Below are 57,671 nucleotides of genomic sequence, written 5' to 3' on the forward strand. Positions count from 1 at the left end.
GCAATGACCGCTTTTAGACCGCGGTCAAAGAAGCATATTTATTTAGGCATGCGCTGAAAAAACGACGCCGTCATATGGTGTATGGCAAAGCGCGCGGTTCATGGCATTTTCGTCAAACCGCGCTACACTCATCTCATTAATGCAGCGGCGCCGGGCGACGCGCATGACCGCCGTGGACATCGTTCCAGTTTCGTCCCGCGTCTTCGTTTCAGAGCCGTAAAAAATGCCGCCGAGCGTTCGCGTTTCAGACGCGAGCACGGATAAGCCAATATCAGGCGGCGTCCGGCACTTGGCATTTCCCCAACCGACTTCAGCGCTGCACAACCCGCAGGGAGAATCTCATGCTGTTGCATGATCTGGCTGACCGGTATGGTCCCGCTATCGTGTTTTTCAACGTGATGGGCGCCGCGCTCGGCCTGCCCGTTCCCGCCATGCCCACTCTGATCGTGGTCGGTGCTTCCGTCGCCATGATGGGCGCGAACGGCCATGCAGTGCTGCCGCATCTCGCGTTGATGCTCGCCATTGCCGTCATGGGCGGCGTGCTCGGCGATCTCGTCTGGTTCCAGGGCGGGCGGCGCTACGGCGATCGTACGCTCAAGACCATCTGCAAGTTGTCGCTCTCGCGCGATACATGCGTGAAGAAGGCCGAACGTTTCTTCGGCCGATGGGGCGTGCGCGTGTTGCTCGTCGCGAAGTTCATTCCGGGTTTGTCGCTGGTTTCCGTGCCGCTTGCCGGCGCCATGGGTGTGCGCACGCGCTCGTTCATTGCGCATGACGGCGTGGGCGTGGCGTTGTGGGCGGCGGTCGGATTGCTGGTTGGCGTGGCATTCGCGGCGCAACTCGACATGGTCTTCGCCATGATCGCGCAACTCGGACGGCAAGCGCTGATCGTGGTGGCGATCGCGCTGGCGGGGTACGTGGCGTACCGCTACTGGCGCCGGAAGATGTTGATGAAGACGCTGGAAACGGCGCGCATCACGGTCGATGAACTCTATGCGCTGATGGAAAACAAGCCGGTGCCGGCAATCTTCGATATCCGCTCGTCTGAGAAACGCGTGCTCGATCCGTTCGTGATTCCCGGTTCTGTTTTCGCCGATGAACGCGAGCTCCAGAAGATCGTCGAGAGTTATCAGCCTGATCAGAAGATCATCATTTATTGTTCGTGCCCGAACGAGGTATCGGCGGCGTGGATGGCGAAGTCGTTGCGTAACGCTGGCTTCAAGGATGTCGTGCCGCTGACCGGCGGCCTCGATGCATGGCGTCTCGCCGGCCTCGAACTCAAACCGCTGACCGACTTCGGCGGCGCGCGCGAGGACCTGGGCGAAATGGCCGCCATGTGCCCGTGGCCTGCCAAATCGCCAGCTGCGGCCAAGGGCGCGCTGCACGAAGCCGTCTACCTTCATGGAGATCGACACGCATGAGTACTGCCCACGAAGGCATGAGCGAAGGATCGGATCACGCCCGGTCGGAATGGCGGGACAACGCGCCGCCAACGCGGGAAAACCTCGACACCATCAGTAACGACACCGTCTCGTCCGCGCCTTCGGAGACGCCCGCCGACGCCCCGTTTTCACCGCTGCAAAGCCGCCGTCACCAGATGTACCCGCACCTGACTGTCGATGAAATCGACCGCATGCGCGGATTCGGCGCGATCAAGTACTACCGCGCCGGCGAGCTGATGTTCGAAGTCGGCTCGCCTGGCCCCGGCATGTTCGTGCTGCTCAACGGCCACGTGCGGATCACTCGGCGCGACGGACTCGGGCATGTGCATCTGGTGGTCGAATCGGAGCCCGGGCAATTCGTGGCGGAAGTCGGGCAGTTGTCGGGGAAACCGGCTCTGGTCGATGGCCACGCGATCGATGACGTCGAAGCCATCCTGATCGCGCCGGATCGGCTGCGTGCGTTGCTCGTGGCCGAGGCGGATCTCGGCGAGCGGATCATGCGTTCGCTGATCCTGCGCCGCGTGGGTTTGATCGAAAAAGGCAGCGGGCCGATCCTGGTCGGTCAGTCGGACGATGGACGGCTGGTATCGCTGCAAGGATTCCTGAGCCGCAACGGTTATCCGCATACCGTGATCGATGCCTGTACCGATCCGGAAGCCATCGCATTGCTGGAACGGATCTCGACATCGAAGGCGGACTTTCCGCTCGTCATTTGCCCCGATGGCACGGTGATGCGTGCGCCCGATGAAAACCAGCTCGCGTCGCAACTGGGCTGGTTGCCGGAATTCGATCCCGCGCATATCTACGATGTCGCCGTCGTCGGCGCCGGACCGGCCGGATTGGCGACGGCCGTGTACGCAGCGTCCGAAGGTTTGTCGGTCTCGGTGTTCGATTGCCGCGCGCCGGGCGGGCAGGCGGGCGCAAGTTCGCGCATCGAAAACTATCTCGGCTTTCCGACCGGTATTTCAGGTCAGGCGCTCGCCGGTCGAGCGTTCGTGCAGGCGCAGAAGTTCGGCGCGCATATTGCCATTCCGACCGAGATCAAGGCGCTGCATTGCGATTGCACGCCCATTCAGATCGAATTGATGAACGGCACGCGCGTCACCGCGCACACGGTCGTGATCGCGACGGGCGCGGCGTACAGGCGGCCTGCGATCGATGGACTCGAGAAATTCGAGGGGCGGGGCACGTATTACTGGGCGTCGCCGGTCGAGGCCAAGCTGTGCAAGGGTTCGGAAGTCGTGCTTGTCGGCGGCGGCAATTCGGCGGGGCAGGCAGTGGTTTATCTGGCATCGCACGCGGCGCGCGTGCATTTGCTGATCCGAGGCGCGGGGCTGGAATCAAGCATGTCCCGGTATCTGATTGACCGGATCGCGTCGTTGCCGAACGTGACCGTGCATACGCGCACGCAGATCGAATCACTGCAGGGCGACGGCCGTACGCTCGCCGCCGTGCATTGCAAGACGCCTGACGGCCCGCTCAAGCTCGACGTGCGGCATCTGTTCCTGTTCACCGGTGCCGATCCGAATACGGCCTGGCTCACCGGATGCAACGTGAGTACGGACGGCAAGGGTTTTGTGCTGACGGGCCCGGAGGCGCATGGCGGCCACATGGACGGCGCGACGGCGCTCGAAACCAGCGTGCCGGGCGTGTTTGCAATCGGCGATGTGCGCTCGGCATCGACGAAACGCGTGGCCGCGGCGGTGGGTGAGGGCGCGGCGGTTGTATCGCAGATCCACGGTATGCTGGCCGCCCGGCAGGAACTGGCATTGCAGGCCGGCGAGGTGGAATAAACGGTCAGCGGCGCGTGACGGACTGTTGTGAGCGAGCGGCGAATTGCAACGTGAACTCGATCCACCCGCTCGCCGAACAGCTCGCCGATGCCGACCCGCCATGCAGTCGCATGATGGCCTGCACGATCGCGAGTCCGAGGCCGCTCGATTCCGTGAACTCGCTGCGCGCGGCATCGCCTCGGTAAAACCGGTCGAACAAGCGCGCGAGTTCATCCGGCGATACACGCTCGCCCTGATTGCCGATCACGATACGCGCGCCCTGCGCGTCCTCGCTGCCGGTCAGGCGAATCGTCGTGCCGGGCTCTGCATACCGCACGGCGTTCACCACCACATTGCTGATCGCGCGCCGCGACATGGTCTCGTTGACGAACATCTCGCCTTCGGCCTGAACGTCGAAGCTGAGATTGCGTTCATCGGCGAGACCTTCGAAGTAGGTCGCGATGGTCTCAAGCTGCTCGCACGTGTTCAATGTAGTGCGCTCGATTTCCTGCCGCTCGTGATCCGCTTGCGCGAGGAACAGGATGTTCTGCGCAATGCGTCCCAGCCGCTCGAGCTCCTCCAGATTCGACTCCAGCACGCTCTTGTATTCGCTTTCGCTGCGCGTGTGGGCGAGCGTGACCTGTGTCTGCCCGATCAAGACGCCGATGGGCGTACGCACCTCATGCGCGAGATCAGCCGAGAACTGCAGCAAGCGTTCGTACCCGGTCGACAAGCGGTCCAGCATCGCGTTAAACGATACCGCCAGGCTCTGCAACTCGGTCGGCGTGTTCCCGACATCGAGTCGTGCGGAAAGCGTATTGGGCGTGATTTCGGCGGCTTTATCGGCCATCTTGCGCAAGGGCGTGAGGCCGCGACTCGATACCCACCACGCGAGCAGCGCCGTGACCAGAACAGCAATCGCCACGTTGATCCACACGCGCACGAGATACGTCGACAACACGCGCGCCTCCTGTGTCATCACGTGTGCAGCGATGATCTCCACTACTTGCCCGGTATCGCCCACTTGCGCCTGAGCCGCGACCCAGCGCATGCGCACGCCGTCAGGACGCGTGCCTTCATAGAGCGCGTCGAGATCCACCGCGCGATTCACCGGCACCGGGACCACCGGCGGCAACGGCAGGTTCTCCGGATTCACATTGATAAACGGCGCCACGCCCGGCCGCCGGAAAATGATCACATCCTGGCGATCGCCGAGCATGGTTTCAAAGAGCCGTGGCCGCGCTTCGATTTCCTGGATCGTATAGAGGTCGTGCAGCAGCGAGCGGAAATGTTCGACACGTCCGATCAACTGATAATCGGCGCGCGTCGACAGGGTCAAGCTCGTTGCGTGATAAAGCGATCCGCCGACCATGCTCACCACCACGCATACAATCAATGCAAAGAGGATCGTGATGCGGACAACGAGCGATTGCGAACGCATCGGATTCAATGCGACTCTCCGGTCGCGCCGAACGAATAGCCGATGCTGCGCACCGTGTGGATGAGCTTGATATCGAAGGGCTGGTCGAGTTTGGCGCGCAGGCGCTTGATGGCGACGTCGACCACATTGGTGTCGCTGTCGAAATTCATGTCCCACACTTCCGATGCAATCAGCGTGCGCGACAACGCCTCACCTTGTCGTTTGCAGAAGAGATGCAGCAACGCAAATTCCTTGTTCGTCAGCGCGATGTCGATTCCCTGGCGAGTCACTCTGCGCCGCAAGACATCCACATGAAGATCCGCGACCTGAAACACATCCGATTCACGGATCACGCCGCGCCGCAGTAACGTGCGAATGCGTAGCACGAGTTCCGTGAACGAAAACGGCTTTACGAGGTAATCATCGGCACCGAGTTCCAGACCATGGATACGATCGCTCACATGGTCGCGCGCCGTGAGGAAGATCACCGGCAGGTCGCGTTTGGTGCGCAGCGCCTGCATGATCTGCCAGCCATCGAGGCCGGGCAGCATCACGTCGAGCACGATCAGCTCGTACGGGTGCGCCAGGGCCTGATGCAGGCCATCGGCGCCGTTGCGAATCAGGTCGACCTGATACCCGGACTCCGTCAGCCCCTTCTTCAGATAGTCGCCGGTCTTGCGGTCGTCTTCTATAACGAGAATGGTCATGCGGCGGGTGTGTTGCGCTCGAACGCGCGTGGGTTGCGAAGAACCTCATTCTAACGATCCGCCTCCCATGCGCCGGAAAGATGACAAAAAAGTCATTAACGTGTCATGCGTTCATCAGCGCGGTATCGTTAAGATGCGATCAAGCGACGCCGGTAACGGTCGCATCACTTTTTTCTTGCGAGGCGAATTTGGCTCAACCATCGACTCGATCCGTGACACCCGTGGCGAAGCCCCGCGCCATGCAGCCCGGCTGGGTTCGCATCACGCACTGGGTCAATGCGCTTGCGGTCGTGGTCATGGTCACGAGCGGCTGGCAGGTCTATAACGCTTCGCCCATTTTTCCGGCGCTGGTCTTTCCGGCCAGCATCACGTTGGGCGGATGGCTCGGCGGCGCGTTGCTGTGGCACTTCGCGGCCATGTGGGTGCTGGTCGTCAACTTCCTGATCTACATTGCGATGAACATCGTGTCCGGACGATTTCGCCGCAAACTGTTCCCTCTCAGCGTAAAGAGTCTTATCGGCGATCTGCGTGCCGCGCTCACCGGCAAGCTCAAGCACGACGATCTGTCGCACTATAACGCCGTGCAGAAGGCGGCTTATCTTGCGGTTATCGTGGACATCGTCATCGTGATCCTGTCGGGACTCGCGATCTGGAAGTCGGTGCAATTTCCATTATTGCGTGACTTGATGGGCGGTTACGACAGAGCGCGCGTCGTTCACTTCTTCGCGATGAGTTTCCTGGTCGCATTTTTTGTGCTGCACGTGGTGATGGTCGCCCTCGTTCCACGCTCGTTGTTATTGATGATCCGGGGCCGTTGATCATGTTGAACCGAAAAAGCGAACTGATTGCGAAGCATCTCGATGTCGACAACATCCTCAAGGACGCACGCAACGAATTGAAGGCGCCCGCGCGGCGTCTCTTTGGCAAGCGCATCTTGTCGCTGGGCGGCTTGATGATGCTGTCCGGCTGCAACATCTCCGACGACAAGTCCGTCAACACCGTGCTGCGCACCATGTCGCGTTTCAACGATGACGCGCAAGCTTTCCTCTTCGATCCCAACAAGCTCGCGCCGACGTATCCCGAGTCGATGATCACGCGGCCGTTCCCTTTCAACGCGTTCTACGACATAGACGATGTCCCGATGGTCGATGCCGCCAGCTACAAGTTGCCCGTCGGTGGTCTGGTGAAGGGCAAGAACGTCTGGACTCTTGATGAATTGCGTGCGTTGCCGCAGGAAAGCCAGGTCACGCGTCACATTTGCATTGAAGGATGGAGCGCGATAGGCAAGTGGGGCGGCGTGCGTTTTGCCGATTTCCTGAAGCGTTCAGGTGCCGATACCACGGCGAAGTACGTAGCGTTCCATTGCGCCGATAACTATTCTACGAGCATCGACATGCCGACCGCGCTGCATGCGCAGACGCTCTTGACGCTGACGTACGACGGTCAGGTCTTGCCGCCGAAATACGGCTTTCCGATGAAGCTGCGCATGCCTACGAAGCTGGGCTACAAGAATCCGAAGCACATCGTTGCGATCACCGTGACGAACGAATATCCCGGCGGGTACTGGGAGAACCAGGGTTATAACTGGTTCGGCGGGGCTTAAGCCTTTTTACTAATTACTATTGGAGTCTCCATGGCATCTGTGTCAATCCGCATGAAACTGGGTGTATCGATTGCAGCACTCGCATTTGCCGGCGTTGCGCTGGCCCAGGCGCCGGCTGCGAAGCCCGCGCGCATTCGTGGCGATATCGTCTCGATCTCCGGCGATACGCTCACCGTGCACCGTCGTAGCGGCGATACCGTGACCATCGACATGAAGCAGGACACGCCGGTGACGGCTGTGAAGAACATCAAGCTCGGCGATATCAAGGCTGGGTCGTTTATTGGTACGGCTGCGACCACTGGCACCGATGGCAAGATGACGGCGACCGAAGTGCTGGTGTTCCCGGAAGCGGCGCGCGGGACGGGTGAAGGGCACTACGCGTGGGATCTGGCGCCGAACAGCACGATGACGAATGCGAATGTCGATCAGGTTGTGACCGGCACGAGTGGGCGTGATCTGAAGCTTTCGTATAAGGGCGGCTCGAATACGGTGACCGTGCCGGAAGGCGTTCCCGTGGTGACGTTTGCGCCGGCTTCGCGTTCGGATCTGGTCGCGGGGAAAAAGGTGTTTATTATCGCCAGCCCGGTTAAGGGAACGGAATACGCCGCTTCGCGCGTCGTGGTCGAGAAGGATGGGGTTGCGCCGCCGATGTGAGGTTTTCGCGTCATAGGCGTATGAAAGGACAAAGCCGACTTCGAGTCGGCTTTGTTGTTTCATGGTGCTGGCATTACCCCTCTTTCCCCTCCACCGTCGTCACCAAATCGCCAAAATCCGTCACCAACAAATTCAGCACAAACGGCAGCACCGTATTCTTCTCCATCGCAGCATTCGCCTTATCTGCCTTCTTCCTCAGCCTTTCAAACGCCTCCCGCGCTGCTTTGACATTCTCATCCTGCTGCCGTTTATCCGCATCGAGCGTAGCCGCCAGCGCCTTCGCCAACCCATCGAACGCATCCGCAGTCTCGCCCAACGCTTCCCGCGTCGACGCAGTCAACCGCCCGGCCAAGCCCACATCCCCCGCGAACGCCTGCCCTAGAAACAGCGCATCGCGATGCAACCGCGTCAGCATCGGCACGACCTTGTCGATCACGTTCTCGCGCGACCTTTTCACCGGCACGATAATGTGCTCCCGACCAGCCTCGGTAATCGCATCGTCGAGCGCCTGCTCAGCCGCCGCCGACCTTCGATGCAATCCTTCCGCCGTCCGCGCGTCGTCGGGCTTGCGTAGATAAAGCGCGATCAACTCCCCGAGCGTTTGCACGATCTCACCCGCGCGATTGTGCGCGGCGTTGATCGCCCGGTTCGGCAATAGGAACGCAACAACCAGCGCCGCGCCAGCGCCAATCAAAATCTCCAGCACGCGATCGATAGGTCTCTCGAACGGCGATCCCACGCCGCTGGCCGGAATCAGCACCACGATGACCAGCGTGACGCACGCAAGCCGCAAGGTCGGACGCCACGCGGCAAGCGCCGCAAGCGGCACGAGTTCGATGGCAAAGACCACCAGCGGCTCTGCCCCGCGAACGATGGCGAGCAATCCGAGCACGCCCAGTATCGCGCCGATCACCGCGCCGATAATCTGGTCGCGTCCCGTCGTCAGCGCTTGGTTAAGGCTCGGCTGCGTAACCACGATCAGCGTAGTAATGACCGCCCAGTAAAGCTCAGGCAAGGTCGCGAGTTTGGCGGCGCCGTAACTCAGCAAGCAAGCGATCAGCGTTCGCGCAAAGCGCCGCGTTTCTGCGCCACCGGGTTTGAAAGTAATACGTCGTAAGTCTTGAAAGGCGGCTAAGGGCATGGAGCGATACCAGATTGGACGCTTGAATTATGGCTGACCGTGCGCACTTTCCTTGTAGGCATTGATCGCCGATAAATCCGGCCGCCTGCAACATCGGGCTGGTCGCGTTACCATTGGTGGTTGAGTAATCGCGCCGCTTTCAACGCTGGCGCGCATTGTCACCGGTTTCATCGATCACACTCAATCAGGAGCCACGCATGAGCCAAAACACCCAATATCCGAGCACGCAGTGAGGTCGGCTGAAAAAAGTGGACGCCAACATTCCGTAGAATTGAGGAATGGAGGCACTGATGAAGCGAATCCCGAAGGCTGTGTACACGAAGGAATTTCGTGAAGAAGCAGTAAAACTGGCAATGACTGACGGAGTGGGCGTGTCTGAAGCTGCCCGTCGATTGTCAATATCGATGAAGACGTTGGCGAACTGGGTTCGCGCCGCAAAGGACGGCAAGCTGGAGAACGTCGGGCAAACCCAGAAACCACTGACAGAGATCGAGGCGGAGCTGAGCCGGCTCAAGCGAGAGTTGGCAGAAGTGAAGATGGAGCGCGATCTGTTAAAAAAGTTTGCAACGTACTTCGCGAAGGAGTCGCGGTGAAGTACGACGCAATTGAGCAGATGCGACAGCAGTACCCTGTGCCGCCGATGTGCCGGTTCCTGGGCGTGTCCACGAGTGGCTACTATGCCTGGCGCAAACGGCCGCTGTCGTTGCACGCGCAGCAGGAGTCTCGGCTCGAAGCGCAGGTGCGTGCAGCTCACGAGCGTAGCCGACAAACCTTCGGCCCGGAACGGCTACAGAAGGATCTGGCGAACCACGGTGTCCAGATTGGTGTTCACCGCATCAAGCGTCTGCGGGCGAAGCTCGGCCTTCGCTGCAAGCAAAAGCGCAAGTTCAAGGCGACGACCAACTCGACGCACAACCTGCCAGTCGCACCGAACATCCTGGACCAGGACTTCAGTGTGAGCGCACCAAATCAGGCCTGGTGCGGTGACATTACCTACATCGCGACCGATGAGGGATGGCTGTATCTAGCCGGACTCAAGGATCTGTTTAGCGGAGAGATCGTCGGCTATGCCATGAGCGAGCGCATGACAAAACAGCTGGTCATGCAGGCGCTGTTTCGGGCTGTCGCGTCGCACCGGCCACCGACGGGCCTGATACAACATACTGATCGCGGTAGTCAGTACTGCGCCCACGCTTATCAGAATCTTCTCAAACAGTTCGGCATGCAGGCATCTATGAGCAGACGCGGAAATTGTTTCGACAATGCACCTATCGAATCGTTCTGGGGCTCGCTGAAGAACGAACTTATCTATCATCGCAAGTTCGCGACTCGCGACGAAGCCATCAAAGAAATCACGGAATACATCGAGATCTTCTACAACCGGCTGCGCACGCAGGAGCGTCTGGACTATCTGTCGCCGGCCGCTTTCACGCAGCGATTCCATTTGAGTAAAATCGCTGCTTAACCCGTTGGCGTCCACGGATTCCGACCGACCTCACAGTTGTATATCGATGGCGCATGGCGCGCAGGCGCTCGCGACACGGCTGTCGTCAATCCGGCAACGGAAGGGGAAATCGGCTGCCTGGCGCTGGCCGGCGAGCAGCAGCTCGCGGAAGCCGCCGAGGCCGCGGGCCGCGGCTTCAAGGCGTGGCGCAAGGTATCGGCGTTCGAACGCAGCAAGCTGATGCGCCGTGCCGCACAAAATCTGCGTGATCGCGCGGAAGAAGTTGCCGCCATCATGACCATGGAACAGGGCAAGCCGCTGGTCGAAGCGCGCATCGAGGTGCTGGGCGCAGCGGATACCATCGACTGGTTCGCCGAGGAAGCGCGCCGTACGTACGGCCGCGTGATCCCGGCCCGCGCGGAAAATGTGCGCCAGATCGTCACGCGTGAGCCGGTCGGCCCGGTCGCCGCGTTTACGCCGTGGAATTTCCCGATCAACCAGGCGGTGCGCAAGGTATCGGCCGCGCTGGCTGCAGGATGCTCGGTCGTGCTAAAGGGACCGGAAGAAACGCCGGCAAGCTGCGCGGCGCTGGTTCAGGCTTACGTGGATGCAGGATTGCCCGCCGGCGTGCTGAACCTCGTGTTTGGCGTTCCCGCCGATGTCTCCAAGTTCCTGATCGCGCATCCGCTGATCCGCAAGATCTCGTTCACGGGCTCGACGCCGGTGGGCAAGTTACTGGCGGCAATGGCCGGCGAGCACATGAAGCGCGCCACGATGGAACTGGGTGGCCACGCGCCGGCACTGGTTTTCGCCGATGCCGACATCCCGCGCGCCGCCAAGCTGCTGGCTGGCGCCAAGTTCCGCAATGCCGGCCAGGTCTGCATTTCGCCGACGCGGTTTATCGTCGAAGAGTCGGCTTATGAGGAATTCACCGAGCATTTCGTCGCGGCTACCAAAAAGCTGAAGGTCGGCAATGGGTTGGAAGAGGGCGTGCAGATGGGCGCACTAGCCAACGGCCGCCGCCTGCAGGCGATGGAACGCCTTGTCGCCGATGCCGTCGAGCACGGCGCCAAGGTGCTGACAGGCGGTGAGCGCATCGGACGTGAAGGGTTCTTCTTTGCACCGACAGTGCTGGCCAATGTGCCGCTCTCGGCTCGTATCATGACGGAAGAGCCGTTTGGCCCGATCGCGCCGATCTCCACGTTCAAGTCCTACGACGAAGCCATCACGGAAGCCAATCGCCTGCCGTTTGGTCTCGCGGCTTACGCTTATACGCGTTCGAGCGCGACATCGGCGTCGGTGGGTGAGGATATCGAAAGCGGCATGGTGTCGATCAATCACCACGGGCTGGGTATTCCGGAAACGCCGTTTGGCGGCGTGAAGGAATCGGGCTACGGCTCGGAAGGCGGCAGCGAAGCGATGGAAGCGTATCTGGTCACGAAGTTTGTGAGCGAGGCGCGGTAAGTCGAAGAGCAGGTAGTTTTTACGTGAAAACGCGACGCAGCTCCTGGCTGCGTCGCGTTTTTTTACGCGTCGGACTTCAGTTGCGAATCGAAAATTTTTCCAGGTTCTTCACTTTAATCATTGTACAAAATGTCGTACAATGACGGGTGTGCGATGGTTTTCCACGTCGGAGTTGTTGGATAACAATCGCAGGGCGGCTGGACTCAACAAACTGGTGCAGTTAAAAAAACAACATCGAGGGGCAGACAAGGCAAACTTTATGAATATCCTGACTTTTAGCGAGGCCCGCGCCAGCTTCAAGCAGGCGCTGGACGAGGTCTGCAAAGATCATGAACCGACTGTCATTACAAGGCAGCGCGGTGAGCACGTCGTTATGATTTCGCTGGATGACTACAACAGCATGCAGGAAACACTGCATCTGTTGGGTTCGCCAAAGAACGCGGAGCGGCTGCGGGAATCCATCGCCGAATTTAAAGCTGGTAAGACCTTGATCAAGGACTTACTGAAAGATGACGCAGCAGAAAAAGGCCAAAAACAAGGCCGCGGCGGTAAATAAGTGCAAGGTTGGATGGAGCAAGCACGCGTGGGAGGACTATCTTCACTGGCAGGAGCATGACAGGCGGATTCTCGCCGAAATCAATGGTTTGATCGAGGAAATCTCTCGGGACCCTTTCCGGGGAACAGGCAAGCCGGAGCCTCTCAGGGGTGATTTGTCCGGATTCTGGTCTCGACGTATTACAAAGGAAGATCGCTTGGTTTATATCATTCAGGAAGATGTAATCTACATAATGGCCTGCCGCCATCACTACTAGCGGCGTGTCAGCAGACGCAATTTCTAAAGCACCGTTAGCGGTGCTTTTTTGTTGGTTGTCCCGGTTTTTCGTTTGGTGGACACTTCGCGCTCGAAAAAAAACCCGGCCAAAGCCGGGTCCAATGTTCCCGCGCCCCGATCTCTAAGGGCGCGGTCACCTGCAAAAAGCTACCGCCTGAAACCTCAGGCAGCCAATAATGACCGCAACACGAACGGCAAAATCCCGCCGTGCTTGTAGTAATCGACTTCAATCGGCGTATCGATACGCAGCAGCACCGTCACGCGCTGCTCGCTGCCATCCTTGCGATGGATCACGAGCGTCACTTCCTGTTGCGGCTTGATATCGGACGAGAGGCCTTCCAGGTCGAACGTTTCTTCGCCGGTGATGTTCAGCGACTGGACGCTGTCCGAGCCCTTGAATTGCAGCGGCAACACGCCCATGCCAACCAGGTTCGAACGATGAATCCGCTCGAAGCTGCGCGCCACGACCAGCTTCACGCCGAGCAATTGCGTGCCCTTCGCAGCCCAGTCACGCGACGAGCCCGTGCCGTACTCTTCACCCGCGAACACGATAGTCGGCGTGCCTGCTTCGATGTACTTCATCGCTGCGTCATAGATCGACAGTTCTTCGCCGCTCGGCTGGAATATCGTCAGTCCACCTTCCACGCGCGAACCGTCGGCCTTCAGCGGGATCATCAGGTTCTTGATCCGCACGTTGGCAAAGGTGCCGCGCATCATGACGTCGTGGTTGCCGCGGCGCGAGCCGTAGCTGTTGAAGTCGGCCTTCTGCACGCCGTTCGCCTTCAGCCACACGCCTGCGGGCGAGCTTTCCTTGATCGAACCAGCCGGGCTGATGTGGTCGGTCGTGACCGAGTCACCGAAGATGCCCAGCGGACGCGCGCCCTTGACGGCCGGAATGCTGTCGGCCGGGGTCATCGAGAAGTCCTTGCCGAAGAACGGCGGCTCAGCAATGTACGTCGACTTCGGCCAGTCATAAACCTGACCCGCTTCGCCCTCGATCTTGCTCCACAGGTCGCCGGTCTTCGTGAGTTCCGCATAGTTCTTGCGGAAAGCATCGGCGTCGAGCGCGTACTTCAGCAGCGCATTGACTTCTTCGCTCGTCGGCCAGATGTCGCCGAGGAAAATGTCCTTGCCGTTCTTGCCCTTGCCGACCGGTTCCGTCATCAGGTCGACCGTCATGTTGCCGGCGATGGCGTAAGCCACGACCAGCGGCGGCGATGCCAGGAAGTTCGCGCGGATGTTCGGGTGAATACGTGCTTCGAAGTTGCGGTTGCCGGACAGCACAGCGGCGGCCACGATGTCGTTCTTCGTGATGGCGTCGTTCAGTTCCGGCGTCAGGTCGCCCGCGTTACCGATACACGTCGTGCAGCCGTAGGCGGCCAGCGTAAAACCGAGCTGGTCGAGATACGTCAACAAATTCGTCTTCGTCAGGTATTCCGTGACGATCCGCGATCCCGGAGCCAGCGACGTCTTGATGTGCGGTGCGACGGTCAAACCGGCTTCGACAGCCTTCTTCGCGAGCAAACCGGCAGCCAGCAAAACGCTCGGGTTCGACGTGTTCGTGCATGACGTGATCGCGGCAATCAGGATGTCGCCGTTTTTCACGTTGACGTTGTTCGTCGTCGTGTATTGCGTGTTCAGGTCCGCAGCTTTCTTGCCGAAACCGTTGTCGCTCACAGCCTTCGAGAACAGCTCGGTGAAGTTCGACTTCACGTTCGTGATTTCGATGCGGTCCTGCGGACGCTTCGGACCCGCCAGCGACGGCGCAACCGTGCCGAGGTCGAGCGTCAGCGTCTTCGTGTAGTCGATCTCGCCGGCCTTGGGCACGCCGAACAGGTTCTGCGCCTTGAAATACGATTCGAACGCAGAGATTTCAGCGTCGGTGCGGCCCGTTCCCTTGAAGTAGTCGATGGTCTTTTCATCGACGGGGAAAAAGCCCATGGTCGCGCCGTATTCCGGGGCCATGTTGCCGATGGTCGCGCGGTCCGGCAGCGACAGCGACGCCGTGCCTTCGCCAAAGAACTCGACGAACTTGCCGACGACCTTCTCTTTACGCAGCATTTCCGTGACGGTCAGCACGAGGTCGGTTGCCGTCACGCCTTCGCGAATCTTGCCTTTCAGCTCGACGCCCACCACGTCCGGCGTCAGGAAGTACACCGGCTGACCGAGCATGCCGGCTTCAGCTTCAATACCGCCCACGCCCCAGCCCACCACGCCAATACCATTGATCATGGTCGTGTGGCTGTCCGTGCCGACGAGCGTATCCGGGTAATACACGGTGTCGCCTTCCAGCGTCTTCTTGTGCACGCCGCGAGCGAGATATTCCAGGTTCACCTGGTGAACAATGCCGACGCCCGGGGGCACGACCTTGAACGTATCGAAGGCTTGCATGCCCCACTTCATGAACTGATAGCGCTCGTTATTGCGCTGGAATTCCAGTTTCATGTTCAGGTCGAGCGCGTCTTTCTGACGGAAGTAATCGATCTGCACCGAGTGATCGACCACCAGATCGACCGGCACGAGCGGCTCGATAGCCTTCGGGTCCTTGCCTGCACGTTGCGCCACGCCACGCATTGCAGCGATATCGGCGAGCAGCGGCACGCCGGTAAAGTCCTGCAGCACGACGCGCGAGACCACGAACGGGATTTCATCGGTACGATCCGCGACCGGCTTCCAGTTCGCCAGTTGCTTGATGTGCTCTTCGCCGATCTTCTTGCCGTCGTAATTGCGCAGGACCGATTCCAGCACAATGCGAATCGATACCGGCAGACGTTCGATCTTGATGTTCAGCGCCTTGCCGAGCGCAGGCAACGAGTAGTACTTGCCTTTGCCGGAACCACTGTCGAATTCCTTGAGCGTTTTATGGAGATTGTGGGCCATGTTTTTTTTCCTGGGTTTAAACGAGGAAACACCTTCAGTACTTTCAATCTAAAGAACGTGTCACGGATGCTGACTAAATCACGTACAGATCAACATATTCATTGACCGGCATTGCCTCAAGCGTTGCCTGGTCCAGCGATGCCGCAATGATCGCCTCTTGCTGCTTCGCCGGAAAACGCCGTGCGAGGTTGGTCCTGAACTTCTCGACCAGGAGAGGAATGCCGTCTTCGCGGCGGCGCTTGTGTCCGATCGGGTATTCGACGACCAGCTCGTCGAAGGTGCTGCCGTCACTGAATTCGACGGTCAGCGCGTTGGCGATCGAACGCTTCTCGGGATCGAAATAATCCTTCGTGAATTGCGGGTCTTCCACGCATTCGATCTTCGCGCGCAAGGTATCGATACGCGGATCCTTTGCAATCGAATCTTCGTAATCCGATGCCGTCAACCGGCCGTAGATCAGCGGCACGGCCACCATGTACTGGATGCAGTGATCGCGGTCGGCGGGGTTATCGAGCGGACCTTTTTTATCGATGATCCGAATCGCCGCTTCATGCGTGCGGATCGTGATCTTCCTGATGTCTTCAACTTTTTTGCCGGCTTCAGCGAGTTTCGTGTTTAACGTCATTGCCGCTTCCACCGCGGTCTGCGAGTGGAATTCGGCCGGGAACGAGATCTTGAAGAGCACGTTCTCCATCACGTAAGAACCGTATGGACGCTGGAACTTGAATTCGTTGCCCTTGAACAGGACATCGTAAAAGCCCCACGTCTTGGCGGTCAGAACCGACGGATAACCCATCTCGCCCGTCTTCGCGATCAACGCGAGACGCACGGCGCGGGAGGTCGCATCGCCGGCGGCCCATGATTTGCGCGAACCGGTATTCGGCGCGTGACGATAGGTGCGCAGCGAATGGCCATCGACGAAAGCCAATGAGACTGCGTTGATCAGCTCATCGCGCGTCAAGCCGATCAACTGTCCGACCACCGCCGTCGATGCCAGCTTGACCAGCAACACGTGGTCGAGCCCGACCTTGTTGAATGAGTTTTCCAGCGCGATACAACCTTGAATTTCGTGCGCCTTGATCATGCCGATCAGGACGTCTTTCATCGTCAGCGGCTTTTTGCCGGTGGCGACAGCGTTGCGCGAGAGCCAGTCGGCTGTGGCGAGAATGCCGCCGAGGTTATCCGACGGATGACCCCATTCTGCGGCAAGCCATGTGTCGTTGAAGTCGAGCCAGCGGATCATCGCGCCAATGTTGAACGCGGCCTGAACCGGGTCGAGCTGGAACGATGTACCCGGCACCTTGGCGCCGTTGGGGACGATCGTGCCAGGCACGATGGGTCCCATCAGCTTGGTGCAAGCGGGATAGGTGAGGGCTTCGAGTCCGCAACCGAGGGTATCGATCAGGCAATTGCGCGCGGTGTCGAGCGCAATTTCGCTGTCGATCTTGTAGTTGAGAACGTAGTCGACTATGTCGACCAGTACGCGATCCGGCTCGGGCCGGACGTTTGAAATCGGTGCGGACATCGAAAATCCCTGTGAAAACTTACTTGACGTTCTTGATCAGCTCGTTTGCTTGCGTAGGCGCCGGAGCGCCGGTTGCCGCCATTTCAGCCGTCTTGCATTCGTCGGCGAGGCGCGCTTCGTCCTTGTCGGAGAACAGCATGGCCTTGGTCGGGATCACGACCAGGTCGAGGCCGGTGGCGGAATCATGAAAACGGTCAGCGCCCGTGGTCGTGGCTTGACGCGGCAGTTGGTAATCCTTTTTCGCCCAGTTCACGGTGACGATCTGGTCGCGTTTCATGTCGCCTTTCAGGTAGAAAGCCAGGCCTTCGTTACACGACCATTTGGTCGAACCATCCGGAACCGGGTCAACCTTTGATGCCAATTTGGCTTCGGTTGCGGGTTTACGCTTGATCAGGCGGCGTGCCGGCGCCGGGCGTTTGGCTACTGCTTTCTTAGCCGTGGTTTTTGCGGGTGCGGTGGATGCATCCGCGGCCAGCGCGCTCGTGGTGGCAAGCATGCCCGACATGGACAGGGCGCCGACAACGGCAGCGATCAGGAGTTTGTTCATCAATGACAGCCTTTCTAGATTTCGTTTAAATGTTCAACCCGGGTCTTTATCGGCAAGATATTTCGATGTGAAATGGTGCGCCGCATTGGCCCGTTTTGCGAAAGCACGCACGCCGGTTGGACCATCCGGCACACGCAGCGCGCTATTTTCGCTTATTTAGTGATTGGAACTTCAGATTTTCGGGTCCCGTGTAATTTGCGCTCGGGCGAATGATCTTGTTGTCGATACGTTGTTCGATGATGTGCGCGCTCCAGCCCGACGTGCGCGCGATCACGAACAGCGGCGTGAACATGGCGGTGGGCACGCCCATCGCGTGATACGACACCGCGCTGAACCAGTCCAGGTTCGGGAACATCTTCTTTGCGTCCCACATCGTCGTTTCGAGGCGCTCGGCGATGTCGTACATTTTCGTGTCGCCGGCTTCCTTCGACAGCTTCTTCGAAATGTCCTTGATCACCTTGTTGCGCGGATCGGAGATCGTGTACACCGGATGACCGAAGCCGATCACGACTTCCTTCGCTTCCACGCGGCGACGAATGTCCGCTTCCGCTTCGTCGGGCGTCTGATAGCGGCTCTGGATCTCGAACGCGACTTCATTTGCGCCGCCATGCTTCGGGCCACGCAACGCGCCGATACCGCCGGTTATCGCCGAATACATGTCCGATCCCGTGCCCGCGATCACGCGGCAGGTGAACGTCGATGCGTTGAATTCGTGCTCGGCGTACAGAATGAGCGATGCATGCATCGCATCGACCCATGATTTCGATGGCTCGACGCCATGCAGCAAATGCAGGAAATGCCCGCCGATGGAATCGTCATCGGTCTCGGTCTCGATGCGCCGGCCGTTATGCGAATAGTGATACCAGTACAGCAGAATCGATCCCAGCGATGCCATCAGGCGGTCGGCGATATCCTTCGCGCCCGCGACGTTGTGATCGTCCTTCTCGGGCAACAAGGTGCCGAGCACGGAGACGCCGGTACGCATGACGTCCATGGGATGAGCGGAAGCGGGAATCCATTCCAGCGCGGCCTTCAGGTTCGCGGGCAGACCACGCAGCGCCTTGAGCTTCGTCTTGTACGCCTTGAGTTCAGCGGCGTTCGGCAATTTGCCATGCACGAGCAGATACGCGATTTCCTCGAACTCCGAGGTTCCTGCAATATCCAGAATGTCATAGCCACGATAATGCAGATCGTTGCCCGTCTTGCCGACGGTACAGAGCGCGGTATTGCCCGCCGTCACGCCCGAAAGCGCGACAGATTTCTTGGGCTTGAACCCGCTGGCGGCGGGTGCTTCTTTCGTCAAGGTATCGCTCATTCGACCCAGTCTCCTGATAGGTAGGTCAAGCTACTTCGTCCTGTGAAAAAAGCGTCTCCGCGCTTTCGGGAATTTCCTGCGCCGACGCTTTCGCGCGCCGCAGCACTGACCAGTAATACCGGTAACTCGCGCGATCGTGCAGCGTGTCCTGATACCGAGTCGGGCCCCACTGCGCGGTCTGCGCGGCGAGCAGGATCTCCGTCGCTGTAGAGATTTCATCGCTGCGCGGCAGGAAGGCATCGACGATCGGCTTGATCTGGTCCGGGTGAATGCTCCACATGCGCGTGTAGCCGAACTCGTTGCGGGCGCGCCGGGCATCGTTTGCGACCACGCTCATGTCGCGCACTTCGGTGCAGACGTTATGCGACGCCACTTTCCCGTGCGCGTGGCAAGCCGCCGCGATCTCGAGCTTCGCGCGCCGCACGAGCGGGTGATCGAACTGGCCGGGAGAGCGCATGGCGGTATCGGGAATTGCGCCGTTATGCGCCGACACAAAATCCATCAATCCAAAACTCAGCGCTTCCACGCCCGGCAGGGCAGCGAGGTCGAACACCTCGGCCAGCGCGCCATGGGTTTCGATCAGCAATTGGCACGGGATGGCGTGCTGAATTCCGAACTCACACCGCGATGCTTCGATAAACGCGACCATCTCCGCGGCATCGAACACGCTGCGGATCTTCGGAAGCGTGATGTAGGCAGGCGCCTTTTTGGCGGCGCGCAGGATGATGCGGACATCGTCACGCCACGCGCGATTTTCGAAGTCGTGTATCCGTACGCCGACGCGGCCGAAGCGATCATCTTCGCTGCCCAGAAACGATGCCACCAGCTCCGCGTGCGTTGCTTCCTGGCCGACCTGGGCACCGTCTTCGCAATCCAGCGTGATATCGAACACCGGGCCGAGTTGCGCCTGCAATGCGAGCGATTTCCGGATCAGCTTCTCACTTCCAGCATAGTGATCGCACGGGGGCATCACAGCAGGGGGCACATCACCTTCAAACAGCACTTCGGCGGGGGTGAGAGCGCGCATCGTCGGCGTCGGGTTTGCTTTAGAGAGGGTGGGAACTGCGGATTCGAATACGTTCGGTTGTGTGCAGAGCTTGCCCAAACGCACTCGAATCAGCCGCGAGCGCCCGCGTACAACGGCGCTCGCGTAACTACATCAGCCTGCTTACTTGCCCAGCAGATGCGCAACACCGTCGCGCTCTTCAAGCAATTCGTTCAGCGTGCCAGTCATCTTCTCGCGCGAGAACGCATCGATTTCCAGGCCTTCGACACGCTTGTATTCGCCGTTTTCGCACGTCACCGGCACACCATAGATGATGTCTTCCGGGATTTCGTACGAACCGTCCGACGGAATGCCCATGGTGACCCACTTGCCGTTCGTGCCGAGCACCCAGTCACGCACGTGGTCGATTGCCGCATTGGCAGCCGATGCCGCCGACGACAGTCCACGCGCTTCGATGATCGCGGCGCCGCGCTTGCCGACCGTCGGGATGAAGGTGTTGCGGTTCCATTCGTCGTCGTTGATCAGCTTGGTCAGCGACTCGCCTTCGACCGTGGCGAAGCGGAAATCCGGATACATGGTCGGCGAGTGATTGCCCCACACGGCCAGCTTTTCGATGGCAGCGACCGGCTTGCCCGACTTCGATGCCAGTTGCGACAGCGCACGGTTGTGGTCCAGGCGCAGCATTGCCGTGAAATTCTTCTTCGGCAGGTCCGGCGCCGATTTCATGGCGATGTACGCGTTCGTGTTCGCCGGGTTGCCGACAACCAGCACCTTCACGTCGCGGCTTGCCACGTCGTTGAGCGCCTTGCCTTGCACCGTGAAGATTTCTGCATTGGCGGACAGCAGGTCTTTACGCTCCATGCCCTTCGAACGGGGACGTGCGCCGACCAGCAACGCGACGTCTGCGTCCTTGAACGCGATCTTCGGGTCGTCCGTGACGACCACGCCGGCCAGCAGCGGGAATGCGCAGTCTTCCAGTTCCATGACTACGCCCTTGACGGCGCCTTGCGCCTGCGGCAGGTCGAGCAACTGAAGGATGACCGGCTGGTCCTTGCCAAGCAGATCGCCATTGGCGATGCGGAACAGCAGCGAGTAACCGATTTGACCTGCGGCGCCGGTGACGGCAACGCGCTTTGCGGACTTAGCCATTGAGACACTCCTGAACGGTGCGTGAAACGCTAGGGGAAAACGCCATTTTAGGCGCGTTACGCGAAGCGTTGATGAAGCAAGTGATCCGAACTGCGCGGGCAGCCCTGAAAAGCCAATGGCAACGCGCCTGAGGCGGGATTGTCACTGACCGTCCGTAGCATGCCGGCAATCGCAGCCCGCTCCACATGCTAGAAATCGGGTCTTGCAAGCGGGAGTTTGCGCGGAGTCAAGCTTCTTCGGCGCCACCCAACGCTCCGGGCGTCGCGTTTTCCGTCGGGCGCGGGCGTTGCAAGAGCGGGGCACTGGCAGCGGCCAAGCGAACACGAAAGCCGTTCGGCTTGAAGCGATGAGCGAGAGGCATATTGGCGCGAACCCGGTGCGGATCATGAGAAGTCCATGCGAAACGCGCCTTGCTGGCCAACAGGCCGGATGCACCGGATAACGCGTGCGCCACCCCGCAAACCCTTGCTCGCCAAGGAGTGTAGAATTCGAATGATGCAAAGTCAACCATATCATATGTCTTATATAAGACATAGGAATGACCGGGAAACCGCTGGACGCGCCTCGGGCCTTTATGATGAAATGCGCGGATGAATTCGAATCCAGCGAGCACGACGAACCCTTCCGGCACGCCCGGTGCGACTGACGCCGCGCCCGCTTCGTCGCCGACGTTCAGCCCGCTGTACCAGCAAATCAAGGCCCTCATCACGCAAGGGCTGGAATCGGGCGAATGGAAGCCCGGCGAAATCATCCCCAGCGAAGTCGAGCTTGCCGCCCGTTACAAGGTGAGTCAGGGCACGGTGCGCAAGGCCATCGATGAACTCGCAGCCGACAATCTTCTTGTAAGGCGGCAGGGGAAAGGCACATTTGTTGCGACGCACAACGAAGATCGCTTACAGTTCCGCTTTCTACGGTTGCTGCCTGAAGACGGCGATGTCCACCCCCACGTCAGCCGTTTGCTGGAGTGCCGCCGCGTGCGCGCACCCGCTGAAATTGCCCGCCAGCTCGACTTGAAGCCCTCCGACCCGGTCGTATGCATCAAGCGTCTGCTGCAATTCGACGGCGAAACCACCGTATTCGATGAAATCTGGCTGCCTGGCGCGGTATTCCGCGGCCTGACGGCGGAGCGGCTCGCAGACTACAAAGGCCCGCTTTACGCCATGTTTGAAACCGAGTTCGGTACGCGCATGATCCGGGCATCGGAAAAAATAAGAGCGGTCGGCGCTGACGTCGCGGTCGGAGAATTGCTGGGAGTAAGCGAGGGGTCACCGCTTTTATCCGTCGAGCGTGTGTCCTATACCTACGGCGACCGGCCAGTAGAAGTCCGGCGCGGCTGGTATGTCACGAACGGCTATTACTATCAAAACGATTTGAGTTGAAACAGAACGTGGACGGCTTGATGACGAACCTCGAGGGTCGACATAAAAGCCTTTCTCACGCGATTAGCAATAGCTTCTTGTGAGGCATTTCGCTGCAGCGCGATATGAAAAGGCGCTAAAATCGCGGACTAGTGTGATAACAAAGTTGGGGTCTAGCATGGCTGAAGCTGTAAAAAAACCAAGGCCTGAGTACCGGAATATCGGACTTGCTCAGCTCGCAACCTACCGCTTGCCGCTAGCGGGGAAGGTTTCGATTCTGCACCGCATCAGTGGTCTGCTTCTATTCGTAGCGCTACCGTTTCTGCTTTATCTGCTGGACCAAAGCCTGACATCGGAAATCAGTTTCGATGCATTCAAGGGCTTTCTCGCCAATCCTCTCGTCAAGCTCGTCGTGCTCGTGCTGTCGTGGTCCTTCCTGTTCCACTTCTGCGCCGGCATCCGTTTTCTCCTTCTCGATACGCACCGTGCAGTAAGCAAGGAAGGCGGCAAGCAGACGTCCATCGTGGTACTGACGGTGTCGACCCTGCTGACAATCGTCGTTGCGCTTAAACTCTTCGGAGCCTTCTGACAATGGCCGCGAATAACAACAACCGAATCGGTCCCAAGCGCCTTGTAGTGGGCGCGCATTATGGTCTGCGTGACTGGCTCGCGCAGCGCATTACCGCCGTTGTCATGGCTTTGTACACGCTGGTGCTGCTGTTCTGGTTTTTCGGTGCACGCGATTTTTCGTATGACGGCTGGGCGTCGATCTTCGCCATGCAATGGATGAAGCTTGCAACCTTCGTAGCCCTGCTCTCGCTCTTCTATCACGCGTGGGTCGGCATTCGGGACATCTGGATGGACTACGTGAAGCCGGTCGGCTTGCGTCTGCTCCTGCAAGTGGCGACGATCCTCTGGCTGGTCGGTTGTATCGGCTACGCGGCACAGATTCTCTGGAGAGTGTAAAGAATGGCTGCAATTAAAACGTCCCTGCCGCGTCGCCGTTTCGACGTCGTGATCGTGGGTGCAGGTGGTTCCGGCATGCGCGCTTCGCTGCAACTCGCTCGTGCGGGTTTGTCGGTCGCGGTGCTGTCCAAGGTATTCCCCACGCGTTCGCATACCGTGGCCGCGCAAGGCGGGATTGGCGCGTCGCTCGGCAACATGAGCGAAGACAACTGGCATTACCACTTCTACGACACCATCAAGGGCTCCGACTGGCTCGGCGACCAGGATGCGATCGAATTCATGTGCCGCGAAGCCCCCGGTGCTGTCTACGAACTTGAACACATGGGCATGCCGTTCGACCGCAACGCCGACGGCACGATCTACCAGCGTCCGTTCGGCGGCCACACGGCCAACTACGGCGAGAAGCCGGTTCAGCGCGCATGCGCCGCGGCCGACCGTACCGGCCACGCGTTGCTGCACACGCTGTATCAGCAGAACGTCGCGGCCAAGACGCACTTCTTCGTTGAATGGATGGCGCTGGACCTGATCCGCGACGCCGACGGCGACGTGCTCGGCGTGACCGCGCTGGAAATGGAAACGGGCGACGTCCACATCCTCGAAGGCAAGACCACGTTGTTCGCAACGGGCGGCGCGGGCCGGATCTTCGCGGCATCGACCAATGCGTTCATCAATACCGGCGACGGACTCGGCATGGCCGCGCGTTCGGGCATCGCCTTGCAGGACATGGAATTCTGGCAATTCCATCCGACCGGCGTGGCCGGCGCGGGCGTGCTGATCACCGAAGGCGTGCGGGGCGAAGGCGGCATTCTGCGTAACTCGGACGGCGAGCGCTTCATGGAACGCTACGCACCGACGCTGAAGGACCTGGCGCCGCGTGACTTCGTATCGCGTTCAATGGACCAGGAAATCAAGGAAGGCCGCGGCGTGGGTCCGAACAAGGATCACGTGTTGCTTGACCTTTCGCACATCGGCGCCGAGACCATCATGAAGCGTCTCCCGTCGATCCGCGAGATCGCGATGAAGTTCGCGAACGTCGATTGCATCAAGGAACCGATTCCCGTTGTTCCGACCATCCATTACCAGATGGGCGGCATTCCGACGAACATTCACGGCCAGGTGGTCGGAACGCTCAAGGGCGGCTACGAAGAACCGGTCAACGGCTTCTACGCTGTCGGCGAATGCTCGTGTGTGTCGGTGCACGGCGCGAACCGTCTCGGCACGAATTCGCTGCTCGACCTCGTGGTGTTCGGCCGTGCGGCCGGCAACCACATCATCAAGCATGCGAAGGAAATGAAGGAGCACAAGCCCCTTCCGGCCGATGCAGCCGACGCAGCACTTGAACGCCTCGCCGTGCTGGAAAACTCGTCGTCGGGCGAATACACGCAGGCCATCGCGAACGATATCCGCGCGACCATGCAGGCACACGCTGGTGTGTTCCGCACGTCCGCGCTGCTGGAAGAAGGCGTGGGCAAGATCAAGGAACTGTCCGAGCGCGTGAAGCATGTGCACCTGAAGGACAAGTCGAAGGTCTTCAACACGGCGAAGGTCGAAGCGCTCGAACTCGCGAACCTGATCGAAGTGGCGCGCGCCACCATGATTTCAGCGGAAGCGCGCAAGGAAAGCCGCGGTGCGCATGCGCACAGCAACTTCGAAACGCGCGACGACGACAACTGGATGAAGCACACGCTGTGGTTCAGCGAAGGCGACAAGCTCGACTACAAGCCGGTGCACATGACGCCGCTGACGGTCGAATCGGTGCCGCCCAAAGCGCGGACCTTCTAAGGCAAAGGAATCGAAATGGCAAAGCGTACTTTTGAAATCTACCGCTACGATCCGGACAAGGATGCGGCGCCCCGCATGCAGACGTACGAGATCGAAATCGACTCGCACGAGCGCATGTTGCTGGACGCGCTGCTGAAGCTGAAATCTGTCGATGAAACCCTGTCGTTCCGCCGTTCGTGCCGTGAAGGCGTGTGCGGTTCGGACGCCATGAACATCAACGGCAAGAACGGCTTGGCCTGCCTACAGAATATGAACGACCTGCCGCAGAAGATCGTGCTGCGCCCGCTGCCAGGTCTGCCGGTCGTGCGTGACCTGATTTGCGACTTCACGCAGTTTTTCAACCAGTATCATTCGATCAAGCCGTACCTGATCAACGACACGCCGCCGCCGGAAAAGGAGCGTCTGCAGACGCCCGAAGAACGCGACGAGCTTGATGGCTTGTACGAGTGCATTCTGTGCGCCAGCTGCTCCACCTCGTGCCCGAGCTTTTGGTGGAACCCGGACAAGTTCGTGGGTCCGGCGGGCTTGCTGCAAGCCTATCGTTTCATTGCGGACAGCCGCGACGAAGCGACGGGTGAACGTCTGGACAACCTGGAAGATCCGTACCGTCTGTTCCGTTGCCACACGATCATGAATTGCGTGGATGTGTGCCCGAAGGGACTGAACCCCACGAAGGCAATCGGCAAGATCAAGGAATTGATGGTGCGCCGCGCTGTCTGATAGGGACTGTGTCATGAATGACTCCGGGCATCAGTCCGACCCTCTACGTCGTGCACGCCTTAGGTGGCGGGCGCGGCGCGGTCTGCTGGAAAACGATCTGATCTTCGAACGTTTTTTCAGCCGATATGAGCATGACCTCAGTGACACGGACGTCGGCGTGCTGACGCAACTGCTGGAACTGAGCGACAACGACCTGATGGACTTGCTGCTGGCACGCAAGGAACCGGATGGCGAACTGGCCTCGCCGGATATGACTCGCGTGCTGGAGATGCTGCGCTCAGCCTGAGCCAGTCACGCGGTTGTGTAATTGTCGTGCGAATTATCGAAAACCTGTTTCCATACTTCGATTGAGGATGTGCTATGACCCCGTCAGATGTTAAAGCCACGCTATCGTTCAGCGACAACTCGCCGAGCGTCGAAATGCCGATTTACAAGGGTACCCTGGGCCCGGACGTAATCGACATCCGCAAGCTGTACGGCCAGACCGGCAAGTTCACCTACGATCCGGGCTTCATGTCGACGGCGGCGTGCAATTCCGCGATCACGTACATTGACGGTGACAAGGGCGAGTTGCTGTATCGCGGATATCCGATCGAGGAACTTGCGGTCAAGGCCGACTTTCTCGAAACCTGCTACGCGCTGTTGCATGGCGACCTGCCGACCGCCGAGCAAAAAGAAGAGTTCGTTGAAACTGTCACGAAGCACACGATGGTTCACGAGCAGATGCACTTCTTCTTCCGCGGTTTCCGTCGCGACGCACACCCGATGGCCGTCCTCGTGGCCGCCGTCGGCGCATTGTCGGCGTTCTATCACGACTCGCTGAACATCAACGATCCGCGTCACCGCGACGTATCGGCTATTCGCATGATCGCGAAGCTGCCGACGCTGGTGGCCATGGCGTACAAGTTCACGATCGGTCAGCCGTTCGTGTATCCGAAGAACGACCTGTCGTACAGCGCGAACTTCATGCACATGATGTTCTCGAACCCGTGCGAAGAGTACAAGGTCAACGACGTGCTCGTGCGCGCGCTGGATCGCATTTTGATCCTGCATGCTGACCATGAGCAGAATGCATCGACATCGACCGTGCGTCTGGCCGGGTCGTCGGGTGCGAATCCGTTTGCTTGTATTGCTGCCGGTATTGCTTGTTTGTGGGGCCCGGCGCATGGCGGTGCGAATGAAGCCGCGTTGAACATGCTGGAAGAGATCGGCTCGGTCGACAACATTCCTGAGTTCATCAAGCAGGTCAAGGACAAGAACTCGGGCGTGAAGCTGATGGGCTTCGGGCATCGCGTGTACAAGAACTACGATCCGCGTGCGAAGCTGATGCGTGAAACGTGCCACGAAGTGCTCGAAGAACTGGGTCTGCATGACGACCCGTTGTTCAAGCTCGCAATGGCGCTGGAAAAGATTGCGCTGGAAGACGAATACTTTGTTTCGCGCAAGCTGTATCCGAATGTTGATTTCTACTCGGGTATTGTGCAGCGCGCGCTGGGTATTCCGACCGCTATGTTTACGTGCGTGTTTGCAATGGCGCGTACCGTGGGCTGGATCGCGCAGTGGAACGAAATGATCGCTGATCCGGAGCAGAAGATTGGCCGTCCGCGTCAGTTGTTCATCGGCGATACACCGCGTGAAGCGAAGGCGATTGACAAGCGGTAATGTAGCTTGGGCTAGCGGGGTAACGTGGTTCGACTGAAAGCCACGCAATGCCGAGAGTAAAGAAACGCCCCAACGGGTCAACCGTTGGGGCGTTTTTAGTTATGCGCTGGATATCAACGCTATCCCGGGTATCTGAACCCGGAAAATCAAAAAAGATGGATCGAATTGGGAGGCGAAGCATTGGTAAGTATCTTGCGCCTGTGAGACTGAGGTAAAAAGTTGTTTCGAGATGCGAAATAATCCAAAATTACGTTTGGAAAGGAAGTGCATTGGCAGAATCAATACTCCACTTCTCAGCTCCTGTTGCGGTGCGAGTAAGTCAATGTCCGTCGGTCACCGAAGCGCCGCATGGGTCGCCGGGACGTCGTTGACTTTTCGCTTCCTTGATAACGAGTGACCCATTGCCTTCGCCAGGTGAATAGGTGCAACACAATCATAAGAACTACTGATCTTGAAAAAATATCTAATCATCCTTGTCGCTGCATTTTTCCAAGCGTGCACAGCGATTTCAGGAAATAATGCGCCAGAAGACTTATCGGATGCCAAGGCATTGTACAAACTTGCGCTGGACTACGAAGCAGGCAATGGCGTGCCGAAAGATATGGAGCAAGCCAAACTCAGGATGGCGCAAGCAGCAGAGAAAGAGCTCCCGGAAGCACAGTACGCACTCGCGTCGCTCTATCTGACCGGACATACATTGGACGATGATCGTGTTGCACTCCGATGGTTTCAGCTGCGCACGGACCAGAGTTATGCGGCCGCGCAGTCCGCGTTCGGCTGGGAAAAGACTTACACCACCGAAATGCCCAAGGAATTTGAGGCCGAAATATTTCGATACTACCTATTAGCCGCGCAGCAAGGCTATGCCAAAGCGCAATTCGCGACGGGATGGCTATACCAGAATTTAGGCAATGCCGAACATGCCGTCTTTTGGTATCGGCGTGCCGCTGAACAGAGGCACATCGCTGCTGAGAACAGAATGGGCTTCTATTATCTGGCAAGGCGCGATTATCCTGCGGCGTTGAGATGGTTTAAGAAATCCGCTAGCCAGGGATATGACGCGGCCGAGGTAAATGTTGGGAAAATGTATTGGGATGGACAAGTTGGTTCGCAAGATATACAAGAGGCCCTTCGCTGGCAACGCATGGCCGCAGACCGAAACTACCCGGTGGCGCAGTACAATCTTGGCAAGATTTACATGAAGGAAGGTGCTTTCTATGATACCGCGAAGGCATTGCATTGGCTCCGTATGGCCGCCGACCAAAGTTACGCACCAGCGCAAGCCTATCTTGGCGTTATCTACACCCAAGACAGCGGCGTGCCTCGGGATATCGAGCAGGGATTACGCTGGCTGAAGTTGGCAGTTGAGCAAGGTTCCGACGATGCCCAAATCACATTGTCGCGGATGTACGCGATTGGAGCGGGTGTCCCGCTGGATCTGAACATCGCATTTCAGTGGGCATACCGGTCCGCTATCCAAGGGAACCTTGATGCTCAATACGATGTTGGTAGAGCATATGCGTTAGGGCTCGGTGTTGTTCAAGACAAGCAACAAGCCGCTGCTTGGTTTCGTTTATCAGCACACCAAGGACATCCTGGCGCGCAATATTTCTTAGGTTCGCTCTATTACTATGATGATGGAATTGAGCAAGACAAACCAAGGGGTGTAGCCCTAATGCGCTCGGCTGCAGAGCAAGGTTCTCTATCCGAATTTTTTAAACCTGGGTCGGCACAATCCGATTTGGGCCTTATCTATTTGAGTGGAGATGGAGTCCCTAAAAGCGGGTCCGAAGCGATCAAATGGTTCTCTATGGCGGCGGAACTTGGAAATGCATCGGCCCAACAACGGTTAGGGGATATCTATCGAATGGGCGAGATTGTTCCTCAGGATCTACAGCAATCATTATATTGGTACAAGCTTTCAGCCGACGCTGGAAATGCGCAGGCCCAAGTGAGCATTGCGCAGATGTACATTGAGGGCCTCGGTGTGACTCAAGACTATCAGCAGGCATCAAACTGGGCCCGATTAGCCGCTGATCAAGGCTTGGCGTTAGCACAAACAAAGTTGGGCTGGATGTATATGTACGGGCATGGGGTTAAGCAGGATTATGGGCAGGCGCTGAAATGGGCGCAATTTGCGGCACAGAAGGGCGACTCTGCCGGACAATTTAATCTTGGATTGCTTTACCTCCGTGGTGAGGGTATCTCGGCTGATAAACAAGAAGCCCTCAAGTGGCTCCGACTATCCTCCAAACAGGGATTCGCGCCTGCAAGGGAATTGCTGAAAAAGTCACTGTAGGTGTCCGACATCATTGCGACCTGCACTCGGGACTCGCAAAGTGGAACGAGATGATCGCTGATCCGGAACAGAAGATTGGCCGTCCGCGCCAATTGTTTACCGCGTGAAGCGAAGTCGATCGATAAGCGTTAAGCAATAAGCTGTTCCACGCTTTCTATGGTTTTCAAGGTCGTGCAACGCGCGAGGCAGGATGCGTCGACAAACGCCCTGACGAATTACCACCAGTCAGTGCGAGTTATTTGGCTGACGCCAATTGCCGCAGCCCATATTCGCTGGGTGTGAACAGGAAGAATAAGATAGCTAGTGCAAAGCCGACAACCGCTCTCCGCGTCCTTTAATCCACGAGGGGGGCCAATGAATGTCAAAAAATTCCCGACACGCCCGAAACATCCCGAACGAAATTGTTGGGAATGCGTTAACTACGGCGCCGCCGATTCGATGAATTGCGGGAACGAACGTCTGCACCCAGCATCGGTCGAAGTGCTTGGTGATGGCTGGCTCGATTGGGAGCAAAGCGTTGCTGATGAGATGGCGGCGGGGCAAGGCGATCGAAACGACGAAGCGGCATAGAACATAGCTTTTGATCAGCTCCCGAAAAAACGCCTCGCCCGGGCCAAAACTCACTCGAACACGATGTTTATCAACATCCGAATTGTGTAGTAATGCCAAGATATCCAGGCTTACTGACCCTGCGGGTATTACCCGCATCTTGTTTGAGGAGCTTCCAATGTTTCCCGAATTCCGCGACCTGATTTCCACGCTCAAAACCGAAGACGCGCATTTCGCCCGGCTGTTCCAGCGTCACAACGAACTGGACCATCAGATCAAGAACATGGAGAACGGGCCGTCGCCGGCGGATGGACGTTCTATCGAAACGCTCAAGAAGGAAAAGTTGCTGCTGAAGGACAAGATCTATGTCGTCTTGAAAAAGGCTGCTACGCCAGCTTGCGCAAGCAGTGCCCCGAACGACCTGGACACTCGGGGCACCTGGTTATAAGGAAAACACTTTGACATCACAGCACGACAAATTCGATGCTCGCGACTCAGCCGTAAGAAACGTTGCGCGCGGCGACGTACTGCCGACCAGCACGCCGCGCGCCGCGCAGATCGATGAAACAAGCCGCGGTATCGATGCAGCCAATGAACACATTGCAAGCACCGTACAGCAAGTGCTATCGACCAGCGCCACGCAGGATCCGGCCGCGCTGATGGAGACCATCAAGAGCTTGATGAGCGGTCTCTCACCCGATGAGGCCGCGACGTTCCGTAGCATCATGCTCGAGGGTGATCCCGCGTTGTGGCAAACACGTGCTTCGCGTCATCCTGACAACGAGTTGGCGCGGAATTGGCGCACGGGAGGGTACCCATATCGGAATCCGATGTCGCGGCGCGGGTATGAGAAGCAGAAGTACGCGCTGCAGGTCGAATTGCTGAAACTGCAGGCGTGGGTGCGGGAGACGGGCGAACGTCTGGTGATCGTATTCGAAGGACGCGATGCAGCGGGGAAGGGCGGCGCCATCAAGCGGTTCATGGAGCACATGAACCCTCGCGGTGCGCGCGTCGTTGCGCTTGAAAAGCCGTCGGAATCCGAGCGCGGCCAATGGTATTTCCAGCGATACGTGCAGCATCTACCGACATCGGGTGAAATCGTTTTGTTCGATCGTTCCTGGTACAACCGCGCCGGCGTAGAGCGCGTGATGGGTTTCTGCTCGGACCAGGAATATAACGATTTCATGCAGCAGGTTCCGGAGTTTGAACGCCAGCTTGTTCGTAGCGGAATTCACGTGGTCAAGTTCTGGTTCTCAGTAAGCCGGGATGAACAGCGTCGACGGTTCAAAGAGCGCGAGATTCATCCGCTCAAGCAGTGGAAACTGAGCCCGGTCGATCTGGCATCGCTGGATAAATGGGACGAATACACCGCAGCGAAAGAAGCGATGTTCGCGCAAACAGATACGGCCGATTGCCCTTGGGCGGTGGTTTTATCGGATTGCAAGAAACGGGCGCGGCTTAATGCAATGCGCCATGTGTTGCATAAACTGCCGTACACGAACCGCGATATGCGGGCAATCGGGACCGTTGATCCGTTGATCGTGGGGCGGGCGTTGTAAATAACTGGCAGTGCAAGGTAAGCGGGCGAAAGCGCAGATAGCGTTATCGCCCTTTTTCATTGGCGGCTGATTATTCATATCCGCCTGCGCAGCGTCGAAGGGTTCCATGCAGCCCGGTATTCTCCATACAGGTAGCACAACTACCACCCTAACCCCATGTTTTATATCGGTTTTTTCCCCAGTGGCAGCGCAATGCGCCGATCTGCGTGGCATAATCATCAAACCAAAAAACATACCCCGCAGTTACAACCGGCAAAAAGACCATGGCCCAGACGCTCTACGACAAGTTGTGGAATTCACATGTGATCCACACCGAGGACGACGGCACGTCCATCCTTTACATCGATCGTCATTTGTTGCATGAAGTGACGAGCCCGCAAGCGTTCGAAGGCCTGAAGCTGGCCGAGCGGCCGGTCTGGCGCATCAGCGCGAACCTGGCTGTGTCGGACCACAACGTGCCCACGACCGACCGTTCGCACGGCATCGCGGATCCGATCTCGAAGCTGCAAGTCGATACGCTCGATGACAATTGCGACGCCTACGGCATCACGCAGTTCAAGATGAACGACTTGCGCCAGGGCATCGTGCATATCATCGGGCCGGAGCAGGGTGCGACGCTGCCGGGCATGACCATCGTTTGCGGCGATTCGCACACGTCCACGCACGGCGCGTTCGGCGCGCTGGCGCACGGCATTGGCACATCGGAAGTCGAGCACGTCCTCGCCACGCAAACGCTGCTGCAAAAGAAAAGCAAGAACATGCTGGTCAAGGTCGAAGGACCGCTGCCGCGCGGCTGTACGGCGAAGGACATCGTGCTGGCGATCATCGGCAAGATCGGGACGGCCGGCGGCAATGGTTATGCCATCGAATTCGGCGGCTCGACCATCCGTTCGCTTTCAATGGAAGGCCGCATGACGGTCTGCAACATGGCCATCGAAGCGGGCGCGCGGGCTGGCATGGTCGCTGTCGATGAAACCACCATCAACTACCTCAAAGACCGGCCTTTCTCACCGCAAGGCGTGGAATTCGAGCAAGCCGCCACCTATTGGCGCGGTTTTACCTCCGACGCCGACGCAAAATTCGACCGCGTTGTGGAATTGAACGCCGCCGAAATCGTGCCGCAGGTGACGTGGGGTACATCGCCGGAAATGGTGGTGTCCATCGACGGCCGGGTCCCCGATCCCGAACGCGAGAAGGATCCGGTCAAGCGTGACGCCATCGAACGCGCGTTGAAGTACATGGCGCTCGAACCGAACACGCCGATGCAATCCATCAAGCCGGACAAGATTTTTATCGGCTCGTGCACGAACGCGCGGATCGAGGACTTGCGTGCAGCCGCGTATGTAGTGAAGACGCTTGGCCGCCGCGTGGCATCGAATATCCGTTTGGCGATGGTCGTGCCGGGCTCCGGTCTCGTGAAGGCGCAAGCCGAGCGCGAAGGACTGGACAAGGTGTTTACCGATGCCGGCTTCCAGTGGCGTGAACCCGGTTGCTCGATGTGCCTCGCCATGAACGCCGACCGGCTGGATCCGGGCGAGCGTTGCGCGTCGACATCGAATCGCAATTTCGAAGGGCGTCAAGGCGCGGGCGGACGCACGCATCTGGTGAGCCCGGCGATGGCGGCGGCAGCGGCCATCGAAGGTCATTTCGTCGATATCCGCGAGCTCGCATGAAACGCGTTGCAACTTTACTGGTGTTGATCGGTGTCGTCCTCGGCGCAGCGGGCTGCAACACGGTCCACGGCTTCGGCGAGGACGTGCGCGCCACCGGCAACGCAATCAGCAACGCGGCCAAATAAACCCAACCGGTTACGGATCATGGAAAAATTCACTGTACATAGCGGGCTCGTGGCGCCGCTGGATCGCGCGAATGTCGACACGGACGCGATCATCCCCAAGCAGTTTCTCAAGTCGATCAAGCGCACGGGCTTCGGCCCCAACGCGTTCGATGAATGGCGTTATCTTGATGTCGGCGAACCCGGCCAGGACAATTCGAAGCGCCCGCTGAATCCCGATTTCGTGCTGAACCAGGCGCGTTACAAGGGCGCGTCGATCTTGCTGGCGCGCGAGAATTTCGGCTGCGGCAGTTCGCGTGAACACGCGCCGTGGGCGCTGGACCAGTACGGCTTTCGCGCGATCATCGCGCCGAGTTTTGCGGATATCTTCTTCAATAACTGCTTCAAGAACGGTCTGCTGCCAATCGTGCTGACGGACAGCCAGGTCGACAAGCTGTTCAACGAAACCTACGCGTTCAACGGCTTCACGCTCACAGTGGACCTCGAGCGCCAGGTCGTGCTGGCGGGCAACGGCACGGAATATCCGTTCGAAGTGCCGGGTTTCCGCAAGTTCTGCCTGCTGAACGGTTTCGACGATATCGCCCTCACGCTGCGTCACGCCGACAAGATCAAGCAATTCGAAAATGAACGCCTCGTGAAGCAGCCGTGGCTGAATAACCGCCTCGTGCGCTAAAAACGAACCAACAAAGACAAGGAAACACCATGAAGATTGCAGTGCTGCCCGGCGATGGCATCGGTCCGGAGATCATCAAGGAAGCCGTCAAGGTCCTGAACGCGCTCGGCGAGAAGTTCGAGATCGAAGAGGCGCCGGTCGGCGGCGCGGGTTACGAGGCGAGCGGTCATCCGCTGCCGGACGCGACGCTCGCGCTGGCGAAGGCATCGGATGCAATCCTGTTCGGCGCCGTGGGCGACTGGAAATACGATTCGCTCGAGCGCGCGCTGCGTCCCGAGCAAGCCATTCTCGGTCTGCGCAAGCATCTGCAATTGTTCGCAAACTTCCGTCCGGCTATCTGCTACCCGGAGCTGACGGCAGCTTCGTCGCTGAAACCGGAGATCGTGGCCGGACTGGATATCCTGATCATCCGCGAACTGAATGGCGATATCTATTTCGGCCAGCCGCGCGGCGTGCGTTCGTCGCCGGATGGCTTGTTCGAAGGCGCGAAGGAAGGTTTCGACACGATGCGTTATTCGGAGCCGGAAGTGCGCCGCATCGCACACGTGGCGTTTCAGGCCGCGCAAAAGCGGGCGAAGAAGCTGACGAGCGTCGATAAAGCCAACGTGCTCGAAACGTCGCAATTGTGGCGTGACGTGATGATCGATGTATCGAAGGAATATGCGGACGTCGAGCTGTCGCACATGTACGTGGACAACGCGGCCATGCAACTGGTGAAGGCGCCGAAAGCGTTCGACGTGGTCGTGACCGGCAACATGTTCGGCGACATTCTCTCGGACGAAGCGGCCATGTTGACGGGATCTATCGGCATGTTGCCCTCGGCTTCGCTCGATAAAAACAACAAGGGCTTGTACGAGCCGTCGCATGGATCGGCTCCGGATATCGCCGGCAAGGGCGTGGCGAATCCGCTCGCGACCATCCTGTCCGCCGCGATGATGCTGCGTTATTCGCTCGGCAAGACGGAGCAGGCGGACCGCATTGAAACGGCCGTGAAGAAGGTGCTGGCACAAGGTTTCCGCACGGGCGATATCGCCACGCAGGACGGTCGCACGGTCGGCACGAAGGAAATGGGCGACGCGGTTCTCGCAGCCCTTTAAGCTTCTTCGGCACCGCAACTCGCTTTTCCGTTGGATGCATCAGCGAAAAATTCCCGCGGAAAAGCGTCTCGCGATCGACGCGTTATCAAGATACCGTCGATCGCGACATTTCATCTCGATTCGTCGCTATTGACGCATGAAACACGTCGAAACAGCGTGTTTTGTTCCCTGCGGGAGACGAATATGCGGGTTATCGTGTAGACTCTTTTGTTATGGCGAAGATCTCCAAAATCTCTCAGGACTCGATTTCATGCGGCGGCATTGAAGGCGCCCGCACGAATCGTCTCGCCATTACGCGTTTGAGCACCGTCACGTGCCTCAAACGCATTACGAAAACCATTTCCCTCAAAACGATCACGTTCCGCTGATCGCCTGTCGTGTCCGCCCATCTTCCCCGCGCGGTCACGCCGGCGGAGGGTCTGGCTGAAGCGGGGAAGTGTCCACAATAAAGGTTAGTCATGAACGTAGGTCTCGTTGGTTGGCGCGGCATGGTCGGCAGCGTCCTGATGCAGCGCATGCAGCAGGAAGGCGATTTCGACCTGATCGAACCGGTGTTTTTCAGCACCAGCAATGCGGGCGGCAATGCGCCGTCGTTCGCGAAAAACGAGACGAAACTCAAAGATGCGACAAGTATTGACGACCTGAAAAAGTGCGACGCGATCATTACGTGCCAGGGCGGCGATTACACGAACGACGTATATCCGAAGTTGCGCGCCGCCGGCTGGAAGGGTTACTGGATCGATGCGGCTTCGTCGCTGCGCATGAAGGACGACGCGGTCATCATTCTCGATCCGGTGAACCTGAATGTCATCAAGGATTCGCTGGTGAAGGGCGGCCGGAATTTTATCGGCGGGAATTGCACGGTCAGCCTGATGCTGATGGCGCTCGGCGGCTTGTTCAATCACAAGCTGGTCGAATGGACGACCGCCATGACGTATCAGGCGGCTTCTGGCGCGGGCGCGCAGAACATGCGCGAACTGCTGCAGCAAATGGGCGTGCTGTACGGCGCGGCCAAGGAGGATCTGGCGGATCCGTCGTCGGCCATTCTGGATATCGACAAGCGCGTGCAGGCGGCCATGTCGAGCGAACGCATGCCGGTCGATAACTTCGGCGTGCCGCTCGCCGGCTCGTTGATTCCCTGGATCGACAAAGACCTCGGCAACGGCATGTCGAAGGAAGAATGGAAGGGCGGCGCGGAAACCAACAAGATTCTCGGGCTTCCCGCTATGGGCGAACAAGGTTCGGTTCCGGTCGACGGCTTGTGCGTGCGCATCGGGGCAATGCGTTGTCACTCGCAGGCGCTGACCATCAAGCTCACGAAGGACGTGCCGCTGGATGAAGTGCACGGCATCCTGGCATCGGCGAATGACTGTGTGAAGGTCGTTCCGAACGAACGCGAAGCATCGATGCGCGATCTGTCTCCGGCCGTCGTCACGGGTTCGCTGACGGTGCCGGTCGGCCGTCTGCGCAAGCTGGCGATGGGCGGCGAATATCTGTCGGCGTTCACGGTCGGCGACCAGTTGCTGTGGGGCGCGGCCGAACCGCTGCGCCGGATGCTTCGCATCCTGCTGGACAAGTAAAGTAAACTACGCGCCACGACGCGCGGCAGTTTGATTAAAGCGTCGCGCTTGCGCGGCGCTTTTTCGTTGTGCTGCGGGTTTATCGCGGTTCCTGGTTCCTGTTTCCCGTTTTCGTTTCTGTCCACTCGCCTGGAGTTTCAATGATCGTTCGTCCGAGTCGGCCATTTCATTCGCAGCCCCGCCACTTCACTCGTGCGCGGCGCGCGGCGCTGAACGCGGCGAGTGCCGCGAGTGTGCTGCTCGGGACGTCGTTGTTCTCGAATGCCATGGCTCAGGCGAGCGCTGCGTCCGCGCCTGTCGTTGCGTCCGACGCGCCCGCGGTGACGCAATACAGCGTGAAACCCGGGCAATCGCTGAGCGATATCGCGACGCAGATCACAGGTTCGACTGACCGCGCCACGCGTGAAAAGATGTCCCGCGCGCTCTTCGATGCCAATCCGAATGCGTTCATGGGTCACGATCCGAGCCGGTTGAAGCTGGGATCGGTTTTGAACGTGCCGCAGGGTGATGGGGCGGCGAGCGCCTCGGCGGCTTCTGGGGCGTCAGCGGCTTCATCCGCTCCGGCTCCGGCTGTGCCTGCCGTTGTTGCGTCATCGCCTGCAACCGCCGCGCCGGTTGTTACGGCAAGCGCACCGGAAACTGCGGCCGTTCCAGCGGAGGCTGCGTCCTCCAGTACCACGCGCGTCCCCTCCGGCGCTGAGGTTAGCGGCGCGGTGACGGCGAGCACTGCAAGCGGTGCATCGGCTGCTTCCGAGGCTCAGCCGGCATCGGGCGCGAGCGAAATCGCAGCGGCTTCTGCGCCGGTCGCGGCGTCAGTGCCGGCCTCGGCGCCAGTTGCATCGGCTGTAACGCCGGCTTCGACGGCGAGCTCCGCGCCGACGTCCGGAAATGGGCCGATTGGCTGGATTATCGGCGTGGTCGTGGCGATCGGTCTGCTCCTCATCGCGATGAGAGCAAGCAAGCGCCGCCGCGCCGTCGCAGTGCCGGAAGTCGATCAAGTCACGCCGGAGCCGCCGGTGGTAGCGCCGGCGCCACAAGCACCGGCGCCACAAGCACCGGATACCCCGGTGCACAGCATCCATTCGCATCAGGCGACTGGCGCCGCCGACCTTGAAGGCGTGGCCGTGCAACGTGGGCAAGGCGAGCTGAACGCCGTTGCGGCGAGCATGGAAAATTACGATGCCGCCCAGGCCTTCGATACCCCCACGGAAGACACGCCGCTCAGTTCAACCGAAGCCAAAGCCGCCGATAACAACGACGATGATGACGCTGCACACGTAACGCTCAGCACCGCAGTTTTGCCGCAGGAACCCGAAGTGAAACGCGCGCCGTTCATGCCGGATGCGCCGGCGGCGCTTCATCGTGATTTCACGCCGCCCCGGCCGGGTGCGGTCGAGGCAGCGCTGGCTGCCGAACGCGCTGCGACCGAGCGTGCCGTGGCGCTGGAGCAGGCGACGCGGGAAGCTGTCGAGCGGGAAGCGAAAGAGGCAGCAGCAAGGGAAGCGGCGGAACGGGAGGCCGAAGCGCGTGAGGCCGAGAAAGTGGCGGCAGAAGCACGGGAAGCGGAGGCCCGTGAAGCTGAAGCACGCGAGGCGGCTACGCGCGAAGCAGCGGCGCGTGAAGCTTCAGAACGCGAAACCGCAGCCCGCGAAGCCGCAGCCCGAGAAGCCGCAGCCCGAGAAGCCGCATCACACGCAACGCCGCCCGCCGATCACGCAACCACCCCGCACGACGACTCCTACGACGAAGAACCGTCCTCCCCCGCGTCGCGTCTGCCGCAGCCCAAATTCCCCCAGGAAGCGATCGAAGCCTTGAGCGCGCTCGATTTCGGCTTGCCGCCGCGTCAGGAAGCGCCCCTTGAAAGCCCCGAACCGCCACCGGCTTCCAAGAACGCGGAAGCCGAAACACAAGAAATCGCACCGGCGTCGATCACCCCGCAACCCATCGCGGACCCGGCTGTCTTCGATCAGCAGAACGAGCAGCATCGTCATCCGGATGCGTCGTCCGACTTGCCCGCGGCTTCGGCTGCCGAGCAAATCGAAACGGGAACGGCAGGCGCGGCGTCGGTGGCGGGACTCGGCGCATCGCGCTTCGGCCCGTTGAGCCTCGACTTCGACTACAACTCGCCGTCGAGCCAGACCGAGCCGCTGCCGGCGTTCACGCCGGAACAGATTGCGACCATCGCGCGCAACAAGCTCGAACTTGCCGTCGAATACATCGAACTCGGCGACTTGTCGGGCGCGCGCACGCTTTTGCAAGAAGTCATCGATTCGAACGATGCAGCCACGCGCCAGCCCGCCGCCACGTTGTTATCCACGCTCGCGCCGCTCTCCTGACATGGCTTTGAAACGCATTGCACTTGGTATCCAGTACGACGGTTCGGCGTTCAGCGGCTGGCAGACACAATCGGACGTCAAGACCGTGCAGGATGTGCTTGAACGCGCTCTCGGCAAGTTCACGCAAACGCGCGTGCAAACCGTCGTCGCGGGAAGAACCGACACGGGCGTGCATGCGCTCGGCCAGGTCGTCCATTTCGACACCGAACTCGAACGCACCGACTTCGCCTGGGTTCGCGGCACGAACGCGTTCCTGCCGCAAAGCGTTGCGGTGCAGTGGGCGCGGCCGATGCCCGATGATTTCCACGCGCGTTTCGGCGCCTTCGAGCGCACTTACTACTACGCGCTGTACGTCCACCCCGTGCGCTCGCCGATGATCCCCGGCCGCGCCGGCTGGTGCTACGCGGCGCTCGATGCCAACGCCATGCGCGAAGCGGCGGCGCTGATCATCGGCAAGCATGATTTCACGGCGTTCCGGTCGTCCGAGTGCCAGGCGAAGACGCCGGTGAAATACCTGCGTCAGATCGATATCATCGAAGAGGGCGACTTCATCCATTTTCGCTTTCGCGCGAACGCGTTCCTGCATCACATGGTGCGTAACCTGATGGGATGTTTCGTTGCGATCGGCCGCGGCAAACATCCGCCGTCGTGGCTGCGGGAGTTGCTCGAAGCGCGCGATCGCAAGCGCGCCGCGCCGACTTTCATGCCCGACGGCCTGTATCTGGCCGAGGTCGGCTATCCTGAGAACTTCGCGGTACCCGCGCCGCGCCTGGGAAGCTACCCTTGGAACGCGGTCTGGCAAGGAATTTAACGTGCAAACTAACGTGGGCCATAACGATCTGCATAGAACGCGCATCAAGTTGTGCGGTTTGTCGAAGACGGAAGATGTCGATGTCGCCGTCGATCTCGGCGCGGATGCCGTCGGTTTCGTGTTTTATCCGCCCAGCCCGCGTTCGGTGAGCGTGGGCCACGCGATCGATCTGGCCGAACGCGTGCCCCCGCTGGTATCGGCCGTGGGTTTGTTCGTCAACGCGACGCCGGAATGGGTTCGCGAGGTGACATCGAATGTCAGATTGTCGCTTCTGCAGTTCCACGGCGACGAAACGCCTGCGCAATGCGCCGCGCTTGCTGAAGTTGCCGGTTTGCCATGGTGGCGCGCCGTTCGGGTAGAGCCCGATGCCACCGCGCATGATTTGGTAGAATCATCTCTTAATTATCTAGCAGCCAACGGTTTGCTCCTCGACGCCTATGTCGATGGCTACGGTGGCGGTGGAAAGGTATTCGATTGGTCACTTATCCCAACAGATCTCGGGCATCGGGCCGTTTTGAGTGGTGGGTTGAACGCGCAAAACGTCCATGAGGCCATCCGGCTCGTCCGGCCCTACGCGGTCGATGTCTCCAGCGGCATCGAAGTAGCGGGGGTCAAGGGCGTGAAAGACCACGCCCGAATGGCGGCGTTCGTTCGCGCGGTGCGCGAAGCGGATGCCGGATGATCAACGTGGGCAAGCGCAATGCTGCCACGTACCGAGAGAGTGACACACATGTACAACTTACCTGACAATCGCGGCCATTTCGGCCCTTATGGCGGCACGTTCGTCTCCGAAACGCTGGTTCACGCGCTCGACGAACTCCGCGACGCTTACGAAGAATGCAGCAAGGATCCGGCTTTTATCGCCGAGTATGAGTACGAACTGAAGCATTACGTCGGCCGGCCTTCGCCGATCTATCACGCCAAACGCTGGAGCGAGATGCTCGGCGGCGCGCAGATCTATCTCAAGCGCGAAGACCTGAACCATACCGGCGCGCACAAGGTTAATAACGTCATCGGACAGGCGCTGCTCGCGCGCAAGATGGGCAAGCCGCGCGTGATCGCGGAAACAGGCGCAGGACAGCACGGCGTGGCGACTGCGACCATTGCGGCGCGTTTCGGCATGGAATGCGTGGTCTACATGGGCTCGGAAGACGTGCGGCGTCAGGCGGCAAATGTTTATCGCATGAAGCTGCTCGGCGCGACGGTCGTGCCGGTCGAATCGGGTTCGAAGACGCTGAAGGATGCGTTGAACGAAGCCATGCGCGACTGGGTTACGAACGTCGAGAACACGTTTTACATCATCGGGACGGTGGCGGGTCCGCATCCTTATCCCATGATGGTCCGCGACTTCCAGCGTGTCATAGGCGACGAATGCAAGGTGCAGATGCCCGAGATGACCGGCCGCCAGCCCGACGCGGTGATCGCGTGTGTAGGCGGCGGTTCGAACGCAATGGGGATCTTCTATCCGTATATCGATAACAAGGACGTGCGGCTGATTGGCGTCGAAGCCGCCGGCGACGGCATGGATACGGGCCGTCACGCCGCTTCCCTGATGGGCGGAAGCCCGGGCGTTCTTCACGGCAACCGCACGTATCTTCTGCAAGACGATAACGGCCAGATCATCGAGACGCATTCGGTATCGGCGGGGCTGGATTATCCCGGCGTCGGCCCGGAACACGCGTGGTTGAAGGATGCAGGGCGTGCCGAATATGTGGGCATCACCGACGAAGAAGCGCTGAAGGGTTTTCACGATTGCTGCCGGATCGAAGGGATCATTCCCGCGCTCGAGTCGAGCCACGCGCTCGCATACGCCGCGAAGCTCGCGCCCACGCTGCCGAAAGACAAGCTGTTGCTCGTCAATCTGTCTGGTCGCGGCGACAAGGACATGCATACGGTCGCCGAGCGCACCGGCATCACGTTCTGAGCCCACAACCCATGCGCGATGAAATCGTCTATGCAGGAACGGACCTCGCCGAGCGCGGAATCCGCTTGCATCACCGCGATTTCCTGGCCGATGCAGCGAATCTGCCGGACGGCTCTATCGACTTGATCGTGGCCGATCCGCCGTATGGTCTGGGAAAGGACTACGGCAACGACTCGGACATGCGTTCGGGCGAAGCCTTCCTCGACTGGACTTACGGCTGGCTCGAGCTTGCAATCCCGAAGCTCAAGCCAAGCGGTTCGCTTTATATTTTTTGCACATGGCAATATGCGCCCGAGATCTTCGTGTTCCTCAAGCGCCGCCTCACAATGGTCAACGAGATCGTGTGGGACCGGCGCGTACCGAGCATGGGCGGAACGGTGCGCAGATTTACGTCGGTGCATGACAACATCGGTTATTTCGCGGTATCGAAGGATTACTTCTTCGATCTCGATCCCATCCGCATTCCTTATGACGCAGTGACGAAGAAGGCGCGTTCGCGCAAATTGTTCGAAGGCAGCAAGTGGCTGGAGCTGGGATACAACCCGAAGGACGTCTGGTCCGTTTCGCGGTTGCACCGGCAGCACGCTGAGCGAGTCGATCACCCGACGCAGAAACCGCTGGAGATCATCGAACGGATGGTTCTCGCAAGTTGTCCGCGCGGCGGCCGCGTGCTGGATCCGTTCATGGGCAGCGGCACCACCGCCGTTGCGTGTGCGCGGCATGGGCGCGAGTTTGTCGGGTATGAAATCAACGCCGACTATCACGCAATTGCCCAAGCGAGAGTGGCGCAGACGCCGCCAGCGGTCGTGCCGGTTGAGGAGCCGGTACCCGTTGTTGAAAATGCTTCTATCGATCAAGCGTGAACTTCGCCAAAGTCGCTGCTAAAAAACGCCAAACGCGCCAATAAGCGCAGAAGAGATAATCATGTCCCGTATCAAGAGCACATTTGCGGCACTCGCCGAGCAGGGCAAAAAAGGCCTGATTCCGTTCATCACGGCCGGCGATCCGAATCCCGAGCAGACCGTCGAATTCATGCACGCGCTCGCCAAGGGCGGCGCGGACGTCATCGAACTGGGCGTGCCGTTTTCCGATCCCATGGCCGACGGTCCCGTGATCCAGCGTTCCTCGGAACGTGCGTTGGCGCGCGGCATGTCGCTCAAGCACGTTCTCGCCGATGTAAAACGCTTCCGCGAAACCAACGTCAAAACGCCGGTCGTCCTGATGGGCTATGCCAATCCGATCGAGCGCATGGGCATCGAAGCCTTCGCCAAGGCGGCGCAGGATGCTGGTGTGGATGGTGTGCTGGTCGTCGATTACCCGCCGGAAGAATCGGTGGAATTTAGCCAGGCGATGCTCGCCGCCGGCATCGATCCGATCTTCCTGCTGGCGCCTACATCGACCGATGAACGCATCGCTGCCGTGGGCAAAGTTGCCAGCGGCTACGTCTATTACGTGTCGTTAAAAGGCGTGACCGGTTCGGCAAATCTGGACGTGGCGAGTATCGCGAGTAAAATCCCGGCCATCAAGGCGCATGTGGCGTTGCCGGTGGGTGTCGGTTTTGGCATTCGCGATGCCGCTTCAGCCCGGCTGGTGGCGGATGTATCGGATGCGGTCGTGATCGGCAGCCGTCTCGTGCAATTGCTCGAAGAAGCGTCGCCGGACACGGCGGCTGAAAAGCTGACGAGTTTTATCGCTGAAATTCGTGCGGCGCTCGATTCTGCAAAATAACCCGTGATCGCGGCCAAAAAGATTCAAACAGGCCGCGACATACGCGAAACATGAAGGAAAAACGATGAGCTGGCTCGACAAACTGTTACCGCCGAAGATCAAGCAAACCGATCCGAAAAGTCGCAAGGGCATTCCGGAAGGACTGTGGATCAAGTGCCCGGCGTGCGAAGCGGTGCTGTACCGCAACGACGTCGAGGCGAATCTGCACGTTTGCCCGAAGTGCAGTCACCATATGCGGATCGGCGCGCGTGAACGGCTCGACGGCCTGCTCGATCCGGAAGGCCGCTATGAAATCGGCCAGGAAATCCTGCCGGTCGACGCGCTGAAGTTCAAGGACAGCCGCAAGTACCCGGACCGCCTGAAAGAGGCAATGGAAGATACAGACGAAACCGACGCCATGGTCGTCATGGGCGGTGCAATCCACACCATTCCGGTCGTGACCGCATGCTTCGAATTCTCGTTCATGGGCGGGTCGATGGGCTCGGTCGTCGGCGAACGTTTTGCTCGCGGCGCCCGCAACGCGCTTGAACAGCGCACGCCGTTCATCTGCTTCACGGCATCGGGCGGCGCGCGGATGCAGGAAAGCTTGCTTTCGCTGATGCAGATGGCGAAAACCACGGCCATGCTGACCAAGCTCGCCGAAGCCAAGCTGCCGTTCATCTCCGTTCTCACCGACCCGACCATGGGCGGGGTTTCCGCCAGCTTCGCGTTCCTCGGCGACGTGGTGATCGCGGAACCGAAGGCGCTGATCGGCTTTGCCGGACCGCGCGTGATCGAGCAAACCGTGCGTGAGAAGCTGCCGGAAGGCTTCCAGCGTTCAGAGTTCCTGATCCAGAAGGGCGCCATCGACATGATCGTCGACCGCCGGAAAATGCGCGAGGAGATCGCGCGCCTGATCGCATTGCTGACGCTGCAACCGGCTGATTCGGTCGCCTGAAGCATAGTCAGCAGCGCATTGTTTAATGCGCCTTCCAGGCAGCAATGGCGCGGAAGGTGTCAAATGATGACGGCCCAGGCGCCGCGCGCGAACCCGCCCCGGGTCGCGCGCGGCGTTTTCGTTTTGGCGTTTCCCCTCAAGCACTCTCTCATGACGACTTCTTCGGTTACTTTTCCTTCGCTCGACGCATGGCTTACGCATCTGGAATCGGCGCATCCGGTCGGTATCGATATGGGTCTCGCGCGCATCAGCCAGGTTCGCGATGCGCTCGTGCTTGAATTCTCGTGTCCGGTGATCACCGTGGGCGGGACGAACGGCAAGGGCTCGACGTGCGCGATCATCGAGACCATCTTGTTGCGCGCGGGATATCGCGTGGGGTGTCATACGTCGCCGCATCTGCTCGCGTTCAACGAGCGCGCGCGGCTCAATGGCGTCGATGCGACGGATGCGGAGCTGCTCGAACACTTCGAAGCCGTCGAGAAGGCGCGAACAAGTTTTGCCGAACCGGTCTCGCTGACGTATTTCGAATTCACGACGCTTGCCATCATGCGGCTGTTTGCATCGCGCGAACTGGATGCCGTGATCCTCGAAGTGGGGCTCGGCGGGCGGCTGGACGCGGTGAATATCGTCGATCCGGATTGTGCGATCGTGACGAGCATCGACATTGACCATACGGAATATCTCGGCGATACACGCGAGAAGATCGGCTTCGAGAAAGCCGGGATTTTCCGTCCGGATACGCCTGCGATCTGCGGCGATCCGTCGCCGCCGCAGTCGCTGATCGACCACGCGAAGGCCATCGGCGCGGACCTGTGGCTGGTGGGCCGCGATTTCCGCTATGAAGCGCAGGGCGGAAACGAGCGTCAGCAGTGGAGTTACATCGGCCGGACGCAGCGGCGCTCCGCGCTGGCTTACCCCGCACTGCGGGGTGCCAACCAACTGATCAATACGTCGGCGGCGCTCGCAGCGCTTGAGTCATTGCGCGACCGGATCCCGGTTTCCGCACAGGATATCCGCCTGGGACTGGCGAACGTGGAATTGCCGGGACGCTTCCAGGTCGTACCGGGTAAGCCGCAAGTGATCCTCGATGTCGCCCATAACCCGCACGCAGCGGCCGTTCTGGCGCAAAATCTCGGCAACATGGGCTTCTTCCCATACACGTACGCCGTGTTCGGCGCCATGTCCGATAAAGACATCGCCGGCGTTGTGGAACATCTGAAAGGCGAGATCGACCATTGGAACGTGACGGCGCTCCCGCTGCCACGCGCAGCCTCGGGCGCGGCGCTCGAAAGCGTTTTACGCGATGCCGGCGTCAACGACACTGCCGACAGCAGCGTTACACAATTCAATAATCCGGCCGACGCTTATCAAGATGCGTTAAAGCGGGCGTCCGAAAATGATAGAATTTTGGTTTTCGGCAGTTTCCATACGGTCGCCGGTGTAATGGCGTACCGTAAATCGCAGCGTCATTGAACGGACGGCCGGCCAGCCTCTCGCACAAGCCAACCATGTCCTTTTTTTCGTTCGGCAAGAAAGACGACGCGCCTTCGGGTCGCGATGATTATTCCGACTCCTCGCGCGGCTCGCGTCAGACCGTCCGCACGGAACGCCGGACGCGCCGCAGCGACCGCCCCGAAGCCGATGCAATGATGCTCGACCCTACGCTGCCCGAAAAGCAGCGTGCGCGCCGCCGTCTGGTAGGTGCGCTTGCGCTGGTCGCGGCCGCCGTGATCGTCCTGCCCATGGTACTGGACTCGCATCCGAAGCCTGTCACCGACGACATTTCCATCGACATTCCCACGCGCCCCGCGGCGCCGTTGCCAAAGACCACGCATAGCGATACTGCGGCGGGTCCGGCAACCGATTCTCCAGCCGATACCCAGGCGGGCGTTGCGCCGGATAGTCCGGTCGGCGACGCGGGCAACGCGACGACTGCTGCCGCGCCGGTGACGAAGCCGGAATCGAAGCCGGAGTCGAAGCCGGAATCGAAGCCGGAATCGAAGCCCGCTGCGAAGCCTGCCGAAACGCAGGCACAGGCGAAAGCCGCTGTGCCCGCCGCTCCTGCGCAGAAGCCCGTAACCGCACCAGTAACGCCACCCGTACAAGCTTCAAAGCCGCCTGTCGACGCACCGGCGGCGGCTGCCGCTGCTCAGAAGAACACCCCGGCATCGCCGGCCGGCAGCCGTTTCGTGATCCAGATCGGTACTTTTGACGAAGACGCCGTCGCACAGAGTTGGGTGGCCAAGTTGAAGGCGGCGGGAGTGCCCGCATATGTTGAGCGTCGGAAGGAAGCTGACGGCACGACGCGCGCATTGTTGCGTGCGGGACCGTTTGCCGACCGGGCGGCTGCATCGGCGGCGCTCGGCAAGGTGCGTCAGGCTGGTTTGGGCGGCGGCGGCAACAACGCATCGGCGAACTAGCATTTGATGTTCACCAGTTTCGACTACGCGGTGATGGCCGTGATCGGCCTCTCCGCGCTGCGCGGAATGTGGCGTGGCTTGCTGGCCGAAGTGTTCGGCCTGATCGGCTGGATTGCGGCCTTGCTGGTCGCGGGCCGATTTGTCGGACTTGTCGTGCCGTATATCCCCGCGAACTGGCCGGGCGGCGCGCTGACACAATGGCTGATCGCGTTCCTGGTGATCGTGGCGGCCGTGCTGGTGGTATCGAGCGTGGCTGGCGCGTTGCTCTCGCGTGTGACCGAAGTGGTCGGGCTGCGCGGTATCGACAGGTCGCTTGGACTTTTGTTTGGCCTCGTGCGAGGCGCAATTCTGGTAGTGATCCTGGTCGCCCTGGCGGGCTTGACCGAACTGCCGCAACACGATTTCTGGCGTAACGCGTTGTTCCGGCCCGCGGTCGAACAAGGCGTGCGAGAACTGAAACCGCTGCTCCCCGATACGCTCGCCGCGTATGTGCGCACCCCGCCGGACGGCTCGCAAGAACCTTCGGCGCCTCCTGCGCAATAACGACCAAGGCGTGCTACACGGGATTTGCGTGAAGGCTCGGCGCAACATCCACATAGTCCAGATGCCTTGCAGGTGTTTTGGAACCGTTGCACCGATATGCCCTTTCGACCCGTTTCGACTCTTTGAAGGACCAATGCCATGTGCGGCATCGTAGGCGTAGTTTCCCAGACTCCCGTCAACCAGTTGATCTATGACAGCCTGCTGCTCCTGCAGCACCGCGGTCAGGACGCAGCCGGCATCGCGACGGCGGACGGCAACAACTTCCACATGCATAAGGCCAACGGCATGGTGCGCGACGTGTTCCGCACGCGCAACATGCGCAGCCTGCCGGGCAATGTCGGCATTGGCCAGGTACGTTACCCGACGGCCGGGTCGGCATCGAGTGAAGAAGAAGCCCAGCCGTTCTACGTGAACGCGCCGTTCGGCATCATCCTCGCCCACAACGGCAACCTGACCAACTGGCCGCAACTGAAGGAAGAGATGTTCCGGATCGATCGCCGGCACATCAACACTGCGTCCGACACGGAAGTCCTGCTCAACGTCTTCGCCCACGAACTGCAGTTGTCGAGCTCCGGCCTGCAACTCGATCCGGCTGCGCTGTTCAAGGCGGTGAGCGGCGTCCACAGGCGAGTGAAGGGTTCGTACGCGATCGTTTCGCTGATCGCCGGCTACGGGCTGGTCGCTTTCCGCGATCCGTTCGGCATTCGTCCGCTGGTCCTCGGCAAGCAGGAAACGGCGACGGGCGTGGAATGGATGGTCGCGTCTGAATCGGTGGCGGTTGAAGGTATCGGCTTCGAATTCGTGCGTGACGTGGAACCGGGCGAAGCGATCTTCATCGATAACGACGGCAACCTGCACAGCCAGCAATGCGCCGAAAACCCCAGCCTCAACCCCTGCATCTTCGAACTCGTGTATCTCGCGCGTCCGGATTCGTGCCTCGACGGCGTGCCGGTCTACAACGCGCGCCTGCGCATGGGTGATTACCTCGCCGAGAAGATCAAGCGCGTGCTGCCGGACGTGGCTATCGACGTGGTGATGCCGATTCCGGATTCGTCGCGTCCCGCCGCCATGCAAGTGGCCGCGAAGCTGGGCGTGGAATATCGCGAAGGTTTCTTCAAGAATCGCTATGTTGGCCGCACATTCATCATGCCGGGCCAGGCCGTGCGCAAGAAGTCGGTGCGCCAGAAACTCAACGCCATGGCGATCGAGTTCAAGGGCAAGAACGTGTTGATCGTGGATGATTCCATCGTTCGTGGAACCACATCGCACGAAATCGTACAGATGGCGCGCGATGCCGGCGCCGCGAAAGTGATTTTCGCGTCCGCTGCGCCGCCGGTGAAGTTCCCGAACGTATATGGCATCGACATGCCCACGCGCGGCGAACTCGTTGCGCATGGCCGTTCGGACGACGAAGTTGCGCGCATGATCGGCGCGGATCATCTGGTGTATCAGGACGTCGCGGATCTGAAGCAGGCCATTCGCGACATCAACCCGGCGCTGAAGGAATTCGATGCATCGTGTTTCGATGGCAACTACATCACCGGCGATATCAACGAAGCCTATCTCGACCGGCTGGAAACGGCGCGTCTTGCGCCGTCGGCACAGTCGGACCGCGACGCCGCAAGTGAAGCAATGGAAGGCGGTGTATCGCGTTCGCAGTTGCACTTGCAGTTGTCGGTGGAATGACGCGGTTGGCTGCAGCGCGCGAAAACGCGTGATAGGATTGGGTTTGCGTCGATTTGAGATCAGCTTGCGGACGCGGGTTTCGATGGCTTCATCAATCGGAACCCGAAACAGCTAAAGCGAACCGGTGGAGAGATCCGACGAACATCGACTCCCTTCCCGGCGACGCTACAGGCTTTTTCGCACCGAGCCCGCTCATGCTGACGCAGAAGCGGGCTTTTTTGCGTCCCGGTTTTTGAATGCCGCCGGGCCACCACGAATGGAAGAGATGGAAAGAATGGACGATACGAACATGGACGACAACCTCAACTTCGACACGCTCGCCGTGCGCGCGGGAACCCTTCGCAGCGACTTCAACGAGCATTCGGAAGCGATTTTCCTGACATCGAGTTTCGTGTTCGAAAGCGCCGCGCACGCCGCGGAAAGCTTCAAGAACGCCGAAGAGGCTTACACGTACTCGCGCTTCACGAACCCGACCGTCGCGATGTTTCAAAAGCGCCTGGCCGCGCTCGAAGGCGGCGAGGCATGCATGGCGACGGCGTCGGGGATGGCCGCGATCATGTCGGTAGTGATGTGCTCCATGCAGCAGGGCGACCATCTGGTCAGCTCGAAGAGCCTGTTTGGATCGACGGTCGGCATGTTCTCGCAGATCTTCACCAAGTTCGGCATTACGACCACGTTCGTCGATCCGACCAATCTCGATGAATGGCGCGCCGCCGTGCGCCCTGAAACGAAGATGTTCTTCCTCGAGACGCCGTCGAATCCGCTGACCGAGATCGCCGACATTGAAGCGATCGGGAAGATATCGAAGGAAGTGGGCGCGCTGTTCGTCGTCGATAACTGTTTCTGCAGCCCGGCGTTGCAGCAGCCCTTGAAGCTCGGCGCGGACGTCGTGATGCATTCGGCCACCAAGTTCCTCGACGGGCAGGGCCGAGTGCTCGGCGGCGCGCTCGTCGGATCAAAGCAGTTCATCATGGAAAAGGTCTTCCCGTTCGTGCGCAGCGCGGGCCCGACCTTGTCCGCGTTCAACGCGTGGGTATTGCTCAAGGGCATGGAAACGCTGTCGCTGCGGGTGGAGAAACAGTCGTCGAATGCGCTGGAGATCGCGCGCTGGCTGGAAACGCATCCGGCTATCGAGCGCGTGTTTTATCCGGGGCTCGAGTCGCATCCGCAGTACGCGATTGCGAAAAAACAGCAGAAGGCGGGCGGGGCGATCGTGTCGTTCGAGCTGAAGGGCGCGACGCGGGAAGAGCAGCGGGCGAACGCGTGGCGCGTGATCGATTCTACGAAGATCTGCTCGATCACCGGTAATCTCGGCGATACACGCACGACGATCACGCATCCATCCACGACCACGCACGGTCGCTTGACGCCGGAAGTTCGTGAGGCCGCAGGGATTCGGGAGGGGTTGATCCGGCTTGCGGTGGGACTGGAAAACGCCGGGGATATTCGTGGGGATCTGGAACGCGGTTTGGACGGCCAGTAATTCGACAGCGGGGTCGGGATTCGGTCCCGGACCCCGCTATCGAAAAAAATCAAACGTCCAGCAATTCCACATCGAAGACCAGCGTGGCATTCGGCGGAATCACGCCGCCCGCGCCGCGCACGCCGTAGCCGAGTTGCGGCGGAATCGTCAGCTTGCGCTTGCCGCCGACCTTCATGCCCTGTACGCCTTCATCCCAGCCCTTGATGACCATGCCGCCGCCCAGCACGAACGCGAACGGATCGTTGCGGTCATGGCTCGAGTCGAACTTCTGGCCGTCGGTCAGCCAGCCTGTGTAATGCACGCTGACCGTCTTCCCGGCGACGGCATCCGCACCTTCACCCACGACCAGGTCTTCATACTTGAGGCCCGAGTCTGTCGTCACAATCGCCATGTTTCTCTCCTTGTGTACGCCGGCTTCATCGCCGGCTGAAATCGAAACCGGTATTGTAGGGCTTTCGGGCGCATCGTCACATCCGGCGAAGCGTGCACGGCGTTTGCTGCACACTCTGGCCGTTATCCTGTAATTAATCGCGTGAGGCTGACTTGCCCCGGATCTAGAGGCCTTAGGCACTCCCCTATAATGGCCAGTCATCTCGATAAAACCGGGCAAGGTCCTCGCATTTATCAACGCTCAAGGATTTCCAATCGTGACAACGTCTTTCTCAGGCACGGTCGAAACGGGGCGCGCTCCCCGTCCTGAAGCGCCGGTCGCGGGCACGGATGGCGTGCTCGTCCTGAATGCCGCGCAGCGCTGCCTCTCAGCCGACACCGTTCTCACGCATCTGTTCGACCTCGACGCCCGCGCGTTCGAGGGCCAGGCGCTTGCCGATACCCCTTTGCCGAAGACGCTCATCGCGGTGCTTGCCGAAGCCGCCGATGCCGCGCTCGCCGCAGGCAGCGTCCGGCGTGCGCGGGTATCGATTGACGAGGGCGGCACGCGCGCTTTCAGCATCCTCGCGCTGCCCGGCAAGGACAGCGTGACGCTGATCGTGTCGCCGTGCAGCCTGGATACGGCCGCGCAGACGCAGCAGAAGCAGACGGACGAACGCACCGCCCACTTGCGCGCCGAAGCGGCGCTGTTCATGCGCGATCACGTGCTGGGCGTGGTATCGCACGACTTGCGCGGACCACTGAACGCCATCCATAGCTGGGGTTACGTGCTCGAGCGCAAGGTCGATACCGCCGATGCCTCCGCCCAGCGCGCCCTGGGTGGTATCCGCTCGGGCGTCGAGCAGCAGGTGAAGCTGATCGAGCAATCCATCGATACAACCCGCGCCGAGACCAAGACACTCGCGCTGAACCGCGTTCCGCTCGCGCTGCGTCCGTTGCTGGAGCACGCGGCGGGCGAAGCGCGAGCGAGCCTCGCGACGGCCCGCGAAGTGTCGCTGCAGGTGAAATCGGCGCTGGCCGAAGAGCAGATCATCGGCGATAACGAACGGCTCACGCAGGCGCTGTGGCTCATGCTCGCGTTCGCCACGGAGGGCAGCGCGGCCGGATCGACGGTGATTACCGAAGCGCGCGTGGAAGACGGCGTGTTCGTCGCTATTGTCAGTTTTACGGCATCGGTGAAAGCGCTTACCGATCCCGATTTGCCGCACGCGCTCGAAGCATTCGCACGCAAGCAGGCGACCTTGCCTCGCGAAGCGGCGCGCATTGCGTGGGGACTGGCGCTCTGCAAGCGCGTAGCCGAAGCGCATGGCGGCACGTTTGAACACGACGACGTAACCGATGACGCCAACGTCATGCTCAAACTGCGCGTCCCGTTGAGCGGCACCTGATTTAACTTTCGAGCAGCTTGCGCCTCTATACTGGCGTTTTCTCTTGTGGAGCAAGTTGCTTTGAATCAGGTTGTCGCGCTAATTGGTGCCTTGTTGCTCGTCGCGCTGAACGGGTTTTTCGTCGCGGCCGAGTTCGGGCTGGTCAAGCTGCGAGCCACGCGCGTCCAGGCTATCGCACGGTCGAACGGCCTGCCCGGACGCCTGCTTGCGAAGGTTCACGGCAAGCTGGACGCGTATTTGTCGGCGTGTCAGCTCGGCATCACGCTGGCGTCGCTCGGGCTCGGCTGGCTCGGCGAGCCGGCATTCGCCGCGTTATTGCATCCGCTTTTCGCGCTGGCGGGCATCGAATCAGCGAAGCTGATAGATGCAGTCTCCTTGTTCTTCGCTTTCTCCTGCATTTCCTTTCTGCACATCGTGGTCGGCGAACTTGCGCCGAAATCTTGGGCGATCCGACGTGCCGAACAGGTCGGTTTGTGGGTGGCCATGCCGCTCTACGGCTTCTACTGGGCAATGTACCCGTTCATTTGGGTGCTTAATTCAAGCGCGAACTTCGTGCTGCGCCTGTTTGGATTGAGCGGCGAACATGGCGGCGACGCCCACTATTCCACTGACGAACTCAAGCTGATCCTGCGCGGCCGGCGGTTGACCGGGGCGTCGACCACGCCGGACACGCTGGGGATTTCGAGTTCGCATGCAGATTCCAGCTACAACGCCGACGAATGGAACACAATTGCGCATTCGCTGGATTTCAGCCGCATGACGGTGTCCGACCTGATGCGTCCAAGCCACGAGATGGTCGGCCTGCGCAACGACCTGCCGATGCGCGACAACATGCAGGTGATCGCGCGCCACCGTTTCAGCCGCTATCCGCTTTTTGCCGATGCGACCAGCGAACGTGTGCTCGGCATGATCCACTTGAAAGACCTGCTGCTCGCACGCGATGGCGCCGGGCGCGGCCTTCTCCACGGCCTGACGCGACAGGACACGAAGCAGGATTCCCTCGAGCGGCACGTGCGCCCGGTTCAGTATGTGGCCGGCAATCTTTCAGCGCTCGAATTGTTCAGGCGTTTTCGCAAGGGCGCGCCGCACTTTGCGCTCGTCGGCCGCAAGGGCGAGAAGCCGATAGGTTTCCTCACGCTCGACAACCTGCTGGGCGCGCTCGTTGGCCAGATTCACGACGAGTTTCGTCAAGGCGATGCCGACTGGTCACGCATGGACGATGGCACGCTGATGGGCAAAGGCAGCTTGCCGGTGGTATCGCTGGAACGGGCGTTGGGGATCGATATCGACGAAGGTCAGTCGGAGTCTGTTGGCGGGCTCGTGATCAATGCGCTGGGCGATCTGCCTAGCGAAGGCCAGCGCGTGGGTTTCGATCGTTTCGATATCGTCGTGAAGAAGATGAACGGACCGCGCATCGTGCTCGTTCGCGTCTATCCGCATGAAGAGGTTGCAGAAGAAGCGGATTGATCCTTCCGCTTCCTCCGCGTTGATTCATCAGACCCGCGGTACGCCTTCTTCCATCAGCAATGCAACCGGCATTGAAGCTAGCGCATCGCGCATGAACAGGCGCTGACCATCGGACTTGGGCGCGTTCGGGCTCAGCCAGTCGAACAACGCCCGCGAAGCCAGCGCTTCCGGCAACACGACCGCCGTGTCGCCCCAATGGGCGGCATCGACCAGGGGCAGCGCGGTATCGTTTTCAGCGAGCAATGCGTCGGCCAAGCGCGTCGCGATCACGATCACGTATGCGCTTCCCGCATGCCGCGCATACGCGACAACGCTATCCGCGTGCGCACCTTCCACTTTCAGCGGTATGTACGAACCCTGCTCGAAAAGCGCTGGTGAATGCGCCCGCAAGGCAAGCGCGCGACGCACGATACCAAGCTTCACACGGCCATCCTCCCAGTTCTGCAACTGTTCCGATGGCGCACCCTGCGCCTCGCCTTCAGCAAGCCACGTGCGCCGCTGCTCGAAGTCCACGGGACGGCGATTGTCGGGATCGACGAGACTGAAATCCCATAGTTCGGTGCCCTGATAAAGATCCGGCACGCCCGGCGATGTCAGCCGCAACAACGTCTGCTGGAAACTGTTGATGGCGCCGGTTTTCGAGATCCGCGCGACGAACGCCGGCAACTCGCCGAGGAAGCCATCGCGGCGTTGGGGCGCGAGGATATCGAAGAGAAAATCGCGGCATGCGTTTTCATAGGCTTCGTCGGGCGCGAACCAGCTCGTGCGCAACTTGGCTTCGCGCATCCCCTTCAACTGCCACGCACTCACGCGCTCGGCAAGTTCCTTGACGCCGGCTTCGTCGTCGGGAGAAAGCGTAGGCGGCCAGCAGCCTACGAGCGTCTGGTAAAGCATCGCTTCGGCGGCAGCACCTGGCGCCCAGTCGTTTTCATCGGCATTCAGGATGCGACGCTGCGGCGTGTTCAACGTCGACCAGCTTTTCAACGTTGCAGCCCACTCATCGGGGATCTCGCTTAATGCCGCGATCCGCGCACGGACGTCTTCGCCGCGCTTGTGGTCGTGCGTGGCGGTCGTGAGCATGGCGTTCGGGAAGCGTTTGGCACGCTCCTCATTGCCTTCGTGAAATTGCTCGACCGATAACGAAAACTCGCCCGGATCGGCACCGACTTCGTTACGCGAGATGAGCCGGCCGTATCGGTAACACGCTGTGTCTTCGACGGCTTTCGCGGCCACCGGCGATGTCAGTTGCGAAAACAGGGTTTGCGCATTGCGTCGATGAGAACCGATCGAATTCGAGCCGGAATTCGAGCCGGAATTCGACCCGTTTATGCTCGCCGGCGCGCTCTGAGATGCGCTGCCCGGACGCTCGCGTCCATGGCGGTCGAGCATACGTTCACGCGGCGGCTTTTCTTCGACGGGCTCTTCGCCCCCCGAGCCGCCGAGCCATTGCGCGACCTGATCGAGAATGCCGTGGTCTGCCGGCGCCAGCGCGGCCTTCGCGCCTTCGTAGGCCATCGAGAAAAAGCGTTCGTCTTCCGCGCTGCGTTGTCCGCTGACTGGATAAATCCGGTACACGGGGAAGTGCACGACGAGTTCGGACGTAACCCGCTTCAGCGATGAAAACGTGAAGTCGCGAGTGGCGGGCAAGTCACGTGCGATCCGATGCAGTGCGCGGGCAACGCGGTCGAGTTCGGCGGAAAGGTTCTCAGCCAGGATCTTGCGACGCGCGGCTTCGGCTTCGACTGCGAAGTCGGCCGGACGTCCGGACAACTCGGCCCAGCTTTGTGCGAGGGGTTGAGCGCCGCGCGGATCGTGAAGCAGCGCGCCGACGTCGTTCATGAAATCGTAGCCGGTGGTGCCATCGATTTGCCAGTCGTCGCGCACGGGCTCGCCACGCGCGAGGATCTTCTCGACGACAAAATACGTGCGCGCTTGCCGCAGGTTCTCGGGACGCTGTTGCGCCAGCTCTTCAAGGCGATGGCGCAAGCGCTGGCAGTATTCGCGCGGCTCGGCGAGTCCATCGACGTGATCGATACGCACGCCGTCTATCAGCCCCTCGGTGAACAAACGGAAGATCAGCGCGTGCGATGCGTCGAAGACCTCCGGGCGCTCCACGCGCATGCCGCCGAGCGTGGAGACATCGAAGAAACGGCGCCAGTTCACTTCATCTGCGGCTGTGCGCCACCATGCGAGCCGGTAATGCTGGCGTTCCAGCAGGCGATGCAGACGGTCGCGGCCCGTCACGTTGTCGCCGCAATGAGCGCGCACGGCGGTATCGATGGCCTTCTTGCCTTCCTCCGATGCCGCGAATTCCTTGAGCGCGGCACGTGCTTCGTCGGCGCGCGGCTGGTCGGCGGGTTGTGTCGAAAGGCCGGTGAAACGCTGTGCCATTTCCGGCGCGCTGTCCTGCAGGATCGCCGCGTAGTCGAGCGGGCTTACCGGGAACGTGTTGCTGTAGTACGTGACCTTGAAACGGCCGTCGTTGGCGTCGAAGGTCAGCTTGATCTTGTTGCCCTTCAGTTCCTCGCCGTACGCGGCGCCCAGGAACGGCGCGAGGACCTTGCCGCGCAATGCAGGGTCGGGCGAGTGCCAGTCGACATCGAAATAACGCGAATGGGCGGCGTGACGGCCCCATTCGAGGATATCCATCCACCACAGGTTTTCCGAGCCGCCCACACCCATGTGATTCGGCACGACATCGACAATCACGCCCATGTCGTGTTCGCGCAGTTTTTCGACAAAGCGTTTCAGTCCTTCCTCGCCGCCGAGTTCAGGGTTCACGCGCGTGTAGTCGACGGTGTCGTAACCGTGCGTGGAACCGCTCGTGGCGGTGGTGATCGGCGATAAATACGCGTGGCTGATCCCGAGCGACGCCATGTAGTCGACCTGGCGCGCGGCGTCGTCGAACGTGAAATCCTTGTGAAGCTGCAGGCGAAGCGTGGAGCGCGGGACGGTCATGGTCTTCAGTCAGTGGGTGATGCGTTATGCGCGGTGTCATGCGCGGCCGCCTTCGTATGGGCGGATTTCTGTCGGGCCTGGTCGACGGCAAGCAGACGGTCGACGAACGAGTCGTCATCGAACAGTTCGGATACGGGAACCGCCAGCCGCCGGCGCCAGTTCGGATGCTCGTCGATGGAACCGGGCAGGTTCGGCATTTCGGCGAGCGCGAGCAAGTCTTCCAGCGGATAGGTGACGAGCGGTGCGGGCGTGGAGGCCACGAACGCGAGCGCTTCGTCGACCGGCGCGGTCTGCAGTGAGATATCGGCGGGGACGTCGACATCCGGCGCGGCAACGCCGGCTTCCTGGAAAGCAGTCCATAGCAATTCGCGATCCTCGCCGCGTTCCGCCTGCGCCATTTCGACGGCGTCCTTGCCATCGGCGCGTACGGCGGTCTGGCCGATCTTCGAGCGCCAGACAATGTCCTCGCCGGTCCACCAGCCGGTGACGGTCGGCAGATCGTGCGTGGTCGTAGTCGCGGCGACGTCGTGATCCCAGTCGGCGGGCGCCTTGAAGCCCGGACCTTCTTCGGCGCGCTCGAACCACAGCACGCGAATACCGAGCAGACCATGTTCTTGCAACCGCTCGCGAAAACCCGGTGGCACGGTGCCGAGGTCTTC

General features: G+C 60.0%; 52 protein-coding genes (2 of these 52 only partly in view). 40 read left to right on the top strand and 12 right to left on the bottom strand.

What is annotated here, in order from left to right; all coding sequences use genetic code 11:
• From AXG89_RS20045 to AXG89_RS20060, 3 genes are all read left to right on the top strand, one after another.
• On the top strand, positions 1–7 hold the final stretch of the coding sequence (locus AXG89_RS20045; protein ID WP_062172024.1) for a DUF748 domain-containing protein. The gene continues 3,692 nt to the left of window position 1, outside the view; only the last 7 of its 3,699 coding nucleotides appear in the window; the start codon falls outside the window, past its left edge; the stop codon is at positions 5–7.
• Positions 8–344: 337 nt separating this feature from the next.
• The gene (locus AXG89_RS20055; RefSeq protein WP_082771546.1) at positions 345–1,421 is read left to right on the top strand and encodes a DedA family protein/thiosulfate sulfurtransferase GlpE; all 1,077 of its coding nucleotides are present in this window, start codon (positions 345–347) and stop codon (positions 1,419–1,421) included.
• A complete protein-coding gene (locus AXG89_RS20060) occupies positions 1,418–3,235 on the top strand; it encodes an FAD-dependent oxidoreductase (protein ID WP_062172033.1) in 1,818 nt (605 codons plus the stop codon). Before AXG89_RS20055 ends, AXG89_RS20060 begins: the two co-directional genes overlap by 4 nt.
• Before the next feature lie 4 nt (positions 3,236–3,239).
• On the opposite strand, the gene AXG89_RS20065 is transcribed toward AXG89_RS20060, so the two are convergent.
• Together AXG89_RS20065 and AXG89_RS20070 are read right to left on the bottom strand one after the other, a co-directional pair.
• A complete protein-coding gene (locus tag AXG89_RS20065; protein ID WP_062172607.1) occupies positions 3,240–4,655 on the bottom strand; it encodes a heavy metal sensor histidine kinase in 1,416 nt (471 codons plus the stop codon).
• Positions 4,656–4,660: 5 nt separating this feature from the next.
• On the bottom strand, positions 4,661–5,341 hold the full coding sequence (locus AXG89_RS20070; protein ID WP_062003596.1) for a heavy metal response regulator transcription factor: 681 nt from the start codon (positions 5,339–5,341) through the stop codon (positions 4,661–4,663).
• A 239-nt stretch (positions 5,342–5,580) separates the two neighbouring features.
• Here AXG89_RS20070 and AXG89_RS20075 point away from each other — a divergent pair, with 239 nt between their 5' ends.
• From AXG89_RS20075 to AXG89_RS20085, 3 genes are read left to right on the top strand one after another with little or no spacing between them, the layout of a single operon-like run.
• Positions 5,581–6,159 carry a cytochrome b/b6 domain-containing protein gene (locus AXG89_RS20075; protein ID WP_062172035.1) on the top strand — a complete coding sequence of 193 codons (579 nt, stop codon included), beginning with the start codon at positions 5,581–5,583 and terminating at the stop codon, positions 6,157–6,159.
• 2 nt (positions 6,160–6,161) lie between these two features.
• The gene (locus tag AXG89_RS20080; RefSeq protein WP_062172037.1) at positions 6,162–6,944 is read left to right on the top strand and encodes a molybdopterin-dependent oxidoreductase; all 783 of its coding nucleotides are present in this window, start codon (positions 6,162–6,164) and stop codon (positions 6,942–6,944) included.
• A gap of 39 nt (positions 6,945–6,983) precedes the next feature.
• A complete protein-coding gene (locus AXG89_RS20085) occupies positions 6,984–7,598 on the top strand; it encodes a hypothetical protein (protein WP_062003771.1) in 615 nt (204 codons plus the stop codon).
• 73 nt (positions 7,599–7,671) lie between these two features.
• Here the strand turns inward: AXG89_RS20085 and AXG89_RS20090 are convergent, their stop codons facing one another.
• On the bottom strand, positions 7,672–8,646 hold the full coding sequence (locus AXG89_RS20090) for an FUSC family protein (RefSeq protein WP_236873429.1): 975 nt from the start codon (positions 8,644–8,646) through the stop codon (positions 7,672–7,674).
• 383 nt (positions 8,647–9,029) lie between these two features.
• On the opposite strand from AXG89_RS20090, the gene AXG89_RS20095 reads away from it, so the two are divergent.
• The 4 genes from AXG89_RS20095 to AXG89_RS20110 all read left to right on the top strand — a co-directional run bounded on the left by AXG89_RS20095 (position 9,030) and on the right by AXG89_RS20110 (position 12,459).
• Positions 9,030–10,204, top strand: a protein-coding gene (locus AXG89_RS20095; protein ID WP_119024672.1) for an IS3 family transposase whose coding sequence is annotated in 2 segments (ribosomal slippage) — positions 9,030–9,303 and positions 9,303–10,204 — 1,176 coding nt in all. Because the reading frame shifts where the segments join, the coding sequence is not laid out codon by codon here.
• Positions 10,205–10,240: 36 nt separating this feature from the next.
• Positions 10,241–11,647 (top strand): NAD-dependent succinate-semialdehyde dehydrogenase, encoded by a 1,407-nt coding sequence (locus AXG89_RS20100; RefSeq protein WP_062172044.1) that lies wholly within the window; start codon positions 10,241–10,243, stop codon positions 11,645–11,647.
• Positions 11,648–11,822: 175 nt separating this feature from the next.
• Complete coding sequence (locus AXG89_RS20105; protein WP_335671962.1) at positions 11,823–12,203, top strand: type II toxin-antitoxin system Phd/YefM family antitoxin; 381 nt, start codon at positions 11,823–11,825, stop codon at positions 12,201–12,203.
• Entirely contained in the window at positions 12,157–12,459 is a 303-nt protein-coding gene (locus tag AXG89_RS20110; protein WP_062172048.1) for a Txe/YoeB family addiction module toxin, read from the top strand. Before AXG89_RS20105 ends, AXG89_RS20110 begins: the two co-directional genes overlap by 47 nt.
• 182 nt (positions 12,460–12,641) lie before the next feature.
• Here the strand turns inward: AXG89_RS20110 and acnA are convergent, their stop codons facing one another.
• The 6 genes from acnA to AXG89_RS20140 form a co-directional block, all read right to left on the bottom strand.
• A complete protein-coding gene (acnA, locus tag AXG89_RS20115; protein ID WP_062172050.1) occupies positions 12,642–15,359 on the bottom strand; it encodes an aconitate hydratase AcnA in 2,718 nt (905 codons plus the stop codon).
• A 73-nt stretch (positions 15,360–15,432) separates the two neighbouring features.
• The gene (locus AXG89_RS20120; RefSeq protein WP_062172052.1) at positions 15,433–16,884 is read right to left on the bottom strand and encodes a bifunctional 2-methylcitrate dehydratase/aconitate hydratase; all 1,452 of its coding nucleotides are present in this window, start codon (positions 16,882–16,884) and stop codon (positions 15,433–15,435) included.
• Between the two features lie 19 nt (positions 16,885–16,903).
• The gene (locus AXG89_RS20125) at positions 16,904–17,431 is read right to left on the bottom strand and encodes a hypothetical protein (RefSeq protein ID WP_062172053.1); all 528 of its coding nucleotides are present in this window, start codon (positions 17,429–17,431) and stop codon (positions 16,904–16,906) included.
• Between the two features lie 142 nt (positions 17,432–17,573).
• A complete protein-coding gene (gene prpC, locus AXG89_RS20130) occupies positions 17,574–18,746 on the bottom strand; it encodes a bifunctional 2-methylcitrate synthase/citrate synthase (RefSeq protein ID WP_062172054.1) in 1,173 nt (390 codons plus the stop codon).
• Between the two features lie 25 nt (positions 18,747–18,771).
• Positions 18,772–19,773: an HpcH/HpaI aldolase/citrate lyase family protein gene (locus AXG89_RS20135; protein WP_062172609.1), complete on the bottom strand. Its 1,002-nt coding sequence runs from the start codon at positions 19,771–19,773 to the stop codon at positions 18,772–18,774.
• A gap of 141 nt (positions 19,774–19,914) precedes the next feature.
• Positions 19,915–20,901, bottom strand: coding sequence for a malate dehydrogenase (locus AXG89_RS20140; RefSeq protein ID WP_062172056.1), 987 nt, complete (start codon positions 20,899–20,901; stop codon positions 19,915–19,917).
• Between the two features lie 590 nt (positions 20,902–21,491).
• Here AXG89_RS20140 and AXG89_RS20150 point away from each other — a divergent pair.
• The 28 genes from AXG89_RS20150 (at position 21,492) to AXG89_RS20285 (ending at position 50,809) form a co-directional block, all read left to right on the top strand.
• On the top strand, positions 21,492–22,280 hold the full coding sequence (locus AXG89_RS20150) for a GntR family transcriptional regulator (RefSeq protein ID WP_062172060.1): 789 nt from the start codon (positions 21,492–21,494) through the stop codon (positions 22,278–22,280).
• Positions 22,281–22,437: 157 nt separating this feature from the next.
• Positions 22,438–22,848 carry a succinate dehydrogenase, cytochrome b556 subunit gene (gene sdhC, locus AXG89_RS20155; protein ID WP_060818444.1) on the top strand — a complete coding sequence of 137 codons (411 nt, stop codon included), beginning with the start codon at positions 22,438–22,440 and terminating at the stop codon, positions 22,846–22,848.
• Between the two features lie 2 nt (positions 22,849–22,850).
• Complete coding sequence (sdhD, locus tag AXG89_RS20160) at positions 22,851–23,225, top strand: succinate dehydrogenase, hydrophobic membrane anchor protein (RefSeq protein ID WP_062002455.1); 375 nt, start codon at positions 22,851–22,853, stop codon at positions 23,223–23,225.
• A gap of 3 nt (positions 23,226–23,228) precedes the next feature.
• Positions 23,229–25,007: a succinate dehydrogenase flavoprotein subunit gene (gene sdhA, locus AXG89_RS20165; protein WP_062002456.1), complete on the top strand. Its 1,779-nt coding sequence runs from the start codon at positions 23,229–23,231 to the stop codon at positions 25,005–25,007.
• 15 nt (positions 25,008–25,022) lie between these two features.
• Positions 25,023–25,727, top strand: coding sequence for a succinate dehydrogenase iron-sulfur subunit (locus AXG89_RS20170; protein WP_031362534.1), 705 nt, complete (start codon positions 25,023–25,025; stop codon positions 25,725–25,727).
• 13 nt (positions 25,728–25,740) lie between these two features.
• Complete coding sequence (locus AXG89_RS20175; protein ID WP_056362818.1) at positions 25,741–26,013, top strand: FAD assembly factor SdhE; 273 nt, start codon at positions 25,741–25,743, stop codon at positions 26,011–26,013.
• Between the two features lie 74 nt (positions 26,014–26,087).
• A complete protein-coding gene (gene gltA / locus AXG89_RS20180) occupies positions 26,088–27,389 on the top strand; it encodes a citrate synthase (protein WP_062172062.1) in 1,302 nt (433 codons plus the stop codon).
• Between the two features lie 451 nt (positions 27,390–27,840).
• Positions 27,841–29,688 (top strand): tetratricopeptide repeat protein, encoded by a 1,848-nt coding sequence (locus AXG89_RS20185; RefSeq protein WP_075357711.1) that lies wholly within the window; start codon positions 27,841–27,843, stop codon positions 29,686–29,688.
• A gap of 354 nt (positions 29,689–30,042) precedes the next feature.
• Positions 30,043–30,258: a DUF3079 domain-containing protein gene (locus AXG89_RS20190; protein WP_062172065.1), complete on the top strand. Its 216-nt coding sequence runs from the start codon at positions 30,043–30,045 to the stop codon at positions 30,256–30,258.
• A 157-nt stretch (positions 30,259–30,415) separates the two neighbouring features.
• The gene (locus AXG89_RS20195; protein ID WP_062172066.1) at positions 30,416–30,685 is read left to right on the top strand and encodes a YdcH family protein; all 270 of its coding nucleotides are present in this window, start codon (positions 30,416–30,418) and stop codon (positions 30,683–30,685) included.
• Between the two features lie 10 nt (positions 30,686–30,695).
• Positions 30,696–31,796: a polyphosphate kinase 2 gene (ppk2, locus tag AXG89_RS20200; protein WP_062172067.1), complete on the top strand. Its 1,101-nt coding sequence runs from the start codon at positions 30,696–30,698 to the stop codon at positions 31,794–31,796.
• Positions 31,797–32,059: 263 nt separating this feature from the next.
• On the top strand, positions 32,060–33,469 hold the full coding sequence (leuC, locus tag AXG89_RS20205) for a 3-isopropylmalate dehydratase large subunit (RefSeq protein WP_062172068.1): 1,410 nt from the start codon (positions 32,060–32,062) through the stop codon (positions 33,467–33,469).
• A complete protein-coding gene (locus AXG89_RS20210; RefSeq protein ID WP_062172070.1) occupies positions 33,466–33,594 on the top strand; it encodes an entericidin A/B family lipoprotein in 129 nt (42 codons plus the stop codon). The genes leuC and AXG89_RS20210 overlap by 4 nt, the downstream gene beginning before the upstream one ends.
• 19 nt (positions 33,595–33,613) lie before the next feature.
• Positions 33,614–34,264: a 3-isopropylmalate dehydratase small subunit gene (leuD, locus tag AXG89_RS20215; protein ID WP_062002462.1), complete on the top strand. Its 651-nt coding sequence runs from the start codon at positions 33,614–33,616 to the stop codon at positions 34,262–34,264.
• 29 nt (positions 34,265–34,293) lie between these two features.
• On the top strand, positions 34,294–35,361 hold the full coding sequence (gene leuB / locus AXG89_RS20220) for a 3-isopropylmalate dehydrogenase (RefSeq protein ID WP_062002463.1): 1,068 nt from the start codon (positions 34,294–34,296) through the stop codon (positions 35,359–35,361).
• Positions 35,362–35,819: 458 nt separating this feature from the next.
• Positions 35,820–36,941 carry an aspartate-semialdehyde dehydrogenase gene (asd, locus tag AXG89_RS20225; RefSeq protein WP_062172071.1) on the top strand — a complete coding sequence of 374 codons (1,122 nt, stop codon included), beginning with the start codon at positions 35,820–35,822 and terminating at the stop codon, positions 36,939–36,941.
• A 140-nt stretch (positions 36,942–37,081) separates the two neighbouring features.
• Positions 37,082–39,277, top strand: a complete 2,196-nt coding sequence (locus AXG89_RS20230; protein ID WP_062172072.1) for a FimV/HubP family polar landmark protein — start codon at positions 37,082–37,084, stop codon at positions 39,275–39,277.
• Position 39,278: 1 nt separating this feature from the next.
• Positions 39,279–40,088, top strand: coding sequence for a tRNA pseudouridine(38-40) synthase TruA (gene truA, locus AXG89_RS20235; RefSeq protein ID WP_062172075.1), 810 nt, complete (start codon positions 39,279–39,281; stop codon positions 40,086–40,088).
• A 13-nt stretch (positions 40,089–40,101) separates the two neighbouring features.
• Positions 40,102–40,770 (top strand): phosphoribosylanthranilate isomerase, encoded by a 669-nt coding sequence (locus AXG89_RS20240; protein WP_082771547.1) that lies wholly within the window; start codon positions 40,102–40,104, stop codon positions 40,768–40,770.
• 48 nt (positions 40,771–40,818) lie between these two features.
• Entirely contained in the window at positions 40,819–42,012 is a 1,194-nt protein-coding gene (gene trpB, locus AXG89_RS20245; protein WP_062002468.1) for a tryptophan synthase subunit beta, read from the top strand.
• Between the two features lie 11 nt (positions 42,013–42,023).
• The gene (locus tag AXG89_RS20250) at positions 42,024–42,875 is read left to right on the top strand and encodes a DNA-methyltransferase (RefSeq protein WP_062172077.1); all 852 of its coding nucleotides are present in this window, start codon (positions 42,024–42,026) and stop codon (positions 42,873–42,875) included.
• Between the two features lie 61 nt (positions 42,876–42,936).
• Positions 42,937–43,740 carry a tryptophan synthase subunit alpha gene (trpA, locus tag AXG89_RS20255; protein ID WP_062172079.1) on the top strand — a complete coding sequence of 268 codons (804 nt, stop codon included), beginning with the start codon at positions 42,937–42,939 and terminating at the stop codon, positions 43,738–43,740.
• A gap of 64 nt (positions 43,741–43,804) precedes the next feature.
• Positions 43,805–44,677 (top strand): acetyl-CoA carboxylase, carboxyltransferase subunit beta, encoded by an 873-nt coding sequence (gene accD / locus AXG89_RS20260; RefSeq protein ID WP_062172080.1) that lies wholly within the window; start codon positions 43,805–43,807, stop codon positions 44,675–44,677.
• Between the two features lie 150 nt (positions 44,678–44,827).
• Positions 44,828–46,150, top strand: a complete 1,323-nt coding sequence (folC, locus tag AXG89_RS20265; protein ID WP_062172610.1) for a bifunctional tetrahydrofolate synthase/dihydrofolate synthase — start codon at positions 44,828–44,830, stop codon at positions 46,148–46,150.
• 35 nt (positions 46,151–46,185) lie between these two features.
• Positions 46,186–47,097: an SPOR domain-containing protein gene (locus AXG89_RS20270; protein WP_062172081.1), complete on the top strand. Its 912-nt coding sequence runs from the start codon at positions 46,186–46,188 to the stop codon at positions 47,095–47,097.
• A 6-nt stretch (positions 47,098–47,103) separates the two neighbouring features.
• Complete coding sequence (locus AXG89_RS20275; protein ID WP_062172083.1) at positions 47,104–47,640, top strand: CvpA family protein; 537 nt, start codon at positions 47,104–47,106, stop codon at positions 47,638–47,640.
• 138 nt (positions 47,641–47,778) lie between these two features.
• A complete protein-coding gene (purF, locus tag AXG89_RS20280) occupies positions 47,779–49,326 on the top strand; it encodes an amidophosphoribosyltransferase (protein WP_062002473.1) in 1,548 nt (515 codons plus the stop codon).
• 289 nt (positions 49,327–49,615) lie between these two features.
• Positions 49,616–50,809: an O-succinylhomoserine sulfhydrylase gene (locus AXG89_RS20285; RefSeq protein WP_062172611.1), complete on the top strand. Its 1,194-nt coding sequence runs from the start codon at positions 49,616–49,618 to the stop codon at positions 50,807–50,809.
• A 49-nt stretch (positions 50,810–50,858) separates the two neighbouring features.
• On the opposite strand, the gene AXG89_RS20290 is transcribed toward AXG89_RS20285, so the two are convergent.
• Entirely contained in the window at positions 50,859–51,200 is a 342-nt protein-coding gene (locus AXG89_RS20290) for an FKBP-type peptidyl-prolyl cis-trans isomerase (RefSeq protein ID WP_056362764.1), read from the bottom strand.
• 256 nt (positions 51,201–51,456) lie between these two features.
• On the opposite strand from AXG89_RS20290, the gene AXG89_RS20295 reads away from it, so the two are divergent.
• Both AXG89_RS20295 and AXG89_RS20300 read left to right on the top strand, forming a co-directional pair.
• Complete coding sequence (locus AXG89_RS20295) at positions 51,457–52,587, top strand: sensor histidine kinase (protein WP_305954587.1); 1,131 nt, start codon at positions 51,457–51,459, stop codon at positions 52,585–52,587.
• Positions 52,588–52,647: 60 nt separating this feature from the next.
• Entirely contained in the window at positions 52,648–54,054 is a 1,407-nt protein-coding gene (locus tag AXG89_RS20300; RefSeq protein ID WP_062172613.1) for a hemolysin family protein, read from the top strand.
• Between the two features lie 27 nt (positions 54,055–54,081).
• Here the strand turns inward: AXG89_RS20300 and treY are convergent, their stop codons facing one another.
• Both treY and malQ read right to left on the bottom strand, forming a co-directional pair.
• Complete coding sequence (gene treY / locus AXG89_RS20305; RefSeq protein WP_062172085.1) at positions 54,082–57,012, bottom strand: malto-oligosyltrehalose synthase; 2,931 nt, start codon at positions 57,010–57,012, stop codon at positions 54,082–54,084.
• A gap of 5 nt (positions 57,013–57,017) precedes the next feature.
• Positions 57,018–57,671, bottom strand: partial view of a 4-alpha-glucanotransferase gene (malQ, locus tag AXG89_RS20310; RefSeq protein ID WP_082771548.1) — the final stretch only. 1,572 nt of this gene lie beyond the right edge of the window; only the last 654 of its 2,226 coding nucleotides appear in the window; the start codon falls outside the window, past its right edge; the stop codon is at positions 57,018–57,020.

The organism is Burkholderia sp. PAMC 26561 (genome assembly GCF_001557535.2).
Taxonomy (GTDB): Bacteria; Pseudomonadota; Gammaproteobacteria; order Burkholderiales; family Burkholderiaceae; genus Caballeronia.

What these genes read in the sequence shown, in the direction of transcription:
- AXG89_RS20125 (WP_062172053.1), bottom strand. Translation starts at nt 17,431, where the DNA reads ATGAACAAACTCCTGATCGCTGCCGTTGTCGGCGCCCTGTCCATGTCG.
- prpC (WP_062172054.1), bottom strand. Translation starts at nt 18,746, where the DNA reads ATGAGCGATACCTTGACGAAAGAAGCACCCGCCGCCAGCGGGTTCAAG.
- acnA (WP_062172050.1), bottom strand. Translation starts at nt 15,359, where the DNA reads ATGGCCCACAATCTCCATAAAACGCTCAAGGAATTCGACAGTGGTTCC.
- AXG89_RS20080 (WP_062172037.1), top strand. Translation starts at nt 6,162, where the DNA reads ATGTTGAACCGAAAAAGCGAACTGATTGCGAAGCATCTCGATGTCGAC.
- AXG89_RS20150 (WP_062172060.1), top strand. Translation starts at nt 21,492, where the DNA reads ATGAATTCGAATCCAGCGAGCACGACGAACCCTTCCGGCACGCCCGGT.
- AXG89_RS20285 (WP_062172611.1), top strand. Translation starts at nt 49,616, where the DNA reads ATGGACGACAACCTCAACTTCGACACGCTCGCCGTGCGCGCGGGAACC.
- purF (WP_062002473.1), top strand. Translation starts at nt 47,779, where the DNA reads ATGTGCGGCATCGTAGGCGTAGTTTCCCAGACTCCCGTCAACCAGTTG.
- AXG89_RS20065 (WP_062172607.1), bottom strand. Translation starts at nt 4,655, where the DNA reads ATGCGTTCGCAATCGCTCGTTGTCCGCATCACGATCCTCTTTGCATTG.
- AXG89_RS20170 (WP_031362534.1), top strand. Translation starts at nt 25,023, where the DNA reads ATGGCAAAGCGTACTTTTGAAATCTACCGCTACGATCCGGACAAGGAT.
- sdhA (WP_062002456.1), top strand. Translation starts at nt 23,229, where the DNA reads ATGGCTGCAATTAAAACGTCCCTGCCGCGTCGCCGTTTCGACGTCGTG.
- leuD (WP_062002462.1), top strand. Translation starts at nt 33,614, where the DNA reads ATGGAAAAATTCACTGTACATAGCGGGCTCGTGGCGCCGCTGGATCGC.
- AXG89_RS20070 (WP_062003596.1), bottom strand. Translation starts at nt 5,341, where the DNA reads ATGACCATTCTCGTTATAGAAGACGACCGCAAGACCGGCGACTATCTG.
- trpB (WP_062002468.1), top strand. Translation starts at nt 40,819, where the DNA reads ATGTACAACTTACCTGACAATCGCGGCCATTTCGGCCCTTATGGCGGC.
- AXG89_RS20190 (WP_062172065.1), top strand. Translation starts at nt 30,043, where the DNA reads ATGAATGTCAAAAAATTCCCGACACGCCCGAAACATCCCGAACGAAAT.
- AXG89_RS20230 (WP_062172072.1), top strand. Translation starts at nt 37,082, where the DNA reads ATGATCGTTCGTCCGAGTCGGCCATTTCATTCGCAGCCCCGCCACTTC.
- AXG89_RS20075 (WP_062172035.1), top strand. Translation starts at nt 5,581, where the DNA reads ATGCAGCCCGGCTGGGTTCGCATCACGCACTGGGTCAATGCGCTTGCG.
- AXG89_RS20120 (WP_062172052.1), bottom strand. Translation starts at nt 16,884, where the DNA reads ATGTCCGCACCGATTTCAAACGTCCGGCCCGAGCCGGATCGCGTACTG.
- truA (WP_062172075.1), top strand. Translation starts at nt 39,279, where the DNA reads ATGGCTTTGAAACGCATTGCACTTGGTATCCAGTACGACGGTTCGGCG.
- AXG89_RS20140 (WP_062172056.1), bottom strand. Translation starts at nt 20,901, where the DNA reads ATGGCTAAGTCCGCAAAGCGCGTTGCCGTCACCGGCGCCGCAGGTCAA.
- folC (WP_062172610.1), top strand. Translation starts at nt 44,828, where the DNA reads ATGACGACTTCTTCGGTTACTTTTCCTTCGCTCGACGCATGGCTTACG.
- AXG89_RS20110 (WP_062172048.1), top strand. Translation starts at nt 12,157, where the DNA reads ATGACGCAGCAGAAAAAGGCCAAAAACAAGGCCGCGGCGGTAAATAAG.
- treY (WP_062172085.1), bottom strand. Translation starts at nt 57,012, where the DNA reads ATGACCGTCCCGCGCTCCACGCTTCGCCTGCAGCTTCACAAGGATTTC.
- leuB (WP_062002463.1), top strand. Translation starts at nt 34,294, where the DNA reads ATGAAGATTGCAGTGCTGCCCGGCGATGGCATCGGTCCGGAGATCATC.
- AXG89_RS20060 (WP_062172033.1), top strand. Translation starts at nt 1,418, where the DNA reads ATGAGTACTGCCCACGAAGGCATGAGCGAAGGATCGGATCACGCCCGG.
- AXG89_RS20290 (WP_056362764.1), bottom strand. Translation starts at nt 51,200, where the DNA reads ATGGCGATTGTGACGACAGACTCGGGCCTCAAGTATGAAGACCTGGTC.
- trpA (WP_062172079.1), top strand. Translation starts at nt 42,937, where the DNA reads ATGTCCCGTATCAAGAGCACATTTGCGGCACTCGCCGAGCAGGGCAAA.
- asd (WP_062172071.1), top strand. Translation starts at nt 35,820, where the DNA reads ATGAACGTAGGTCTCGTTGGTTGGCGCGGCATGGTCGGCAGCGTCCTG.
- AXG89_RS20210 (WP_062172070.1), top strand. Translation starts at nt 33,466, where the DNA reads ATGAAACGCGTTGCAACTTTACTGGTGTTGATCGGTGTCGTCCTCGGC.
- sdhC (WP_060818444.1), top strand. Translation starts at nt 22,438, where the DNA reads ATGGCTGAAGCTGTAAAAAAACCAAGGCCTGAGTACCGGAATATCGGA.
- sdhD (WP_062002455.1), top strand. Translation starts at nt 22,851, where the DNA reads ATGGCCGCGAATAACAACAACCGAATCGGTCCCAAGCGCCTTGTAGTG.
- AXG89_RS20195 (WP_062172066.1), top strand. Translation starts at nt 30,416, where the DNA reads ATGTTTCCCGAATTCCGCGACCTGATTTCCACGCTCAAAACCGAAGAC.
- AXG89_RS20175 (WP_056362818.1), top strand. Translation starts at nt 25,741, where the DNA reads ATGAATGACTCCGGGCATCAGTCCGACCCTCTACGTCGTGCACGCCTT.
- AXG89_RS20275 (WP_062172083.1), top strand. Translation starts at nt 47,104, where the DNA reads ATGTTCACCAGTTTCGACTACGCGGTGATGGCCGTGATCGGCCTCTCC.
- accD (WP_062172080.1), top strand. Translation starts at nt 43,805, where the DNA reads ATGAGCTGGCTCGACAAACTGTTACCGCCGAAGATCAAGCAAACCGAT.
- AXG89_RS20135 (WP_062172609.1), bottom strand. Translation starts at nt 19,773, where the DNA reads ATGCGCGCTCTCACCCCCGCCGAAGTGCTGTTTGAAGGTGATGTGCCC.
- leuC (WP_062172068.1), top strand. Translation starts at nt 32,060, where the DNA reads ATGGCCCAGACGCTCTACGACAAGTTGTGGAATTCACATGTGATCCAC.
- AXG89_RS20270 (WP_062172081.1), top strand. Translation starts at nt 46,186, where the DNA reads ATGTCCTTTTTTTCGTTCGGCAAGAAAGACGACGCGCCTTCGGGTCGC.
- gltA (WP_062172062.1), top strand. Translation starts at nt 26,088, where the DNA reads ATGACCCCGTCAGATGTTAAAGCCACGCTATCGTTCAGCGACAACTCG.
- AXG89_RS20250 (WP_062172077.1), top strand. Translation starts at nt 42,024, where the DNA reads ATGCGCGATGAAATCGTCTATGCAGGAACGGACCTCGCCGAGCGCGGA.